46 protein-coding genes and 1 riboswitch are annotated in these 57,671 nt (G+C 73.5%); of the genes, 30 read left to right on the forward strand and 16 right to left on the reverse strand.

From position 1 onward, the window contains the following. Positions 1-179: 179 nt before the first annotated feature. Together ACFIF2_RS09550 and ACFIF2_RS09555 are read left to right on the forward strand one after the other, a co-directional pair. Positions 180-1,472: a PspC domain-containing protein gene (locus ACFIF2_RS09550; protein WP_395572088.1), complete on the forward strand. Its 1,293-nt coding sequence runs from the start codon at positions 180-182 to the stop codon at positions 1,470-1,472. Continuing rightward, positions 1,469-2,212: a LuxR C-terminal-related transcriptional regulator gene (locus ACFIF2_RS09555; RefSeq protein ID WP_395572089.1), complete on the forward strand. Its 744-nt coding sequence runs from the start codon at positions 1,469-1,471 to the stop codon at positions 2,210-2,212. Before ACFIF2_RS09550 ends, ACFIF2_RS09555 begins: the two co-directional genes overlap by 4 nt. 19 nt (positions 2,213-2,231) lie before the next feature. Here the strand turns inward: ACFIF2_RS09555 and ACFIF2_RS09560 are convergent, their stop codons facing one another. Continuing rightward, positions 2,232-3,287, reverse strand: coding sequence for an NlpC/P60 family protein (locus tag ACFIF2_RS09560; protein WP_395572090.1), 1,056 nt, complete (start codon positions 3,285-3,287; stop codon positions 2,232-2,234). Between the two features lie 314 nt (positions 3,288-3,601). On the opposite strand from ACFIF2_RS09560, the gene ACFIF2_RS09565 reads away from it, so the two are divergent. Next, positions 3,602-3,955: a hypothetical protein gene (locus tag ACFIF2_RS09565; protein ID WP_395572091.1), complete on the forward strand. Its 354-nt coding sequence runs from the start codon at positions 3,602-3,604 to the stop codon at positions 3,953-3,955. On the opposite strand, the gene ACFIF2_RS09570 is transcribed toward ACFIF2_RS09565, so the two are convergent. Both ACFIF2_RS09570 and ACFIF2_RS09575 read right to left on the reverse strand, forming a co-directional pair. After that, entirely contained in the window at positions 3,933-4,946 is a 1,014-nt protein-coding gene (locus ACFIF2_RS09570) for a tellurite resistance/C4-dicarboxylate transporter family protein (RefSeq protein ID WP_395572092.1), read from the reverse strand. The two genes, ACFIF2_RS09565 and ACFIF2_RS09570, sit on opposite strands and share 23 nt — an antisense overlap. A 27-nt stretch (positions 4,947-4,973) precedes the next feature. Then, complete coding sequence (locus tag ACFIF2_RS09575) at positions 4,974-6,200, reverse strand: NlpC/P60 family protein (RefSeq protein WP_395572093.1); 1,227 nt, start codon at positions 6,198-6,200, stop codon at positions 4,974-4,976. Positions 6,201-6,599: 399 nt separating this feature from the next. On the opposite strand from ACFIF2_RS09575, the gene pcrA reads away from it, so the two are divergent. Next, the gene (pcrA, locus tag ACFIF2_RS09580; RefSeq protein ID WP_395572094.1) at positions 6,600-9,086 is read left to right on the forward strand and encodes a DNA helicase PcrA; all 2,487 of its coding nucleotides are present in this window, start codon (positions 6,600-6,602) and stop codon (positions 9,084-9,086) included. A 77-nt stretch (positions 9,087-9,163) separates the two neighbouring features. Here pcrA and ACFIF2_RS09585 read toward each other — a convergent pair whose 3' ends face one another. Beyond that, positions 9,164-10,759: a peptidoglycan DD-metalloendopeptidase family protein gene (locus ACFIF2_RS09585; protein ID WP_395572095.1), complete on the reverse strand. Its 1,596-nt coding sequence runs from the start codon at positions 10,757-10,759 to the stop codon at positions 9,164-9,166. 230 nt (positions 10,760-10,989) lie between these two features. After that, complete coding sequence (locus ACFIF2_RS09590) at positions 10,990-12,012, reverse strand: esterase/lipase family protein (RefSeq protein WP_395572096.1); 1,023 nt, start codon at positions 12,010-12,012, stop codon at positions 10,990-10,992. A 499-nt stretch (positions 12,013-12,511) separates the two neighbouring features. Between ACFIF2_RS09590 and ACFIF2_RS09595 the strand changes: the two genes are divergently transcribed. Further along, the gene (locus tag ACFIF2_RS09595) at positions 12,512-12,928 is read left to right on the forward strand and encodes a cobalamin B12-binding domain-containing protein (RefSeq protein WP_395572097.1); all 417 of its coding nucleotides are present in this window, start codon (positions 12,512-12,514) and stop codon (positions 12,926-12,928) included. 248 nt (positions 12,929-13,176) lie between these two features. On the opposite strand, the gene ACFIF2_RS09600 is transcribed toward ACFIF2_RS09595, so the two are convergent. Together ACFIF2_RS09600 and ACFIF2_RS09605 are read right to left on the reverse strand one after the other, a co-directional pair. Continuing rightward, positions 13,177-14,838 carry a DUF5691 domain-containing protein gene (locus ACFIF2_RS09600; protein ID WP_395572098.1) on the reverse strand — a complete coding sequence of 554 codons (1,662 nt, stop codon included), beginning with the start codon at positions 14,836-14,838 and terminating at the stop codon, positions 13,177-13,179. A gap of 34 nt (positions 14,839-14,872) precedes the next feature. After that, on the reverse strand, positions 14,873-16,237 hold the full coding sequence (locus ACFIF2_RS09605) for an SWIM zinc finger family protein (RefSeq protein ID WP_395572099.1): 1,365 nt from the start codon (positions 16,235-16,237) through the stop codon (positions 14,873-14,875). 155 nt (positions 16,238-16,392) lie between these two features. On the opposite strand from ACFIF2_RS09605, the gene ACFIF2_RS09610 reads away from it, so the two are divergent. The 7 genes from ACFIF2_RS09610 (at position 16,393) to sucD (ending at position 26,533) form a co-directional block, all read left to right on the forward strand. Continuing rightward, positions 16,393-17,532, forward strand: a complete 1,140-nt coding sequence (locus tag ACFIF2_RS09610) for an AAA family ATPase (RefSeq protein ID WP_395572100.1) — start codon at positions 16,393-16,395, stop codon at positions 17,530-17,532. A 210-nt stretch (positions 17,533-17,742) separates the two neighbouring features. Beyond that, entirely contained in the window at positions 17,743-20,217 is a 2,475-nt protein-coding gene (locus ACFIF2_RS09615) for a DUF5682 family protein (protein ID WP_395572101.1), read from the forward strand. Beyond that, positions 20,214-21,413 carry a VWA domain-containing protein gene (locus tag ACFIF2_RS09620; protein WP_395572102.1) on the forward strand — a complete coding sequence of 400 codons (1,200 nt, stop codon included), beginning with the start codon at positions 20,214-20,216 and terminating at the stop codon, positions 21,411-21,413. Before ACFIF2_RS09615 ends, ACFIF2_RS09620 begins: the two co-directional genes overlap by 4 nt. Positions 21,414-21,616: 203 nt before the next feature. Continuing rightward, on the forward strand, positions 21,617-22,567 hold the full coding sequence (locus ACFIF2_RS09625; RefSeq protein WP_395572103.1) for a hypothetical protein: 951 nt from the start codon (positions 21,617-21,619) through the stop codon (positions 22,565-22,567). Between the two features lie 213 nt (positions 22,568-22,780). Continuing rightward, the gene (locus ACFIF2_RS09630) at positions 22,781-23,899 is read left to right on the forward strand and encodes a hypothetical protein (RefSeq protein WP_395572104.1); all 1,119 of its coding nucleotides are present in this window, start codon (positions 22,781-22,783) and stop codon (positions 23,897-23,899) included. A 539-nt stretch (positions 23,900-24,438) separates the two neighbouring features. After that, entirely contained in the window at positions 24,439-25,620 is a 1,182-nt protein-coding gene (gene sucC, locus ACFIF2_RS09635) for an ADP-forming succinate--CoA ligase subunit beta (protein ID WP_395572105.1), read from the forward strand. Positions 25,621-25,648: 28 nt separating this feature from the next. Then, positions 25,649-26,533 carry a succinate--CoA ligase subunit alpha gene (sucD, locus tag ACFIF2_RS09640; RefSeq protein WP_219184216.1) on the forward strand — a complete coding sequence of 295 codons (885 nt, stop codon included), beginning with the start codon at positions 25,649-25,651 and terminating at the stop codon, positions 26,531-26,533. Between the two features lie 126 nt (positions 26,534-26,659). Here the strand turns inward: sucD and ACFIF2_RS09645 are convergent, their stop codons facing one another. Continuing rightward, positions 26,660-28,015 carry a helix-turn-helix domain-containing protein gene (locus ACFIF2_RS09645; RefSeq protein WP_395572106.1) on the reverse strand — a complete coding sequence of 452 codons (1,356 nt, stop codon included), beginning with the start codon at positions 28,013-28,015 and terminating at the stop codon, positions 26,660-26,662. 96 nt (positions 28,016-28,111) lie between these two features. Between ACFIF2_RS09645 and ACFIF2_RS09650 the strand changes: the two genes are divergently transcribed. Beyond that, a complete protein-coding gene (locus tag ACFIF2_RS09650; protein ID WP_395572107.1) occupies positions 28,112-29,926 on the forward strand; it encodes a DUF6350 family protein in 1,815 nt (604 codons plus the stop codon). Positions 29,927-30,056: 130 nt separating this feature from the next. On the opposite strand, the gene ACFIF2_RS09655 is transcribed toward ACFIF2_RS09650, so the two are convergent. Next, on the reverse strand, positions 30,057-30,980 hold the full coding sequence (locus ACFIF2_RS09655) for a hypothetical protein (protein ID WP_395572108.1): 924 nt from the start codon (positions 30,978-30,980) through the stop codon (positions 30,057-30,059). 336 nt (positions 30,981-31,316) lie between these two features. Here ACFIF2_RS09655 and purN point away from each other — a divergent pair, with 336 nt between their 5' ends. Beyond that, positions 31,317-31,955, forward strand: coding sequence for a phosphoribosylglycinamide formyltransferase (purN, locus tag ACFIF2_RS09660; RefSeq protein ID WP_395572109.1), 639 nt, complete (start codon positions 31,317-31,319; stop codon positions 31,953-31,955). Next, positions 31,952-33,523, forward strand: a complete 1,572-nt coding sequence (gene purH / locus ACFIF2_RS09665; protein ID WP_395572110.1) for a bifunctional phosphoribosylaminoimidazolecarboxamide formyltransferase/IMP cyclohydrolase — start codon at positions 31,952-31,954, stop codon at positions 33,521-33,523. Before purN ends, purH begins: the two co-directional genes overlap by 4 nt. Before the next feature lie 60 nt (positions 33,524-33,583). On the opposite strand, the gene ACFIF2_RS09670 is transcribed toward purH, so the two are convergent. The 4 genes from ACFIF2_RS09670 to ACFIF2_RS09685 all read right to left on the reverse strand — a co-directional run bounded on the left by ACFIF2_RS09670 (position 33,584) and on the right by ACFIF2_RS09685 (position 37,288). Further along, positions 33,584-34,051: a hypothetical protein gene (locus tag ACFIF2_RS09670; protein ID WP_395572111.1), complete on the reverse strand. Its 468-nt coding sequence runs from the start codon at positions 34,049-34,051 to the stop codon at positions 33,584-33,586. Between the two features lie 96 nt (positions 34,052-34,147). After that, positions 34,148-35,791: a protein kinase gene (locus tag ACFIF2_RS09675; RefSeq protein ID WP_395572112.1), complete on the reverse strand. Its 1,644-nt coding sequence runs from the start codon at positions 35,789-35,791 to the stop codon at positions 34,148-34,150. Further along, positions 35,788-36,534 carry an FHA domain-containing protein gene (locus ACFIF2_RS09680; protein ID WP_395572113.1) on the reverse strand — a complete coding sequence of 249 codons (747 nt, stop codon included), beginning with the start codon at positions 36,532-36,534 and terminating at the stop codon, positions 35,788-35,790. Before ACFIF2_RS09680 ends, ACFIF2_RS09675 begins: the two co-directional genes overlap by 4 nt. A 157-nt stretch (positions 36,535-36,691) precedes the next feature. Continuing rightward, positions 36,692-37,288 (reverse strand): hypothetical protein, encoded by a 597-nt coding sequence (locus ACFIF2_RS09685; protein ID WP_395572114.1) that lies wholly within the window; start codon positions 37,286-37,288, stop codon positions 36,692-36,694. Positions 37,289-37,514: 226 nt separating this feature from the next. On the opposite strand from ACFIF2_RS09685, the gene ACFIF2_RS09690 reads away from it, so the two are divergent. The 9 genes from ACFIF2_RS09690 (at position 37,515) to ACFIF2_RS09730 (ending at position 49,450) form a co-directional block, all read left to right on the forward strand. Continuing rightward, the gene (locus tag ACFIF2_RS09690) at positions 37,515-38,369 is read left to right on the forward strand and encodes a bifunctional methylenetetrahydrofolate dehydrogenase/methenyltetrahydrofolate cyclohydrolase (RefSeq protein ID WP_395572115.1); all 855 of its coding nucleotides are present in this window, start codon (positions 37,515-37,517) and stop codon (positions 38,367-38,369) included. Continuing rightward, positions 38,359-38,844 (forward strand): DUF3017 domain-containing protein, encoded by a 486-nt coding sequence (locus ACFIF2_RS09695; protein WP_395572116.1) that lies wholly within the window; start codon positions 38,359-38,361, stop codon positions 38,842-38,844. Before ACFIF2_RS09690 ends, ACFIF2_RS09695 begins: the two co-directional genes overlap by 11 nt. A gap of 402 nt (positions 38,845-39,246) precedes the next feature. Further along, a complete protein-coding gene (locus ACFIF2_RS09700) occupies positions 39,247-40,530 on the forward strand; it encodes a DUF2690 domain-containing protein (protein ID WP_395572117.1) in 1,284 nt (427 codons plus the stop codon). 449 nt (positions 40,531-40,979) lie between these two features. After that, positions 40,980-41,969: a malate dehydrogenase gene (locus tag ACFIF2_RS09705; protein ID WP_395572118.1), complete on the forward strand. Its 990-nt coding sequence runs from the start codon at positions 40,980-40,982 to the stop codon at positions 41,967-41,969. A gap of 249 nt (positions 41,970-42,218) precedes the next feature. Next, a complete protein-coding gene (locus ACFIF2_RS09710; RefSeq protein WP_395572119.1) occupies positions 42,219-43,748 on the forward strand; it encodes an aldehyde dehydrogenase family protein in 1,530 nt (509 codons plus the stop codon). Positions 43,749-43,796: 48 nt separating this feature from the next. Beyond that, positions 43,797-45,338 (forward strand): GMC family oxidoreductase, encoded by a 1,542-nt coding sequence (locus ACFIF2_RS09715; protein ID WP_395572120.1) that lies wholly within the window; start codon positions 43,797-43,799, stop codon positions 45,336-45,338. After that, complete coding sequence (locus ACFIF2_RS09720; RefSeq protein WP_395572121.1) at positions 45,335-46,555, forward strand: glycine betaine/L-proline ABC transporter ATP-binding protein; 1,221 nt, start codon at positions 45,335-45,337, stop codon at positions 46,553-46,555. Before ACFIF2_RS09715 ends, ACFIF2_RS09720 begins: the two co-directional genes overlap by 4 nt. Further along, a complete protein-coding gene (locus ACFIF2_RS09725; RefSeq protein WP_395572122.1) occupies positions 46,555-48,498 on the forward strand; it encodes an ABC transporter permease in 1,944 nt (647 codons plus the stop codon). Before ACFIF2_RS09720 ends, ACFIF2_RS09725 begins: the two co-directional genes overlap by 1 nt. A 1-nt stretch (position 48,499) precedes the next feature. Further along, on the forward strand, positions 48,500-49,450 hold the full coding sequence (locus ACFIF2_RS09730) for an ABC transporter substrate-binding protein (protein WP_395572123.1): 951 nt from the start codon (positions 48,500-48,502) through the stop codon (positions 49,448-49,450). Positions 49,451-49,453: 3 nt separating this feature from the next. Here ACFIF2_RS09730 and ACFIF2_RS09735 read toward each other — a convergent pair whose 3' ends face one another. From ACFIF2_RS09735 to ACFIF2_RS09745, 3 genes are read right to left on the reverse strand one after another with little or no spacing between them, the layout of a single operon-like run. Then, positions 49,454-50,173 carry an isocitrate lyase/phosphoenolpyruvate mutase family protein gene (locus ACFIF2_RS09735; RefSeq protein ID WP_395572213.1) on the reverse strand — a complete coding sequence of 240 codons (720 nt, stop codon included), beginning with the start codon at positions 50,171-50,173 and terminating at the stop codon, positions 49,454-49,456. Beyond that, positions 50,170-50,643, reverse strand: a complete 474-nt coding sequence (locus ACFIF2_RS09740) for a carboxymuconolactone decarboxylase family protein (protein WP_395572124.1) — start codon at positions 50,641-50,643, stop codon at positions 50,170-50,172. Before ACFIF2_RS09740 ends, ACFIF2_RS09735 begins: the two co-directional genes overlap by 4 nt. After that, the gene (locus ACFIF2_RS09745) at positions 50,640-51,152 is read right to left on the reverse strand and encodes a carboxymuconolactone decarboxylase family protein (protein WP_395572125.1); all 513 of its coding nucleotides are present in this window, start codon (positions 51,150-51,152) and stop codon (positions 50,640-50,642) included. The genes ACFIF2_RS09740 and ACFIF2_RS09745 overlap by 4 nt, the downstream gene beginning before the upstream one ends. Before the next feature lie 47 nt (positions 51,153-51,199). Here ACFIF2_RS09745 and ACFIF2_RS09750 point away from each other — a divergent pair, with 47 nt between their 5' ends. From ACFIF2_RS09750 to ACFIF2_RS09775, 6 genes are all read left to right on the forward strand, one after another. Next, positions 51,200-52,588, forward strand: a complete 1,389-nt coding sequence (locus ACFIF2_RS09750; RefSeq protein ID WP_395572126.1) for a PLP-dependent aminotransferase family protein — start codon at positions 51,200-51,202, stop codon at positions 52,586-52,588. 91 nt (positions 52,589-52,679) lie between these two features. Then, a complete protein-coding gene (locus ACFIF2_RS09755; protein ID WP_395572127.1) occupies positions 52,680-53,036 on the forward strand; it encodes a hypothetical protein in 357 nt (118 codons plus the stop codon). Between the two features lie 7 nt (positions 53,037-53,043). Continuing rightward, the gene (locus ACFIF2_RS09760; protein ID WP_395572128.1) at positions 53,044-54,231 is read left to right on the forward strand and encodes a glutathionylspermidine synthase family protein; all 1,188 of its coding nucleotides are present in this window, start codon (positions 53,044-53,046) and stop codon (positions 54,229-54,231) included. A gap of 37 nt (positions 54,232-54,268) precedes the next feature. After that, positions 54,269-54,354, forward strand: a riboswitch (ZMP/ZTP riboswitch). Between the two features lie 35 nt (positions 54,355-54,389). After that, positions 54,390-55,835, forward strand: a complete 1,446-nt coding sequence (locus ACFIF2_RS09765) for a glycine hydroxymethyltransferase (protein ID WP_395572129.1) — start codon at positions 54,390-54,392, stop codon at positions 55,833-55,835. A 54-nt stretch (positions 55,836-55,889) separates the two neighbouring features. Next, positions 55,890-56,903, forward strand: coding sequence for a tryptophan--tRNA ligase (gene trpS, locus ACFIF2_RS09770; RefSeq protein ID WP_395572130.1), 1,014 nt, complete (start codon positions 55,890-55,892; stop codon positions 56,901-56,903). A 173-nt stretch (positions 56,904-57,076) separates the two neighbouring features. Next, positions 57,077-57,655, forward strand: a complete 579-nt coding sequence (locus ACFIF2_RS09775; RefSeq protein WP_395572131.1) for a 2'-5' RNA ligase family protein — start codon at positions 57,077-57,079, stop codon at positions 57,653-57,655. Positions 57,656-57,671 lie beyond the last annotated feature (16 nt).

Below are 57,671 nucleotides of genomic sequence, written 5' to 3' on the forward strand. Positions count from 1 at the left end.
GGTCCATGGTGACGGGCGCGGCGCCGCGACGGCAGCCGGTTCGACCCTGGTCGGACCCTGATATCGGCCCTGACCCGACGCCCGGGGAGCGTTCGAGGCGCCCGGGGGCCGAAGATCAGGGGAGTCTCGGGGGCCGACCCTGATGCCCCGCCGCCCACGGCCGTGTGACCATCGATGCCATGCCGGAAGCCGCAGCAGCGCCCCTCGTCGAACCGCGGCCGCCGCGCAAGCTCTACCGCAGCAGCGACGGACGCTGGCTCGGTGGTGTGGCGCGGGGGCTGGCCGGGCACCTCGGGCTGCCCGTCATCTGGGTGCGGTTCGCGTTCGTCGGCCTGTTCATGGCCGACGGTCTCGGCGCGTTGCTGTACGCGGCCTTCTGGTTCTTCGTCCCGCTGGGCGTCGGCGGGGTCGACGCGCAGCGGCCGCCGTCCCTCGTCACCGCCGAGACCGCGCCGGACGGGCGCCGCAGACTCGTCGCCCGCAAGCCCGACAAGGGCCAGATCGTCGCCCTGCTCCTGATGGTCGTCGTGGCCCTGGTCTTCGTGGGCAACGTCGACCTCGGCGGCGGCGCCAAGGCGTACCTCTGGCCGACCGTGCTCGTCGGCGCCGGTGTCGCCCTCGTCTGGCGCCAGGCGGACAACGCCCGCAGGGCCCGCTGGGCCGAGGTGGGGCGGCACCGGCGCACCGTGACCCTGCTGCGTTCCGTGGCCGGTGTCCTGCTGGTGACGGCCGGTGTCACCGGCATCTTCGTCCTCCAGGGGTCCGCCGCGCACCTCGGTTCCGTCCTCCAGGCGGCCCTCGCCGTCCTGGTCGGGATCACGCTCCTCGCCGGCCCCTACCTGGTGCGCATGACCCAGGACCTCTCCGAGGAGCGGCTGATGCGCATCCGCGCGCAGGAGCGCGCCGAGGTCGCCGCCCACGTCCACGACTCGGTCCTGCACACCCTGACCCTGATCCAGCGCAACGCGGAGAGCGCGGGCGAGGTGCGCCGCCTGGCCCGGGCCCAGGAGCGCGACCTGCGGGCCTGGCTCTACAAACCGGAGGGCAACGGCAAGGACGAGGACGACGAGCCCACCACCCTCGCCGAGGCCGTGAGACGCAATGCCGCCGAGGTGGAGGACAAGCACGGTGTCCCCATCGAGGTCGTGGTCGTCGGCGACTGCCCCCTCGACGACAGGATCGCCGCACAGATGCAGGCCGGACGCGAGGCGATGGTGAACGCCGCCAAGTACGGTGGCGAGGGCGGCGCGGTTCAGGTCTTCGCCGAAGTCGAGGGCAGGACGGTCTTCGTGTCCGTCCGGGACCGCGGTCCCGGCTTCGACCTCGACTCGATACCCGCCGACCGCATGGGCGTCAGAGAATCGATCATCGGCCGCATGGAGCGCAACGGCGGCACGGCGCGGCTGCGCGCGGTGCCGGACGGCGGCACGGAGGTCGAGCTGGAGATGGAGAGGGCGGAGAAGACGTCATGAGCGACCCGATCGAGGCGAACGGAACGGCGGGAACGGGCGGCGAGGCGGCCCGGCCCGCGTCGGCGGACAGCGCGGGGGAGCGTCACGTGCGCGTGGTCCTCGTCGACGACCACCGCATGTTCCGTACCGGCGTCCAGGCCGAGATCGGCCAGACCGCCGAGACCGGGGTCGAGGTGGTCGGGGAGGCCGCCGACGTCGACCAGGCGGTCACCGTCATCACCGCGACCCGGCCCGAAGTGGTGCTCCTCGACGTCCACCTTCCGGGCGGCGGCGGCGTCGAAGTACTGCGCCGCTGCGCCCCGTTGATGAGCGACGCCGAGCGGCCGGTCCGCTTCCTCGCCCTGTCCGTGTCGGACGCGGCGGAGGACGTGATCGGCGTGATCCGCGGCGGCGCCCGGGGCTACGTCACCAAGACGATCACGGGCACGGACCTGGTCGACTCCGTCTTCCGGGTCCAGGAGGGCGACGCGGTCTTCTCGCCGCGCCTGGCCGGGTTCGTCCTCGACGCGTTCGCGTCCACGGACGCCCCGCCCGTCGACGAGGACCTCGACCGCCTCACCCAGCGCGAGCGCGAGGTGCTGCGCCTCATCGCGCGGGGCTACGCGTACAAGGAGATCGCCAAGCAGCTGTACATCTCGGTGAAGACGGTCGAGTCCCACGTCTCGGCGGTCCTGCGCAAGCTCCAGCTGTCCAACCGGCACGAGCTGACCCGGTGGGCGACGGCCCGGCGGCTGGTCTGACCACCGCGGGGGCGGCGCGTCACACCACCCGCGTCGCCCCCGCGAACGGCATCTGGTCGACGGGGGCCACGCGGACCGGTGCCGAGGGGTTGGGGGCGTGGATCATCTGCCCGTTTCCGGCGTAGATGCCGACGTGACTGATGCCGGAGTAGAAGAAGACCAGGTCGCCGGGGCGGAGTTCCGAGCGGCCGACGCGGCGGCCGGCGTCGATCTGGGCGTAGGTCGTGCGGGGCAGGGAGACACCGGCGGCGCGGTAGGCGGCCTGGACGAGGCCCGAGCAGTCGAAGGCGTCGGGGCCGGTCGCGCCCCACACGTAGGGGCTGCCGAGTTTCTGCCGGGCGTAGGCGAGGGCCGCCGCGGCGCGGGAGCTGGGCGCCTGGGCCGTGGCGGGCAGGCTGTCCCGGGGGCCCGCCGAGGAGCGGGAGGCCCGGTCGGCCGTGCCGTGGCCGATGCGGGCGCGTTCCTCGGCCGTCAGCCGGGACAGCAGGCGCCGGGCCGCGTCCAGCTTGCCGGTGACGGTCTCGCGGTGACGTTTCAGCTCGGCCCGGCGTGAGGTCAGCGAGGTCACCTCGACGCGGGCTGCGCCGCGCAGCCGCTCGATCTCCCGCAGCTCCTTGCGCACCCGGCCCACGGCGGCCGTCTGCCGGCTGCCCGCCCGCTCGACGAGGGCGGCGCCGTCGAGGTAGCGGTCGGGGTCGGCGGAGAGCGCGAGTTGCAGGGCCGGGTCGAGGCCGCCGCTGCGGTACTGGGCCGCCGCGACCGAACCGAGCGCCTCGCGGGCGGAGTTCAGCCGGTCCTCCTTGCGGGCCGCCTGGTCCCGCAGCTTCTCCAGGCGCTGTTCGGCGGCGTCCGCCTTCTCCTTCGCGCCGTTGTACTTCTCGGTGGCGATCTCCGCCTCCCGGTAGAGCCGGTCCACCTTGGCCTCGACCTGTGCCGGCGTCGGCTCCGGGTCCGCGTGCCCGGTCCCGCCGCCCAGGCCCGTCGCGGTGGCGGCTCCCGCGAGGGTGAGGGTGGCGGCGGCCCGGGCCCTCCCGCCGCCCGTTGTGCTCCATCGCGGCCTGCGGTGCGCTCCCACCTGCGATCCACGTCCTTCCGTACGACTGACTCGGCTCGGTGCCGTCGGGCAGGACGCTAGGCGCGTCGGTAACGGTCCGGTGACGGGTTGCGCGGAACTGGCGGTACCGGTTCGCCGGGCGACCGTATACGACCGGCGTGCCGTCCCGCGGTCGTCGTCTTCACGCGGGGTGATGACCGATATGCCGGACCAGGGACGGGCGAGGGCCGTGAGGTGTTATGAGGCGCATATATGCGCCGGGGTGCCACTCCCGCGCGCGGGGCCGCCCGGGCCGGTGTCGGAGGGTGCCCGGGCCCTGACTAGGCTCCGGCCCCATGGACGTACTCATCCACCTCTTCGTCGGTCTGCACATCATCGGCATCGCGGCGCTCCTCGGTGGCTTCCTGACCCAGATGAAGGCGATGGGCCAGGGCACGGCCCGTTACACCCCGGCGATGCTGCACGGCGCGCTGACGATGCTGGTCACCGGAGTGATCCTGGTCGGCCTCAACCAGGCCCAGGACTACTCCGTCGACAACATCAAGATCGGTGTGAAGCTCGCCGTCCTGATCGTGATCCTCGGCCTGGTCTACGTGAAGCGCGACGACGAGAAGGTGGACAAGCCGCTCTTCGGCCTGGTCGGCCTGCTGACCGTCGTGAACGTCTTCATCGCGGTGCTGTGGACCTGACGGCCGGCGCGTCCGTCCCCGCGGTCCGCAGCGCGCCCCGCGCCGCGAGGACCGCCCCCGCCGCGACCGCCAGCCACGCGGCGACCGCGATCCACAGCAGCACCTGACCCGGCGCCTCCAGCCACGGGACGTCGACCGCGGCCGCGACGGACAGCGTCGCGGCCGCCGTCATGCCGAGCGGGAAGACGGTCGACCAGCGCCGTACGTCGTAGCGGAGCCGGGGCCAGGCGATCTCGGCGGCGAGGAGCACGGCGTACCAGGCGAGGTCGAGGACGAGCAGGAAGACCGTCACGTCGTGCAGCACGGCGTGGTCGTCGTTGTTCCACAGGTACATGTCCGTCCCGGACGCCGCGAGCAGCTTGGCCCCCGCGAGCGCCGAGATGGCGAGCGCGCCGCCCGCCACCCAGTGGTCCCCGGCGCCCTTGGCGATCTGCCGCAGATCGAAGCGGAACAGCGCGATCAGGTAGAGCACGATGCCCAGCCAGAACGGCACCAGCGCGGCGTGCGCCAGCCAGGCCGTCGAGGTGGCCGCGGCCAGCGTGGCCCCCAGCACGGCGAGCCCCTCCGTGGCCACGCAGCCCAGGAACACCGCCCCGGGCATCCGGCGTCCCCAGCGCTGTACGACCAGGAACAGCAGCGCCGGCCACAGCAGTGCCGCAAGCCCCAGCAGCACCGCCGCCACGGGCGACCAGCCGAGCAGGGAGAGCCGGGTGCCGAGCACGCTCGTCGCGGCGACGGCGGTGAGCGCGCCCGGCGTCCCCGCCCGCGTCAGCCACTGCGCGCGCTCGGCGAGCAGCAGGTAGACGAAGTTGGCCGCCAGGGTGAGCCAGGCGGCGCAGGCCAGGACCAGGGCGATCCGGGACAGCGTCTCGTGGCCCGTCAGGTGCAGGCCCACCGACACGATGCCGGTCGCCATCACCGCGGCCCCGGCCGCCGGCGGACGCTGCGCCCACCAGGCGCGCAGAGGGGAGGGGGAGGTGCCCGATGACATGCGCCCGATGCTAGGCAGACGCGCGGCTCAGGCCGGGCGCACCACGCTGTGGATCGAGGACTCACCGTCGTAGAAGATCGACTCCTCGCGGACGTACGCGCCCGGCTTCGGGGCGTGGATCATCATGCCGTTGCCGATGTAGAGGCCGACGTGGCTGAGGTCTTCGTAGAAGAAGACCAGGTCACCGGGCTGGGCCTGGGAGACCGGGACCGTGGTGCCGGCGTCGACCTGGTCGTAGGTGGTGCGCGGCAGCGTCACCCCGGCGTCCCTCCAGGCGGCCTGGGTGAGGCCCGAGCAGTCGTAGGAGTCGGGGCCGGTGGCGCCCCACACGTACGGCTTGCCGATCTGGGCGCGGGCGAAGGCGAGGGCGTTGGCCGCCTTGGTGCCGTACGAGGAGTCCGGCGGTGCGGCGGAGCCCGACGAGCCGGTGTCACCGGCCGAGCCCGTGGACCCCGTCGACCCGGTGGACCCCGTCGACCCGGTCCCCGTGGAGCCGGAGGCGGCGTCGCTCTCCTGCCGGGCGGCCCGCTCCCGCCGCTCCCGCTCCTCGGCCTGCTGCTTCGCCAGCTCGGCGGCCTTGCGGGCGGCCTCCTCCTGCTTCTTCTTCTCGATCGCCGCGAGCCGGGCCTTCTCCTCGGCCGTCAGCTCCGAGAGCAGGTCCCGCGCGGTGGCGAGCTTCTTCTGGACGGTGGCCTTGGCCGTCTTCAGCTCGTTCTGCGAGTCGGTGAGGGTCTCGAGGCTCTCGGTGGCCTCCCGGCGCTTCTTCATCGTCTCGGACTGCTGCGTGACGAAGTCGTCGACCGCGTCCTTCTGCCGACCGGTGAGCCGGTTCATCAGCTGGTTCTGGTCGAAATAGTCCTGCGGGGAGTCCGCCAGCAGGAAGGTCGCGGTGTCCGGGATCGCGGCGCCCGTGCGGTACTGGGCGGAGGCGAACGACCCCAGCTCCTCGCGGGCCTCGTTGAGCTTCTGGGTGCGCCGGGCGACGTCGTCGAGGAGGGTGTCGACGCGCTTGCGCTGCTTGGAGGTCTTCTCCTTGGCCGCGTTGTACTTCTCGGTCGCCGAGCCCGCCTGGCGGTAGAGGTCGTCGACCTTCTTCTCGACCTCTTCGAGGCTCGGCCGGTCGTCGTCCGACGGGGTGGCGTCGGCCGTCTGGGAGAGCAGGGCGACGGAGGTGAGGGCCGCGGTGGCGAGGGCGGGGGTCCGGATGCCTGCGACGCGCGGACCGGTGGGGCGCGACTTGCGGTGCGACGCCAAGGAGGCGACTCCTTCCAGAGCTCCGCCTGCCGGGTCAGCGGCGGGGAGGGGGCGGTGAGCCGATTCACCCAGAGGTTCTCGGTGGGTCCCCGGCTCCGGGCGCCGTGCGGGCACACCGGACTCGGCGGGGGCCGCGCGGTCCGGCGACGTTCACCGGTGGGGGTCGTGCGGCCTGCCCGCACCGTAGCCAACTCGTGTGGCCGCTGTGAAGGTTGGAGGGTGATATGCCCGATACATTTTCGTGACCTTCAGTGGTGGCCTCTCCGGGCGTCACTCTTCGTGTCCTGCCTGGCGGCAGGGCGTGTCCGGCCGTGGGCCGAGCGTGTCCGTGGCCGGAACCTCCACCGATTTCCGGGGCGGCACCGGGTTGTCGGTGGGGCGCCCTAGACTCGGAGAGCGATGAGCAGCCTCTTTGACGACAGCTTCCTGGCGAGCCTCCAGCCCCCCCGCGGGCACGACGAGGAAACCCCGCCGCCGCCCGAGGACGATCACGGACCGGAGCCGGTCCCGCACGATCTGTTCGGCGGGAAGTTCGACGCGCCCCCGGACCGGGACACCCACTACCGGGACGGCGCCCCGCGCCCCGCCCTGGACGCCGCCGCGCTCCTGGAGGGGCTGAACGAGAACCAGCGCGCCGCCGTCGTCCACTCCGGCTCCCCGCTGCTCATCGTGGCCGGCGCCGGCTCCGGCAAGACCCGCGTGCTCACCCACCGCATCGCCCACCTGCTGGCCGAGCGGAGCGTCCACCCGGGCCAGATCCTCGCGATCACCTTCACCAACAAGGCCGCGGGCGAGATGAAGGAGCGCGTCGAGCAGCTCGTCGGCCCGCGCGCCCATGCGATGTGGGTGATGACCTTCCACAGCGCGTGCGTGCGCATCCTGCGCCGCGAGTCCAAGCGGCTCGGCTTCACGTCCTCGTTCTCGATCTACGACGCCGCCGACTCCAAGCGGCTGATGGCCCTGGTCTGCCGGGACCTCGACCTGGATCCGAAGCGCTTCCCGCCGAAGTCCTTCAGCGCCAAGATCAGCAACCTGAAGAACGAGCTGATCGACGAGGAGGACTTCGCCGCCCAGGCTGCCGACGGATTCGAGAAGTCCCTCGCCCAGGCGTACGCCATGTACCAGTCGCGGCTGCGCGAGGCGAACGCCCTCGACTTCGACGACCTGATCATGACGACGGTCAACCTGTTCCGCGCCTTCCCGGACGTCGCCGAGCACTACCGCCGCCGCTTCCGGCACGTCCTGGTCGACGAGTACCAGGACACCAACCACGCCCAGTACGCCCTGGTCCGCGAGCTGGTCGGCGGAGCCTCGGAGCACCCCGTCGACGTGCCGCCCGAGGCCGAGGTGCCGCCCGCCGAGCTGTGCGTGGTGGGCGACGCCGATCAGTCGATCTACGCCTTCCGCGGCGCCACCATCCGCAACATCCTCCAGTTCGAGGAGGACTACCCGGACGCGACGACGATCCTCCTGGAGCAGAACTACCGCTCCACGCAGACGATCCTCAGCGCCGCCAACGCGGTCATCGAGCGCAACGAGTCCCGCCGCCCCAAGAACCTGTGGACCAACGCCGGCACGGGTGCGCGGATCACCGGCTACGTCGCCGACACCGAGCACGACGAGGCGCAGTTCGTCGCCGACGAGATAGACCGCCTCACCGACGCGGGCGAGGCGAAGGCCGGTGACGTCGCCGTCTTCTACCGCACCAACGCCCAGTCCCGTGTCTTCGAAGAGGTCTTCATCCGCGTCGGCCTGCCCTACAAGGTCGTCGGCGGCGTCCGCTTCTACGAGCGCAAGGAGGTCCGGGACGTCCTGGCCTACCTGCGGGTCCTCGCCAACCCCGAGGACTCGGTGCCGCTGCGCCGCATCCTCAACGTGCCCAAGCGCGGCATCGGCGACCGGGCCGAGGCGATGATCGACGCCCTCTCCCAGCGGGAGAAGATCAGCTTCCCGCAGGCGCTCAAGCGCGTCGACGAGGCGTACGGCATGGCCGCGCGCTCCGCCAACGCCGTCAAGCGGTTCAACACCCTCATGGAGGACCTCCGCACCATCGTCGAGTCCGGCGCCGGGCCGGCCACCGTGCTGGAGGCGATCCTCGAACGCACCGGGTACCTCGCCGAGTTGCAGGCCTCCACCGACCCGCAGGACGAGACCCGCATCGAGAACCTCCAGGAACTCGCGGCCGTCGCCCTGGAGTTCGAACAGGAGCGGGCCGAGGGCGAGGAGGCCGGCACCCTGGCCGACTTCCTGGAGAAGGTGGCCCTCGTCGCGGACTCCGACCAGATCCCCGACGAGGAGGACGGCGACGGCGTCGTCACCCTCATGACCCTGCACACCGCCAAGGGCCTGGAGTTCCCGGTCGTCTTCCTCACCGGCATGGAGGACGGCGTCTTCCCGCACATGCGCGCCCTCGGCCAGGCCAAGGAGCTGGAGGAGGAACGGCGCCTGGCGTACGTCGGCATCACCCGCGCCCGCGAGCGGCTCTACCTGACCCGGTCGACCCTGCGCAGCGCCTGGGGCCAGCCGTCGTACAACCCGCCCTCGCGCTTCCTGGAGGAGATCCCCGCGCCCCACCTGGAGTGGAAGCGCACCGGGGCGAACGGACCCGCGGCGTCCGCGCCGGTGTCGGCCGTGGCCGCCTCGCTGTCCTCGTCCCGTTCCCGCTCCTCGGCCTCGGGCGCGTCCGGCTTCGCCACGCGCCGGTCCGCCGCCGAGCAGCCGACGGTGTCCCTGGCGGTCGGCGACCGCGTCACGCACGACCAGTTCGGGCTCGGGACGGTGGTCGGGATCAAGGGCACGGGGTCCAACGCCGAGGCCACGATCGACTTCGGGGACACCAAGCCGAAGCGGCTCCTGCTGCGGTACGCGCCGGTGGAGAAGCTCTGAGCGGGCGCCGAGGGCGTCCAGCGCGTGAGCCCCGTCGGCCGACGGGGCTCACGGCGGGCTGCTGAGACGTTACGCCGTCACTGCGGGTCGAGACCGTGGCTGCGCAGCCACGAGAGCGGGTCGATCGCGGCGCCGCCCGCGGGGCGCACCTCGAAGTGCAGATGCGGTCCGGTCGAGTTGCCCGAGTCACCGGAGGACGCGATCGCGTCACCGGCCTTGACCGTCGAACCCGGGGGAACCTGGTAACCGGAGAGGTGGCAGTACCACGTCTCCGTGCCGTCCTTCGCGGTCAGGATCAGCATGTTGCCGTACGCGCTGTTGTACTGGGTGCGGACCGTGCCGTCGGTCGCGGCCATCACCGTCGTGCCGTACGACACGGGGAAGTCGATGCCGCTGTGCACGGACATCCAGTTGATGCCGGCCTGGCCGTAGTACGCGCTGAGGCCGTGCTGGGCGACCGGGAGGGCGAACTTGGGGCGCAGCCGCTCCTTGCGGGCCGCCTCCTGGGCCGCCCGCTTCCTCTCCAGGGCCTGCTCGGCCTTGAGGTCGATGCGCTCCTGCGTCCGGCTGGCCCGGTCGGCGAAGTCGTCGGCCCCGGCGGCGAGGCTGGTGAGCTGGGTGTCCAGGGTGTTGTTCGCCGTGGACGGCTTGACCGGCGCGGCTTCCGCGCTCCCGCCCGCGTCCGCCGCGGACGCCGTGTTCTCCGCGCCGTCCTCGCCGGTCAGACCTCCGACGGAGGCGGCGGCGATACCGGCCACGCTCATCACGCAGGCCGACGGTACGGCGATGGTCATCAGCGCCGAACGCTTGGCGGGCTGACGGCGACGGGAACGCGTTCCGCCCCGCGAGGCGGTGCGCGCGGCCGGGACCCGGGTGGCCGGGACGACCTCCTCCTGGCCCTCCAGGAGAGCGGTCACGGTGGGGAGTTCGCCGGTGGCGGCCAACTCGTCGTCGTGCGGGCCGGGTTCAGCGGTGGCCGCTGAGGGGTCCGGCGTCGGGTCCTCCGGGGCGTGAGCCGTCTGCGTCGTCTGCGCCGTCTGCGGTGCGGTGGCCGTGGTGCCGTCGTCGCCGGCCGAGTTCCACTGGGTGGCGTCGTAGGCACCGGTGTCGGGCGTGCCGATGGTGAACGCGCCGGTCGTGTAGGCGCCGCTCTCGAAGGTCTGCGTACCCCAGTGCCACTGCTGGGTCGGGTCGGCCTGCTCGCCGGACCGGTCCGGCTGGGCCCAGGCGCCGGTGTCCCACTGGCCGGAGGACTCCGCGGCCGTGGCCTGCGGCGGCACGGCCGCGAGCGGCTGGTAGTCGGCCGTCCACGTGGCCGTGTCGTAGGAGCCGGTGTCGTAGGAGCCGGTGTCGTAGCCGGCGTGGTGCTGCGCCGCGTAGACGTCGTGGGCCGGGGCCTGCCCGTCGCCCGTGGACCACTGGGCGGTCTCGTACGCGCCCGTCGTGGAGTAGGCGCCGGTGTCCTGGCCGGGGAGACTGCCGAAGAGGGGGTCCGCGGCGAAGGTCGCCGTGCCGGTACCGCCGACGGGAAAACCAGTGGTGTCGTAGCCGCCGTACGTGGTGAGGTCGCCGTACTGGGCCTCCCCTGTGCCGTACGACGCGTACTGCGCCGGAGCGGCTTCGGAAGCCGAGGCCGGGGTGGTCATGGTCCCCGACGGGTGACGGTCGTTCACCAACTTCTCTTTCGCCTCGACAACAGGGGCTGCCAGAGCAGTGCGGCGACTGTACCCGGCGGTATACGGGCACGACAATCTTCGTCAGGTTTCACTCGCGAAGGAAACGGGCAATCGGCCGTGTTTTGGGGGACGGCGGGCACGAGTTTGGCTTTGTGTTCGACGTTTGTTCGATGGCGAACGGGTTGCGCCGCTCGGCTTTCGGATGTGTCAGGTGCTCGCGCGAGGGTTCAGGCGACCGTCAGGCCGCCTCGCCCGCCGGTTTCCGTGCCGGTCCGCGCGTCGGTCCGTGCGCCGGTCCGCGCGTCGGCTTCGTCGGCTTCCGCCTCGACGGCGTCGAGAGCCTGACGTATGCCGGTGGCCACGGCGGGGTGGACGGGCAGGGCGAGGTGGCCGATGCCGCTCACCCGCACGTTCTGCACGGTCAGGTCGGGGTGGTCGAGGCAGGCCGTCTCCAGCGGGTCCATCACGCGGTCCAGGTCGCTCCAGAAGCTGACGAACCGCGTGCGGCAGCCGGGGCAGGGCCGGGACAGTTCCTCGATCACCGCGGATCCCGGGCGCATCTGGCGCACGATCGGGTGCGCGTTCGCCAGCGGGACCACCCGGGTGCCGGCGTGCGGGGTGCCGAGCGTCACGAGCGTGCGGACGCGCAGGTCGCCGCCGAGGCGCTGGACGTAGTACCGCGCGATCAGCCCGCCGAGACTGTGCCCGACGATGTCGACCCGCTCGCTGCCCGTCCGCTCGCAGATCTCCTCCAGGTGCCGGCCGAGCAGCTCGGCCGCGGTGCGGATGTCGCAGGTCAGAGGGGAGTAGTTGAGGGACTCGATCTGCTGCCTGCCGTGCTGGGCCAGGCTGCGGCGCAGGAGCAGGAAGACCGAGCGGTTGTCGATGAAGCCGTGCAGCAGGACGACCGGGGGGCTGGGGCGGGCCGGAAGCCGGGGCGGGGTGGGGGGTGAGGGGTGCGGGTCCTCGGAGCCGGAGCCGGAGTCGGAGCCGGGGGAGGAGGGCAGGGTGGGGGTGGGGCGGCGCTCTTGAGCGATGCCCGAGGGGTAGAGGAGAAGATGTCCCGCGAGGATCGCGGCCTCCAGGGCACTTGCCTTCAGGAGGGTCAGGGAGAGCCCGGTCAGTCGGCCCGGCAGGCCCGTCAGGCCGGGAAGACCCGGAATGCCGGGCAGCCCGGAGACGCTGGGCAGTCCGGGCAGGAGACGCTGAATGAGCGGGAGAAGGGGCAGTGCTGCCGTGGTGACCTTCATGGGCCGACCTCCTGTCGGCACGCGCAGGGACGCCTCTGTCCCCCGTGTGCCCTTGTGGAGAGCCGTGACACCAGTGACATGTGATGTTTGCGAGGTTTGCCCGAATGGGCGTGCCCCCGAGTGCGCCGTGGCGGCGCGCCATGCGTCCCGTGGTGTCGGCGATGCGGCGGCGAGGCCTGCTGAGCTGTCCCGTCCTCGCGGCGGCTCTCCGTACGCGTGTTGCCGCCGCGCCCTTGAGCGGTGCGCGGCGATCGTGTCCCACCATGTGATTTCCCCCTCTGTATCCACTGCGAAACTGCCGGTTGCGGGATGCTGGCGATAACGTGCGTTCACTTACCCGGGACGATGCGGTGCGGGGATCCTGCGGCGCGAGGGCGTGCACTTTGCGCACTTCGTGCACGATGTGCGTCTTATGCGTGCCGTGCCCCTGTGTACGGCATCGGTGAAGTGTGCGGTACTTGTCGGTACGGATGGATGTAGTCGCTTCATGGAGGCAGTGATGGGTGTGGCAGCCGGTCCGATCCGCGTGGTGGTGGCCAAGCCGGGGCTCGACGGCCACGATCGCGGGGCCAAGGTGATCGCGCGGGCCCTGCGCGACGCCGGTATGGAGGTCATCTACACCGGGCTCCATCAGACTCCGGAGCAGATCGTGGACACCGCGATCCAGGAGGACGCCGACGCGATCGGGCTGTCCATCCTCTCCGGCGCGCACAACACGCTCTTCGCCGCCGTGATCGACCTGCTCCGGGAGCGGGACGCGGCGGACATCCTGGTCTTCGGCGGCGGGATCATTCCCGAGGCGGACATCGCCCCGCTGAAGGAGAAGGGCGTCGCGGAGATCTTCACGCCCGGCGCGACGACCGCCTCGATCGTGGACTGGGTCCGGGCGAACGTGCACGAGCCGGCCGGGGCGTAATCGCCCGCCCGGTCCCGGTTCCGTTCCCCCGCTGAGCCCGACCGCGGGGGAGGCCGGTGCCGGCGGTTTCACGCACGCGCGACACGTGGCGATGCCGGCCCGCACACGCACACGGGCGGGCGATGCCGGTCCGCACCCGCACACCCACACGGGTGGGTGACATCGGTCCGTAGCCGCACAGGGGCGGGCGGTGGCCGCCGGCCTCCGCATCGCATCCGCCTCCGCGGGGTGCGGGGTGCCGGCCCGGGTCAGCGCGTCGTGCCGTGTGCCCCCTCTCCCGCCTCCAGTTCCTCAGCCATGGCCGCGCGCAGCCGCAGCGTCGTGACGAGGCGCTGGAAAGCCTCCGCCCAGTACCCCCCGGCCCCCGGTGACGCGTCCTCCGGCTCGTCCGGCACGGCCAGCAGGGCGTCGAGACGGTTCGACTGCGAGGGATCGAGGCAGCGTTCGGCCAGGCCCATGACTCCACTGAAGCTCCACGGGTAGCTCCCCGCGTCCCGGGCGATGTTCAGCGCGTCGACCACCGACCGTCCGAGGGACGGGGCCCACGGCACCGCGCACACGCCGAGCAGCTGGAACGCCTCCGACAGACCGTGCGTCGCGATGAACCCGGCGACCCACTCGGCTCGTTCACCGGCTTCCAGGGTGCCCAGCAGTCTGGCCCGCTCGGCCAGGGACACCGCGCCCGGCCCACCGGCCTCGGGCGCCGTGGGCGGGCCCAGCAACGCCCTGGCCCACGCGCCGTCGCGCTGCCGCACCGCCGCCCGGCACCAGGCCGCGTGCAGGTCGCTCTGCCAGTCGTCCGTCACCGGCAGGGCGACGATCTCCTCGGGGGTGCGGCCACCGAACCGGGCCCGCCAGGCCGCCAGCGGGGCCGCCTCCACCAACTGGCCGAACCACCACGACCGCTCCCCCCGCCCCGAGGGCGGCTTGGCCACCACGCCGTCCCGCTCCATACCCGCGTCGCACTCGTGGGGTGCCTCGACGGTTATCGCCGGTGGGTCCAGCGCGCGGTCGAGGGACACGCAGGTCACCGCCCGCGCCGCCATCCGCGCGGCGAGCGCCGAATCCGGCAGCGCCGACAGCAGTTCCGCCGCCGTCGCCCGTACATTGCGGCTGCGGTCGGCCAACGCCTGCTCCAGGAAAGGCTCGTCGGCCGGATCCAGTCCCGTCCGCAGCGAGTCGAGGAACATCAGCCGGTCCTCGGCCCGCTCCGTGGACCAGGTCGACGCCAGCAGCTCGCGGGCGCCCGCGGGATCACGGGCACGCAGAGACGTCAGCAGAGCCACCCGCTCGGCGAACAGCCCCTCCTCCCACAGGCCCCGCACCTGCTCCGTGGCGTCGGGCCCGGGCAGCGCGGTGCCGCCGCCCGGCGTCGCCCGCACGGCGAACCGCCACTCCGGATTCAGCCGGGCCAGCCACAGGGCCCGGGGCCCGGCGAAGGCCAGTGCCGCCGGACGCAGGTCGGTGCGTCCCCGTGCGGCGTCGAGGAGGGCCGGCAAAGACTGGGGCGGCGCCGCGAAACCCCGGGCGTTCGCCGTGGCCAGCCATTGGGGCAGCAGCTCCATCAGGTCGGGCGCGGTGCCCCTGCGGCCACCCCCGGCCGTCCCGGAACGGTCGGTGAGCAGCGTCGTCAGGCGCTGGGCCGCCGCGGTCGGCAACGGCGGGCGGGGATCCTCGGGCGCCGGTTCCGGACGCCGGGCCGCTCGGGCGGGGAGCAGTCCGGCGCGCCGGCGGACCGTCTCCGCCGCCGCCATGTCCAGCAGTGCTTCCGGCGCACGGGGGCCGCGCGCGCAGCCGGGAGGAGGACGCCGGTCGGTGCCGAGCAGCGCCGACGTGACGAGCTCCTCCCAGAGTCCCGGCCCGGGCGCGGGCGCCGGCGCGTCGGAGGAGGCGGGTGGACTGGTCGTCATGGGGTCACCTTCCGGTTCCGTTCCGAGGGGCGGGTCAGCACAGCGTCACCACCGCTCCCGGCCCCGTCGGCCAGGCCGTGAGCGGAGTGAAGCCGCGGTGGCCGCACTCGCCGAAGACCTTGACGGGAGCCCCGCCCGAGAGGGCGACCAGACGCCACAGGCCCGGACGGCCGCCGACCGCCGGGGTGAGGGGCAGGGCCGTGTCCCCGTCGGCGTCCGCCAGCTGCCAGGAATCGCCGTCCCGCACCGGCACGACCCGCTCCAGGGTCACCGGTACCGACTCCAGCCACGGGTCGTCACGGAGCGCCTCGCCGTAACGGGCGGCCGCCTCGGACGTCGTCACTCCCGGCGGGCGTACCTCCGTGGGCGCGGGCGCGGCGAACTGCCGGCCCAGGGCCGCCCGCTGTTGGCCGGCGCCCGGATAGGACGACACCTCCGCCTCCAGCGTCAGCCCCACCGGCAGCGCCGGCTCCGGGGCGCGCCCCGCGGCGCCGTAGGAGAGGAGCAGCGCGGTGCGGCCCGTCCGTACGCCGTGCAGCCAGATACGACGGGTCGTCAGCCGGGCGTCCGCGGTGTCGTACTGGGCGAGGACCAGCCAGTGGTCCCGCACCGGCGGCCCGTCGGCGGACGTCGGCAGGCCGACGCGGGAACGGACCGCCGAGGCCAGATCTCCCGGCAGCCGCTCGCGGCGCAGCCAACCCTGGTCGAGAAGGTGGAGGAGGGCGCACTCCTCCAGCAGCCGGACGGGCCAGCCGGGACCCGACGACGGCAGGGACCCCAGCTCCCGCACGCGCGAGGCCAGGCCGGGCGCCTGCGCGTCGACCATGCGGGCCGCGGTCTCCTCCCACAGTCCGTATCCGGCCTGCTGCGCGCCGGCCAGCCCGCCGCGCAGCAGGTCCGTGAGCCGCTGCTCCAACTCCGTGGCGCCGGCGGTGATCCGCTCCACCCGCTGTCGCGCCCGGCGCCGCGCCGCCTCCGGATCACCGGACCCGGAGCGTGAGGAGCCCGCCGTCCCCTTCCCCCCCGTCCCCTTCCCCTCCGCACGCTCGCGCCGTCCGGCGATCCACCGCTCCGCCCAGTCCGGCGCCTCGCCGACCGGCACCGCGTCCTCGCCCCCCGCCCAGAGCAGCATCAGCCCGAGCGCGTGCTCGCACGGGAACTTGCGGCTCGGGCAACCGCACTTGTACCCGGGACCGGACACGTCCGCGACGTCGACGACCGTCCGGTACGGCCCGCTGCCGCTTCCCTTGCACACCCCCCACACCGCCCCTTCCTCGGAACAGCCCACCTCGGACCACGGCCCGGCCGAGCCCAGTTCGCCGGCCGCGCTGCGTGACGCGGCGTCAGGTGCCAGTGCCAGCACCTGGTCCGCGGTCCGGCGCACCCCCTGCTGAGTCATGCCGTCGAAGGTAGATCCCCCCACTGACAATCACTCGTCCGTCCACTCGCCCGTCCACTCGCCCGTCCGTGTTTGTGCAGGTCAGAGCGATTGTCAGTGGCGTGGTGCACCGTGGATGCCAGATCGAACCGGCCGAGCTGGAGGGGGACTCAGCCATGACTGTGTCCGGGGAACCGACGTCCGCCGACCCGAGCCGGAACGGGTCCGCACCCGTGACGGAGCCATTGCGTCCGCACGCCGAGGAGGCGTACGCGGCCGAACTCGCCGCGCTGGCCGCGCGGGACGACCGTCCGCGCCCGGCCCGCTGGAAGCTGTCGCCGTGGGCCGTCGCCACCTACCTGCTCGGCGGCACCCTGCCCGACGGCACGGTGATCACCCCGAAGTACGTGGGTCCGCGCCGGATCGTCGAGGTCGCCGTCACCACGCTCGCCACCGACCGCGCCCTGCTCCTGCTGGGCGTACCCGGCACCGCGAAGACCTGGGTCTCCGAGCACCTCGCCGCGGCCGTCAGCGGCGACTCGACCCTGCTGGTGCAGGGCACGGCCGGCACACCCGAGGAGGCCATCCGCTACGGCTGGAACTACGCGCGGCTCCTCGCCCACGGGCCCAGCCGCGAGGCCCTCGTGCCCAGCCCGGTCATGCGGGCCATGGCGGAGGGCATGACCGCCCGCGTCGAGGAGCTGACCCGGATCCCGGCCGACGTGCAGGACACGCTCATCACGATCCTGTCGGAGAAGACCCTGCCGATACCGGAGCTGGGCCAGGAGGTGCAGGCGGTCCGCGGCTTCAACCTGATCGCCACGGCGAATGACCGCGACCGGGGGGTCAACGACCTGTCCAGCGCCCTGCGCCGCCGCTTCAACACCGTGGTACTGCCGCTGCCGGAGACCGCCGAGGCCGAGGTCGAGATCGTCTCGCGCCGCGTCGACCAGATCGGCCGCTCCCTCGACCTGCCGTCGACACCGGACGGCATCACCGAGATCCGCCGGGTCGTCACCGTCTTCCGTGAGCTGCGCGACGGCCTGACGAGCGACGGGCGCACGAAGGTCAAGTCGCCCAGCGGCACGCTGTCCACGGCCGAGGCCATCTCGGTCGTCACCAGCGGCCTCGCCCTCGCCGCCCACTTCGGCGACGGCGTGCTGCGGCCCGGTGACGTCGCCGCGGGCATCCTCGGCGCCGTCGTCCGCGACCCGGCCGCCGACCGCGTGGTCTGGCAGGAGTACCTGGAGACGGTCGTCCGCGAGCGTGAGGGCTGGAAGGACTTCTACCGGGCGTGCCGGGAGGTGAGCGCGTGAAGGTCACGCGGGTGCGGACGCGCCTGCCGGCGGTGGCTCCGAGGCCGGGGGCGAAGGGGGACGACGAGGACTCGGCCTGGGGCCGCGCGCGAGGGGGACGCCGTGAGGAGCACTGAAGGGACCGGGAGCGGTGGGCCGCCGCGGGGTGCGGCCGGTGGGCAGGACAGGGCGGGTGGGCCCGGCACGGCGGGTGGGGCCGGGGAGGGGCCGGTGCTGCTGGGCGTACGGCACCACGGTCCGGGGTCGGCGCGGGCGGTCCGGGCCGCGCTGGACGCCGTCCGGCCCGGCGTGGTGCTGATCGAGGGGCCACCGGAGGCCGACGCGCTGATCCCGCTGGCCGCCGACGAGGACATGCGTCCGCCGGTCGCGCTGCTCGCCCACGCCGTGGACGAACCCGGCCGCTCGGCCTTCTGGCCGCTGGCCGAGTTCTCCCCGGAGTGGGTGGCCGTCCGATGGGCCCTGGCGCACGACGTCCCGGCCCGCTTCATCGACCTCCCGGCCACCCACACGCTGGCGTGGCAGGCGGCGGAGGCGGCGGACGGAGAGGGGGAGGCGGAGGGAGAAGCGGTGCCCGAGCCGGAGGACTCCCGGCCGGGCGGGGCGGTGGCCCCAGGGTCCGGCAGCCTGCCCGACGTCCGGGCCGATCCGCTCGCCGCCCTCGCCGAGGCCGCGGGCCACGACGACCCGGAGCGCTGGTGGGAGGACGTGGTCGAGCACCGGGGCGCGGGGGACGGGGACCCGCTCGCGCCGTTCGCGGCCCTGGAGGAGGCCATGGGGGCGTTGCGGGAGACGGACGGGGCCGGCGGGGACCGCCGGGACCTGGTGCGGGAGGCGTACATGCGGCTCCAGGTACGGGCGGCGCGGCGCGAGTGCGCCGAGGGTGTCGCCGTGGTGTGCGGGGCCTGGCACGTGCCCGCACTCCGCCGACGGGTCACCGTCGCCGCCGACCGGGCGGTGCTGAAGGGGCTGCCCAGGACGAAGGTCGACATGACCTGGGTGCCCTGGACCCACCGACGGCTGTCCCGGGTCGGCGGGTACGGGGCGGGCATCGAGTCGCCGGGCTGGTACGGGCACCTGTTCGGAGCGCCCGACCGGCCCGTCGAGCGGTGGCTGACCAAGGTGGCCGGGCTGCTGCGCGAGGAGGACAGGCTCGTCTCCCCGGCGCACGTCATCGAGGCGGTGCGGCTGGCGGAGACCCTCGCGGTGATGCGCGGCCGCCCGCTGCCGGGGCTCAGCGAGACGACGGACGCGGTGCGGGCGGTGATGTGCGAGGGCTCCGACGTTCCCCTGGCGCTGGTGCACGACCGGCTGGTCGTGGGGGACGTGCTGGGGGAGGTGCCCGCAGGGGCGCCCGCGGTACCCCTGCAGCGGGACCTCTCCCGGCTCCAGCGGCGGCTGCGGCTCAAGCCCGAGCCGCAGGAGCGGGAGCTGGAACTCGACCTGCGCAAGGAGACCGACGCCGGGCGCAGCAGACTCCTGCACCGGCTGCGGATGCTCGGCGTCGGCTGGGGGGAGCCGGCCGCCTCGCGGGGCGGTACGGGCACGTTCCGGGAGACGTGGCGGCTGCGGTGGGAGCCGGAGCTGTCGGTGCGGGTGGCCGAGGCCGGGGTGTGGGGCACGACCGTGCTCGCCGCCGCGACCGCCAGGGCCGAGGCGGACGCCGTCACCGCGCGGGGCCTCGCCGAGGTCACCGCGCTCGCCGAGCGCTGCCTGCTCGCCGAACTGCCGGACGCGCTTGCCCCGGTGATGCGCGTCCTCGCCGACCGGGCGGCGCTGGACACGGACGTCGGCCACCTGGCCCAGGCCCTGCCGGCCCTCGTCCGCTCCCTGCGCTACGGAGACGTACGCGGCACCGACACCGGCGCGCTGGCCGAGGTCGCCGCCGGCCTCGCCGAGCGGATCTTCGTCGGTCTGCCCCCGGCCTGCGCCGCGCTGGACGCCGACGCGGCCGAGGAGATGCGCCGTCACGTGGACGCCGGGCACGGGGCGGTGGGACTGCTCGGCGACGCCCCCGCACCGGGCCGGGGCGACCTGCGGCGCCGCTGGCAGACGGTGCTGCGGACCCTCTCCGCGCGGGACACCGTGCCCGGTGTCGTCCGGGGGCGGGCCGTACGGCTTCTGCTGGACGACGGCGAGTTGGCGCCGGACGAGGCGGCCCGGCTCATGGGCCTGGTGCTGTCGCCGGGGACGCCACCGGCGGACGCCGCGGCCTGGATCGAGGGTTTCGTCGGCGGCGGCTCGGGCGGCGGCATGCTGCTCCTCCACGACGAACGGCTGCTCGCCCTCGTCGACGCGTGGCTGACCGGCGTCCCCGCGGAGGCGTTCACGGACGTCCTGCCGCTGCTGCGGCGCACCTTCTCGGCCTACGAGCCGGGAGTCCGCCGCGGCCTCGGCGAGCTGGTCCGGCGCGGACCCGGTCGGCGGGGGAGTGTGACGACGGCGGGTCCCGGCATACCCGGCTTCGGAGCCGGGCTCGACACCGAGCGCGCCGACGCCGTGCTGCCGGTCGTCCGGCTGTTGCTCGGCCTGGAGGCGACGGGTGCGGCCGACGCCGGGGAGGCCGGTGCGGCCACCGAGGCGGACGCGGGCGCGGTCTCCGAGGCGGACGGGGGTGTCGGGGCGGGCGCCGCGGGTGGGCGAGGGTCGCGGGTCGGCGACAACGACGTGGTGGGGGTGGACGTATGACGAGCGGCCGGAGGGACGCCATCGGCGGGGTGGACGCCACCGGTGGGGCGGACGCGGAGCAGGAGCGGTTGCGGCGGTGGCGGCTGGTGCTCGGCGGTTATCCGGCCGACGGCACCGGATACACGCCGGCCGGCCGCGACGCCGCGATGGACGGGGCGCTCACCGCGCTCTACGGCAAGGGCGACAAGCCACGGACGGGACGGGACCGTTCGGCGGGGCTCGGCGCCTCCGCGCCCTCCGTGGCCCGCTGGCTGGGGGACATCCGGACCTACTTCCCCTCCTCCGTCGTGCGGGTCATGCAGCGGGACGCGATCGACCGGCTCGGCCTCGCCACGCTCCTGCTGGAGCCGGAGATGCTCGAGGCGGTCGAGGCCGACGTGCACCTCGTCGGCACGCTCCTGTCCCTCGACAAGGCGATGCCCCAGACCACGAAGGAGACGGCGCGGGCCGTCGTGCGCAAGGTCGTCGACGACCTGGAGCAGCGGCTCGCCACCCGCACGCGGGCCACCCTCACCGGGGCGCTGGACCGCAGTGCCCGCGTCAGCCGGCCCCGCCACCACGACATCGACTGGAACCGCACGATCGCGGCCAACCTCACGCACTACGTGCCCGAGTACCGGACGGTCGTGCCGGAACGGCTCGTCGGGTACGGGAGGGCGTCCCGGTCCGTGAAGAAGGAGGTCGTGCTCTGCGTCGACCAGTCGGGGTCGATGGCGGCGTCCGTGGTGTACGCGTCGGTGTTCGGCGCGGTGCTGGCGTCCATGCGGTCGATCGACACCCGGCTCGTCGTCTTCGACACGGCGGTCGCCGACCTCACCGACCAGCTCGACGATCCGGTCGACGTGCTGTTCGGCACGCGACTCGGCGGCGGTACGGACATCAACCGCGCGCTGGCGTACTGCCAGTCGCGGATCACCCGGCCCTCGGAGACGGTGGTCGTGCTCATCAGCGACCTGTACGAGGGGGGCATACGGAACGAGATGCTCAAGCGGGTCGCGGCGATGAAGGCGGCGGGGGCGCAGTTCGTGACGCTGCTGGCGTTGTCCGACGAGGGGGCTCCCGCCTACGACCGGGAGAACGCGGCGGCGCTCGCCGCGCTGGGCGCACCGGCCTTCGCCTGCACGCCCGATCTCTTCCCGGAGGTGATGGCGGCCGCGATCGAGAAGCGGCCCCTGCCGATACCGGATGCGGAATGACGACGTGTCGACCGCAGGCGGCCCGTTTCCTGCCGCCAAAACGGACATGACCGCCCATCGGCAGGGACGGGCTTGCACAGACTCCGGACTTCCGTGCGAGGATCGCGCGTCGTGTCGATACGTCGTGGCGGTACGACGCGTCGTGGGATCCGCTGTTCGACGCGCGACCCGTTCCGCCACCGCACGGGAGGAATGTCCCCCTCTTGACCTGGTCAGCAGTCCTGCCCGGTGCCGCTCTGCGCGCGATGCGCACGGCGGCCGGGCGGCGTGCCCTGCACGTGGTGCTGCTGATGGGCGGGTTGTTCGTGCTGGGCGTGCTCTGCGGAGAGCGGGCGCAGGCGGCCGATGGGCTGCCGTCACCGAGGGACGTGGTCGGCGGAGTCGTCGGCGCCCCCTCCGAGCGCCCGCGGGAAGAGGAGCCACGGACCGTACAGTCTTCCGGCGGCTCGGGGCTCGCCGCCCTCCGCCCGGTGACCGAGGGCGTCGTCCGGTCCGTCGAGGACCGGGTCGAGCGGCCGGTCGGTGACACGGTGAAGACGGTGGCCGAAGGGCTCGGGGCCGCGGTGGAGGCGAAGGTGCCGTCCTTGGAGGAGTTGGCGCCGCTCCCCTCCTCGCCCTCGCTGCCGTCCGCGCCCCCGCCGCCGGTGCTGCCGGACCTGTCCGGGCTGCCCGATCCGGCCACCCTGCCCCGACCGGTGCTGCCGGCCGACCGAACCGCCCTGCACCCCGGAGCTCGGGCCCCGGAACCGGACGCGTCCGACGCCGCCGCGTCCGACGCCGCCGACGGCACCGGCGCCCAGGCAACCGGCGGACCGGAGGCACCGCACACGCCGCACACACCGCACGCACCGCACGTCGCGTACGGACCGGAACCCGTCGCCGGGGCGGCGCCCTCCGCACCGCACGCGGACACCCGCCGTACCGTGCCCGCGCCCTCCGGGCACGCCCCCGCCCGCCAGTCACCCACCGGCGCCCCCGACGGCGCCCTGGGAAGCGGTACCGGTGCCGATCACGGCACGCCGCGCCACGGTGACGCCCACGCGGTCACCCCGCACCACCGGATCACGTTCCGCCTCGTGCCCGGCGCCGTCGAGCGCGCCGACGCGGCCGGGACCCGGGACCGGTACCGGGACATTCCCGTCTCTCCCGCCTAGGGCAGGACCTTCCCCCGCCGCAGACCTGCCGCGCGGGGGTGGAGAGGTCTGCCCTGCCGTCCGGACGCCACGCACCGCTCCGGGCGGATGCCGCCGGCCGCCGTTCACAGCCGCCGGTTCCCGGTCCGCCTCGATGGCCGACCGCGGCGGCGCCTCACCGGCCGGCATCCGGAAATGTCCCCAGCTCAAGCTTTCGAAGGACCTGACGTACCCATGAACAAGAACATCCGCCGTTCCCTCGTCATCGCCGCCGGCGTCACCGGCGCCTGGGCGCTGGGCTCCGCCGCGGCCAGTGCCGACGAACTGCCCACGGTCTCCGTGACCACCCCGGACGCCGCGACGGACATGGCGACCGACGCCGCGACGGACAAGGCGACCGACGCCGCGACGGACAAAGTGACCGACGCCGCGGCAACCGCGCTGGGCGCCACCACCGCACCCCCCGTTGCCACCCCGCCCGTCACCCCCGACGAGGACCAGCCCGTCCAGGCCGGCGACGTCGACTACCTCTTCGGTCCCCTTTCCGCCTTCGCGCCGGAGCTGGACGGAGCCCAGCACCGGACCCGGGCCCAGACCCGGGCCGTCGCGGACGAGACGGCCGACGCCGTCGTCCCGCCGGTCGCCGAGCGGGCCGTGGCCGGTGCCGTGCCGGTCGCCGAGGCCGTCGTCGCGGACGTGCGGCCGTACGCCACCGGACTGGCCGGCGAGGTCACCGGAGACACCCGTGACACCGGGGACGCCGTGCTGCCGCCGGTCGCGAACACGGCCGTGGACGGGGCGGTGCCCGTGGCCGGGCAGGCCGTGCGGGACGCGGACGGGCTGGCGCACGGCGTCGTGGGCGACGTGCGCCCCTTCGCGGGCGGTGTCGTGGGCGACGTACCGCCGCTCGCGTACGGGGTGACGGAGCAGGCCGCCCCGTTCGCCGGGGGCATCGTGGGCGAGGTGCCGCCGTTCGCGGAGGGGGTCACCGGAGCCGTGCGCCCGGTGATCGAGACGGTCGTCGACACGGTGCGCCCCCTCACCGAGGGCGTCGGCGACAGCGCCGCCGCGCTGGCGTACGGCGTCGGCGGACACGCGGCGCCGTTCGCCGAGGGCGTCGTCGGTGAGGCCGTCCCGGCCGGGTACGGCGTCGCCGGGCAGGCCGGGTCCCTCGCGCAGGACGTGACCGGCACCGTCCAGGGCGCCCCCCTGGCCGGGCACGCCGTCACGGGTGCGGAGGGGGTCGCCCGGTCGGTCACCCCGGCATACGCGGAGGACCTCCTGAACGACGTGCACGACGTGCACGACGTGCACGGCGCGTACGGCGCGTACGGCAACCCGTACGGGGTCTGACATCCGTCCACCTGGACATCAGGTGGATCACGGGCTTCGCGGGGCGCACGGCCTGTGACGGTCCGGCCGAAAGCCGTCGGCCGCCGTCGGGTCGTAGCCCCGCGGATCGGGCCGGCCCGTCCCCATTGGGGTGGGGACGGGCCGCCCGCCCCCGTGGGGACCGCACCCGCGCTCCCCACGGGGTCGTTCCACGGCCTCACCGGGTCAACCCCACCCGGTGAGGCCCACCTCCGTACCCGCCCCGTACCCGCCCCGTGCCCACCCCCGGCCCACCCCCGGCCCCGTCCCGTACCAGGTGAGCCCCTCACACCCGGCACGCCGTGCCAGTGAGCGCGGCATCATGTGACAGGCATCACCGCTCAGGTGTGACCCACGATTTAGAGACCCTCCGCATGCGGCGATAACCTGCGAGACGGACATGCCGCGCGCTCGGACACCGTGTGCGCCTCCCTTGTGACTCACGGCGGACGTCACGTTGCCCTTCGCGGCACGCCCACGCATCCAACGAACCGCGAGATCACTGATAGGGACGGAAGCGCGTGGACCTGTTCGAGTACCAGGCGAGGGACCTCTTCGCCAAGCACGATGTACCGGTGCTGGCCGGTGAAGTCATCGACACGCCTGAGGCGGCGCGCGAGATCACCGAGCGTCTGGGCGGCAAGTCCGTCGTCAAGGCGCAGGTGAAGGTCGGTGGTCGCGGCAAGGCCGGTGGCGTGAAGCTGGCCGCCTCCGCGGACGAGGCCGTCGCCCGCGCGACGGACATCCTCGGGATGGACATCAAGGGCCACACGGTCCACAAGGTGATGATCGCCGAGACCGCCCCGGAGATCGTCGAGGAGTACTACGTCTCCTTCCTCCTCGACCGTGCCAACCGCACCTTCCTCTCCATCGCCTCCGTCGAGGGCGGCATGGAGATCGAGGAGGTGGCGGCCACCCGTCCGGAGGCCGTCGCCAAGACCCCGATCGACGCGATCGACGGCGTGACGCCCGAGAAGGCGCGCGAGATCGTGGAGGCCGCGAAGTTCCCGGCCGAGGTCGCCGACAAGGTCGCCGACATCCTGGTCAAGCTGTGGGACACCTTCATCAAGGAGGACGCCCTCCTGGTCGAGGTCAACCCGCTGGCCAAGGTCGTCTCCGGCGACGTCATCGCCCTCGACGGCAAGGTGTCGCTGGACGACAACGCGGAGTTCCGTCACCCGGACTTCGAGGAGCTGCACGACAAGGCCGCCGCCAACCCGCTCGAGGCGGCTGCCAAGGAGAAGAACCTCAACTACGTCAAGCTCGACGGCGAGGTCGGCATCATCGGCAACGGCGCGGGTCTCGTCATGAGCACCCTCGACGTCGTCGCGTACGCCGGTGAGAAGCACGGCAACGTCAAGCCCGCCAACTTCCTGGACATCGGTGGCGGTGCCTCCGCCCAGGTCATGGCGAACGGCCTGGAGATCATCCTCGGCGACCCGGACGTCCGCTCCGTGTTCGTCAACGTCTTCGGCGGCATCACCGCCTGCGACGAGGTCGCCAACGGCATCGTCCAGGCGCTGAAGCTCCTCGAGGACCGCGGCGAGAAGGTCGAGAAGCCGCTCGTCGTCCGCCTCGACGGCAACAACGCCGAGCTGGGCCGCAAGATCCTCACCGACGCCAACCACCCGCTGGTCCAGCGCGTCGACACCATGGACGGCGCGGCCGACAAGGCCGCCGAGCTGGCCCACGCCGCCAAGTAAGCACTCAGGACGAGGACACCAACACACCATGGCTATCTGGCTCAACAAGGACAGCAAGGTCATCGTCCAGGGCATGACCGGTGCCACCGGCATGAAGCACACCAAGCTCATGCTGGGTGACGGCACCAACGTCGTGGGCGGCGTCAACCCGCGCAAGGCGGGTCAGTCCGTGGACTTCGACGGCAACGAGGTACCGGTCTTCGGCACCGTCAAGGAGGCCATCGAGAAGACCGGCGCCAACGTCTCCGTCATCTTCGTGCCGGAGAAGTTCACCAAGGACGCCGTCGTCGAGGCCATCGACGCCGAGATCCCGCTGGCCGTCGTGATCACCGAGGGCATCGCGGTGCACGACTCGGCCGCCTTCTGGGCGTACGCCGGCAAGAAGGGCAACAAGACCCGCATCATCGGCCCGAACTGCCCCGGCATCATCACCCCGGGCCAGTCCAACGTCGGCATCATCCCGGGCGACATCACGAAGCCGGGCCGCATCGGCCTGGTCTCGAAGTCCGGCACGCTGACGTACCAGATGATGTACGAGCTGCGCGACATCGGCTTCTCGACCGCCGTCGGCATCGGTGGCGACCCGATCATCGGCACCACGCACATCGACGCGCTCGCCGCGTTCGAGGCCGACCCCGAGACCGACCTGATCGTCATGATCGGCGAGATCGGCGGCGACGCCGAGGAGCGCGCGGCCGAGTACATCTCGAAGAACGTGACCAAGCCGGTCGTCGGCTACGTCGCGGGCTTCACCGCGCCCGAGGGCAAGACCATGGGCCACGCCGGCGCCATCGTCTCCGGTTCGTCCGGCACCGCCCAGGCGAAGAAGGAGGCCCTGGAGGCCGCCGGCGTCAAGGTCGGCAAGACGCCGACCGAGACGGCGAAGCTGGCCCGGGAGATCCTGGCCGGCTGACCGCCTTCCCGCGCCACCCGTACGCCGAGCGGCCCGCCCCCGATGCAGGGGGCGGGCCGCTCGGCGTACGCGCCTCGTCCTCACGGCAGTACGGGACAGCCGTACGGGACGGCCGTACGGGCGACCTCATTCGAGCCGGGGCGTCAGCCGTTCCGGACCGTCCTGCCACTGGTCCCGCAGCTTCTGCCGCAGCTCCAGCTGCTCGTCCGACAGCGACCCCGGCGCCACCCGGGGCGGCACCCCGCGCACCGTCTCCCCGGGAGAGACGGGCGGCTCGTAGTGCGTGGGCGCGGTGCGCAGCGTCAGGGCCGTGGTCCCGATGAGCGCGACCGTGAAGGCGATCGCGGCCCGGGTCAGGATCCGCGCCCGGCGTTCGCTGCCCAGACGCACCGCCGGCGGCCTGGCGGCCCGCAGCCGTTCGGTCGACGCCAGCTCGGCCAGCCTCCGGTGCAGTACCCGCGGGTCGGCCAGTTCGGGCAGGCGGTCGGCGAGGGTCTCACGGGCGTGCAGCAGCCGGTTCGCCGCCGCCGGGGTGCTCGCCTCCGTCTCCGCGGCCGTCTCGGGCAGGTCCAGGCCCACACCGTCGTACAGCACGAGCGTGCGCCGGTGCGGCGGGGGCAGCCTGAGCAGGGTGTTCAGCAGCGTCCGGTCGGCGGGGTCGGCGGGCGGCGGCTCCGGATGCCGGTGGCGCAGCCGGAACCGGTGCCAGGGGGAGAGCGCGTACTCGTACGCCGTCGCCCGCACCCAGCCCACCGGGTCGCGGTCCCGGGCCACCTCGGGCCAGCGCTCCCAGGCGACCTGGAAGGCCCGCTCCACCGACTCCCGCGCCAGCTCGCGGCGGCCGGTCAGCAGATACGTCTGGCGCACCAGGGCGGGCGCGCTGAACTCGTACAGCGCGTCGAAGGCCTGAGCGGGTGTCAGCGCCGCCGGATCGTGCCGCACGCCCAGACCGCCCTCCGACGGCGCCGACTCCGGCGCCGACGCCGACTCCGACGTGGGCTTCGACTTCGACGTGGGCTCCGACTTTGACGCCGGCTCCGATGCCGGGTCCGCGGCCGTTCCCGGTTCTGACGGCGCGTCCGTGGCCGGCCCGGAAGAGGGTTCCCGCGCGGGCGCCGGCTCCCGCCCGGGCAGTGGCTTCGCGGGGAGTACGAGGCTGTCGGCGGCGTCCGTGACGGCGCCCGGCCCGGAGCCGACGGCCACGACGACGGGTACCGGCGTCGCCGGCTCCCCCTCCGGCTCCGGTACGAGGGCCGGTCTCGCCCGTCGTGCCGCCGCCTCCTCCGCCAGGCCGGTCAGCAGTTTCGCGTACGCCTCCCGTTTCCGGCCGCGGGGAGTCGTGCGGCCGCTCTCCCACGCACGCACCGTCTGGCGGCTGACACCCAGCCGCTCCGCGAGCTGAGCCTGCGTCAGCGCGGCGGTCTCACGCAGGCGTCGGCGTGCCTTGGGAGGAGGGAGCGGGGTTGCAGGGCTCCGCGTCACAGGGCGCCCCTTCGTACGAAAAAGTACATAAACATATATTGAGCGACACAGCGGTGCTTCGCCTGTTACGCCGGTAAAGCGCGTGTCGTTGGGAGCATGGCGGGCGTGATCCAGACGACCGCCGGCCGAGCCCCTTTGTCCCTCCTGCGCGACCGATGGCGTGACCGGTGGCGCGACCGGTCGCCCGGCCTGGCCGCCGGCCTCCTGGGCGGCGTGGTCGCGGCGGCCCTCGGACTGGCCTGCTGCGCCGCGCTCGTGACGCTGCTGTGGATCAGTTCGCCCTACCCCGACAGCGGACCCGACGGCGCCCTGCACGTCGCCGCGTCGCTGTGGGTGCTGGCGCACGGCGTCGAACTGGTCCGCGCCGACACGCTCACCGGCACGCCCGCGCCCTTGGGCGTCACCCCTCTGCTGCTGCTCCTGCTGCCGGTGTGGCTGCTGCACCGGGCGGCCCGGGACGCCACGGACCCCGGGGACGGGGTGGGCGTCGCCGTGGGCGCGGGGGCGGGGGTGAAGGCGGGGATCGGCGTCCGTCTGGGCGAGGGCGGGGTGCTCCGGGAGCTGGGGCCGCCGCCCGTCTCCGCGCGCAACGCCTGGGCCGGGGTGGTGGCGGGCTACCTCGCCGTCACCGCGCCCGTCGTGCTCTACGCGGCGGGTGGTGCCCTGCGGCCCTCGTGGTGGTGGGCCGTGGTGTGCCTGCCGCTGGTCGTCATGGGCGCGGCGGGTGCGGGGGTGTGGACGGCCTTCGGCAGGCCGGGCGGGCCGGTGGGCCGGGCGCTGCGTGTCCTGCCCAGGAACCTGCGGGAACTGATGGTGGAGCCGGACGCGCGTCTGGGCGCCGCGACGCGCGCCGCGGGCGCCGGTGCGGCGGCGCTCGTCGGGGGTGGTGCGCTGCTGCTCGCGGTGTCACTGGTGTGGCACGGGGCTGCCGCGCGGGAGGCGTTCCAGCAGCTGACCGAGGGCTGGTCGGGGCGGTTCGCCGTACTACTGCTCTGCCTGGCGCTGGTGCCGAACGCGGCGGTGTGGGCGGCGGCGTACGCCCTCGGTCCCGGTTTCGCGCTCGGCACCGGACACGTCGTGGACCCCTTCTCCTCCGCCCCGGCACCGCTGCTGCCGCCGTTCCCGCTGCTGGCGGCGGTGCCGGACGCGGGCCCGGGTACGCCGCTGCACTGGGCGTCGGGGGCGGTGCCGCTGGTGGCGGGGGTGGTGGTGGGCTGGTTCACGGCACGGGCGGCGACCGCGGACGCGGACGACCCGGAGGCGGAGGCGGAGGCGGCGGGGTCTGGGCGTGGGGCGCCGGGGGGCGAGGCGGGCGCCGGGGTGTGGTCGTGGCGTCGGACGCTGGCCGCCGCGGTGGTGGCCTCGCTGCTGTGCGCGGTGCTCGTCGCCCTGATGGCCGCGTGGGCGGGCGGACCGCTGGGCAGTGCCGCCCTCGCCCGGTTCGGGCCGGTGTGGTGGCAGGCCGGGGGCGCGACGTTGGTGTGGGTCGGGGTGGTGGCGGTGCCGGTGGCGCTGGTCGTGCGGGCCTGGCGGGGGTGGGGGCGAGGGCGAGGGGAGCCGGCGCGGGTGCCGGATCAGGCCGAGGTGCGGGAGGAAGAGGCGGGGGGCGACGGCTCGGGTGGGCGTCGGCGGGGCTGGGTGCCGTCGCCGTTCCGCGGGCGGCGGGAACGGACCGCGGCGGTGGCGGGTGACGGCGAGGCGGACGAGGATGCCGTGCCGTTCGGGCTGTACGACGGGGACGAGGGCGGAGGCGTGGGACTGCGGGGCCGTGACGGGCCCTACCACTTCCTGTCGGTCGACGCCGCCGGTGCCGCCACCGATGCCCGTGCCGAACCCGCCACCGATGCCTCCGATGCCACCGATGCGGGCGAGGGGACGGGCGCGTCCGGGGAGCCGCCTCGGACGCCGTGAGTCCCCGTCCCTGGAGGGCTGCCGCCCCCCCAGACCCCCGCTTCGGCCCTGAACGGGCCACGTCCGTGAAGGCCCCGAACCGCCCCGAACCGCCGCGAACCGCCCCCGAACCGGCCGAACCGGCCCGGGGTCAGCCCTCCGTGCCCAGCAGCTCGCGGAGCTGTTCCGGCAGGTGGCTGTCGCAGGACTGCTTGGCCTCGTTGGTCAGGGCGTCGTTGCGGCAGGTGTAGTAGTCGTTGTAGACCAGCTGCGCGCCGAAGGACGCGGCGACCAGGACGATGGCCAGCGAGGACGTGACCAGGCCGCTGATCGCGGCGGTGCGCTGCGGACGGCCGGTCTGGTCGGCGGGCCGGGCCGGGGTGTCCGGGTCGGCGGCGGCGCGGGGCTTGGCACGCAGGGCGCTGATGCCCCAGTACAGGGCGAGCGCGCCGAGCAGCAGGGCCACGTACGGCCAGGTGAAGAGCGCGAAGAAGAGGGCCCACATGCCGCTCAGCAGGGCGTAGCGGGCACGCCGCTGACCGGGGTCCGTCGCGTCCCAGCGCGGTCCCGAACCACCGCCGCCCTGGCCCTCGGGGCCGGAACCGCCGGGCCGCTCGCCGAAGCCGCCGGAGGAGCGGCCGGGCTGCCGGTCACTCCACTGACCGCCCCACGGGGACCGTCCGCCACCGCCCTGGGGACCGGACGAGCCGGCGGAACCCTGGGAGTCGTGACCGCCCGACGGGTGCCGAGGCTGCCAGGGGCGGTCCGGCGTCCCCTCCGGAGGCGGCGCGAACGGATTGTCCTGCTCGGACTGACCGGCCTGACCGGCCTGACCGGCCTGACCGGCCTGACCGGCCTGACCGGCCTGACCGGCCTGACCGGCCTGACCGGCCTGACCGGACTGCCCAGCCTGCTGGGACTGATCCGAGGCGCCGTCCTGCCCGCCGCCGTTCCTCCGGTCCGAGGGGGAGTCGGGCGGTGAGGAGGGGCGCTCCCGCAGCAACACGGTGCTGCGCTCCCCTGGCTGCGCCGACTGCTGGGGGAGCGTGAGCAGTCGCAGGCTGCGGTCCGGCATCAAGTGAGCGTCTTCCCCTTGGCGATCTGGACGGTGACGAACGGGCGAACTGGTGGGCCCGACCGGTGAACGCGTGGCACGCGGGCCACGTTCCCGGTCCGGTTCCCCGCAGACGCTACCTCCCGGCCACGCCCCCGTCCCGAGGGGGCCGTCCGGTGTGCCGGTATCGTTGCTGACGGTCGGCCGCTTCGTAGACTTCCCCGTATCCCGGGGCGCGAAGCATTCGTACGACCGCACAAACGGATGAACGTACAGAATGCACGGAACACACGGACCGTACAGAACGTACGGAACGTCCGGCCGTGAAGAACCGCTCCCCCGAGAAAGGCCCCCACCGTGGCCGCCAAGCCCGTGGCCCAGCGAGCCAAGCGCCTCGTCGTGCTGGTCTCCGGATCCGGCACCAACCTCCAGGCGCTCCTCGACGAGATCGCCGCCACCGGCGTCGAGTCCTACGGGGCCGAGGTCGTGGCCGTCGGCGCCGACCGCGACGGCATCGAGGGGCTCGCGCGGGCCGAGCGCGCCGGGCTGCCGACCTTCGTCTGCAGGGTCAAGGACCACGGGAGCAGGGACGCGTGGGACGCGGCGCTCGCCGAGGCCGTCGCCGCCCACGAGCCGGACCTCGTCGTCTCGGCCGGGTTCATGAAGATCGTGGGGAAGGAGTTCCTGGCGCGGTTCGGCGGGCGGTTCGTCAACACCCACCCCGCGCTCCTCCCCAGCTTCCCGGGGGCCCACGGGGTGCGGGACGCGCTCGCGTACGGCGCCAGGGTCACCGGCTGCACCGTCCACTTCGTCGACGACGGCGTCGACACCGGACCGATCATCGCGCAGGGCGTGGTGGAGATCCGGGACGAGGACGACGAGAGCGCTCTGCACGAGCGCATCAAGGAAGTCGAGCGAAGGCTGCTCGTCGATGTCGTGGGGCGGCTCGCCCGCAACGGCTATCGCATTGAGGGACGAAAGGTAGTTATCCAGTGACCGCCACCGCCGAGAGCAACAAGCGGGCCATCCGTCGCGCGCTCGTCAGCGTCTACGACAAGACCGGGCTCGAGGACCTCGCCCGCGGGCTCCACGAGGCCGGCGTCGAACTCGTCTCCACCGGCTCCACCGCCGGGCGGATCGCCGCGGCCGGCGTCCCCGTCACCAAGGTCGAGGAGCTGACCGGCTTCCCCGAGTGCCTGGACGGACGCGTCAAGACCCTGCACCCGAAGGTGCACGCCGGCATCCTCGCCGACCTGCGCCTGGACAGCCACCGCGAGCAGCTCGGCGAGCTGGGCGTGGAGCCGTTCGACCTGGTCGTGGTCAACCTCTACCCGTTCCGCGAGACCGTCGCCTCGGGCGCCACCCCCGACGAGTGCGTCGAGCAGATCGACATCGGCGGCCCCTCCATGGTCCGCGCCGCCGCCAAGAACCACCCCTCCGTCGCCGTCGTCACCAGCCCCGCCCGCTACGCCGACGTGCTCTCCGCGGCCAAGGACGGCGGCTTCGACCTCGCCGCCCGCAAGCGCCTGGCCGCCGAGGCCTTCCAGCACACCGCCGCGTACGACGTGGCGGTCGCCTCCTGGTTCGCCTCCGAGTACGCCCCGGTCGACGACTCGCAGTTCCCCGACTTCCTGGGCGCCACGTACGACCGCGCGCACACCCTGCGCTACGGGGAGAACCCGCACCAGCCCGCCGCGCTCTACACCTCCCCCGAGGGGGGCGGCCTCGCCGAGGCCGAGCAGCTGCACGGCAAGGAGATGTCGTACAACAACTACACGGACACGGACGCCGCCCGCCGTGCCGCGTACGACCACGACGAGCCCTGCGTCGCGATCATCAAGCACGCCAACCCGTGCGGCATCGCGGTCGGCGCGGACGTGGCCGAGGCGCACCGCAAGGCGCACGCCTGCGACCCGCTGTCCGCGTTCGGCGGCGTGATCGCGGTCAACCGCCCGGTCTCCAAGGAGATGGCCGAGCAGGTCGCCGAGATCTTCACCGAGGTCATCGTCGCGCCCGACTACGAGGACGGCGCCCTCGAGGCCCTCACCAAGAAGAAGAACATCCGCGTGCTGCGCGCCCCCGAGGCCCCCGCCGCCCCGGTCGAGGTCAGGCCCATCGACGGCGGCGCCCTCCTCCAGGTCACCGACCGCCTCCAGGCCGAGGGCGACGACCCCGCCACCTGGACGCTGGCCACCGGCGAGGCCCTCTCCCCGTCCGACCTGGCCGACCTGGCGTTCGCCTGGAAGGCGTGCCGGGCCGTGAAGTCCAACGCGATCCTCCTCGCCAAGGACGGCGCCTCGGTCGGCGTCGGCATGGGCCAGGTCAACCGGGTGGACTCCGCGAAGCTGGCGGTCGAGCGCGCGGGCGCCGAGCGCGCGCAGGGAGCGTACGCCGCCTCCGACGCGTTCTTCCCCTTCCCCGACGGCCTGGAGATCCTCACCGCGGCCGGCGTGAAGGCCGTGGTCCAGCCGGGCGGTTCGGTCCGTGACGAACAGGTCGTCGAGGCGGCGAAGAAGGCCGGCGTGACGATGTACTTCACGGGGACGCGGCACTTCTTCCACTGAGCCGCACGTACGGGCGGCCCACCGGCCGCCCGTACGCGGGCCCTGTCGGGCGGAAGCGGATCAGCAGGGGCGCAGGGACCAGATCGGGTCCCAGGTGGCCGTGCCCGCCTGGTAGGCCGTGGACGTCCAGCGGACGCTGCCGTCCTGGTTGTAGAACTTGGCGACGGTGCCCCGCGTCTGGTTGTTGGTGAACGGGCCGTCACCGGTCCAGTTGTGGACGTTCCACGTCTGGCACCGGTAGAAGTCGAACTTGGTGCCCTTGACGACCATGCACAGGTGGCCGTAGTCGCAGGCCAGGTCCTGGGCGGCCTTGGTCCGGGGCGCCTCGGTGACGGTCAGGCCCTCGTACTTCACCGCGTCCGCGGTCACCTGGAGCGGCTTCGGCTTGCCGGCCAGCACCTCGTCGGCCGCCCGCTGGAGGGCGGTGACCCGGGTGCCGGCCGGGTCGGCGGCGGTGGCCGCGACCGTGGAGCCGGCGAGAAGGGCCGAGGCCGCGAGGAGCAGCGCGGCGGGCTTGATGATGTTCACTGTGTTCCCCCATGAACGTCGGTGTCGTACCGCCGGAGCGGTGTGCTCACACCGTGCCCGGGGCGCCCGCCGCGCGGTACCTCACACCTCTCAGGGTCACGTCCGCCCGGGAGGCGTGTACTCCTTGAGGTGGTGAGCGACGCGGTCGGCGTAGTCGCGGTACTTCGGGGGAACGCCGCCCGCGTCGTTCACCTTGTCGTACGACGTCCGGTAGGCCACCGCGATCAGCACCCGGCGGTCGCCCGGCAGGCCGGCGTCGAGGCGCGGGGTGATCCAGCACAGGTAGCGGCCCATCGCCGGGATGGACTCGGCGGGCGGGAAGGGAGGTTCGGGGACCTCCTCGCCGGGGGTGCCGTCCTCGTTCATCCACCAGCGCAGCACCTTCGGGGTCCAGCGGGCGATGCCGTACTCGTCCCTGGCGGGGTCGGAGAGGCTCGGATCGAAGTCGCTCTCGACCTTCAGCATGGCCGCGATCAGGGGCGGGCTGACCTCCTCGCGGTCGCAGTCGTGCGCCGTCTCGACGATCAGCAGCCGGTAGGCGGGCGGCACGTCCCGGTCGGTGCGCAGCTCCCCGGCGCCGTAGGAGGCGGCGGAGACGTGCGCGGTGCCGCCGGTGCCCGGCGTGCCGGGGCCCCCGCCGCCGTCGCCGCGGACGCCGATGCCGTACGCGAGCGCGGAGACGCCGATCACGGCCGCCGACGCGGCGAGGACCAGCCGCCGGGAGCGGGCACGGCGCGGCAGGACGGACCGAACGAACCGGACGAACCGGGCGGACCAGATGGGGAAGGCGGACCGGATGGGGGAGACGGACCAGGCGGACCCAGCCGAGCGCGCGGAGCGGGCCGCCGTACCGCCCGTGGCCGCCGCCACGCGTCGTAGCAGCGCGTCCGTGCCGACGCGTTCGGCGTGCGTACGGGTCAGGCACGCCCGCACGATCTCCCGCCACGCCTCCGGCAGCGCGGGTGACAGGCGCAGTTCCTCGGCGCCGCGCGCGTAGGCCGCCCCGGCGTCGCGGCGGGCCGCCGGGGTGCCGCCGGGCAGCGGGAAGGAACCGGTGAGCACGAGGTGGGCGAGGACGCCGAAGGCCCAGACGTCGGCGGACGGGCGGATGCGGCGCCCGCGTTCGCCGATCTCGGACCAGAGCAGCTCGGGCGGGGTGTAGTCGGGCGTGGAGAAGGCGGGGGTGTAGGCGTGGGTGCCCTCCAGCTCGGCGGCCATGTTGAAGTCGGCGAGCCGGACCGAACCGTCCCGCATCAGCAGCACGTTGGCCGGTTTGAGGTCCCCGTGCACCCACCCGGCGCGGTGCAGCTGGGCCAGGCCCTCACCCACCTGGGCGATCAGCGCTGGCCCGTCGGCCGGGCGGGGCGAGGCGGCCAGCAGGGCCGCCAGGGAGCCCTCCGCCCGCTCCAGCACGAGGACGGTGGCGCCGTCGAGGGCGGGGCGGGCCGGATCGTCCACGACGAGGGTCTCGTACATCCGCACCAGCCGGGGCCGCCGCAGCCGGCGGTGCAACGCGACCTCGCGCTCCACGAGTTCGCGCAGGTGGGTGAGTTGCCGGGGCGTGCCCGTACCCGTGGGCAGGAACTTCAGGGCGGCCGTGCGCGGCAGCCCCGCCGCGGCGTCACCGACCCGGCGCCCCTCGTACACGCTGCCGAAGGCGCCCGTCGCGATCGGGGCGCGGACCTCCCAGGCACCGACCCGGTACCCCTTGGGCACCGGGACGGCGTACGGCTCGGTCACCGGGGGACCCGGTGCGGCGGCGCGGTGAGGACCACGAGGTCGTCCTCCCGGACCAGGTCGAAGCGGAGCGCCATGGACACCAGCGACTCCTTCTTGCCGTTGAGCCGCGCACCGGGTTCCGCCGTCTCCGGGCCGGGCTTCAGCCGCAGCTTCACCGCCAGGTAGTCGATGTTCCACTGCACCGACGTGCGCGACGCGGCCGGCCAGTGGGGCCGCAGCCGCTCGACGACCTGCTCGACGGTCGGCAGCGGCGCGTGCGGCGCCCCGCGCAGCCGCGGCTCGCACAGGGCGGCCAGCACCGCGAAGTACCGTTTGGTGCGGTCGACGGAGAAGGCCGGGGCGGTCGGCTCGCCGTCGGCGCCGTCCTCGGCCCGCAGGTAGTCGTGGCGCGGCGCCCACACCTCGACCGGCAGCAGGTCCCCGGCGGCGGGCAGCACGATCCGCGAGAACTCGAACGGCACCGGCGCGTCCAGCCGGCCCGGCGCCACCTTGATGTGCTCGCCGGCGCCCTCCGGGTTCTCCACCACGTACGTCTGATGGGCGGAGAGGTTGCTCAGGGCCCAGAAGGTGCCGTGGGCGGCGATCTCACCGGCTCTGCGGGAGACGCCGTCGTGCCCGATCAGCAGGCCGCCCTCGGGCGCGGACCGCCCGAAGACGAGGCGCTCGCCCGGGGCGAGCCGGAACTGGGTGCGGGTGGCTTCGTCCTCCGTGGTCGGCGGAGGTACCACGATGATGCTGTACAAGGTGCGTCTCCCCGTGCCTGACGGCTACCCACGCCAGACTATGACCGACGCACCAGGGCCGTGTCCCCCTCGTACGGGTGAGACACGGCCCTGTGACGTGATTGGCGAGAAAGCGCTCCGCGGTGCGTCGGTGCGCCGTGCGCCGCGTGCCGGTGCGTCAGTGGCGCGGACGCTGGAACCAGGCCGCGCCGTTCGAGTTGCCGACGAACACGGCGATCAGGATGCCGAGCACCAGGTGGATGATGCCGAAGATGGTGAACGGGTAGAGGGCGATGATCGCGGTGAGGATGCCGAAGACCAGGGCGGTGACGCGCAGGCCGTTGCCGCCGGAGTTGAACTTCGCGGCCAGGAACGCCGCCCACACGCCCCACACCAGGGCGAGCACCGTGATGGCCCACAGCACGCCGGTCGGGTAGTCGGCCAGTTCCTCGAACGCGGGGTCGTCCTTGGCCTGGTCGACGGCGACCGCCGAGATGGCGAACAGGACCGTGCCGATGACCTGGAATCCGACGATCACCCACAGCATGATGCGGGCGGCACCGACGGTGCCCGGCATGGAGGTGGGGGCGCCACCGCCGTAGCCCTGCTGCACGGGCGGCGCGGACGGGTAGCCGTAACCGGGCTGTCCCTGGGGCTGCTGCTGGGGGTAGCCGTAGCCGGGCTGCTGGCCCTGCGGCGGCTGCTGGGGGTGGCCGTAGCCCGGCTGCTGGCCCTGCGGCGGACCGTAGGGGTTGTTCGGGTCGCCGAAACTCATGGCGGGACTTCCTCCGTCGCTGTCACGTGCGGGGACGACGCGTGGCTCGGCTAGGAGGAGGTTCTTCGTAGCGGTTCGTCCCCCCGGTACGGCCCCGCGGCACTGTGCCGCCCCATCGTTCTCGACCGGCGTCCGGCTTGTCCAGCCCGGGTCGCCAGGTGTTGTGCGAGTGCAACAGCACCGGCCGGATTGGAACCGGGGGCCGGTCATCCGCGAGGATGGGGGTATGACCGCCCAGATTCTCGATGGCAAGGCCTCCGCAGCCGCGATCAAGTCCGAACTGACCGCCCGCGTGGCGGCGCTGAAGGAGAAGGGCGTCACGCCCGGCCTCGGCACCGTCCTGGTCGGCGACGACCCCGGCAGCCAGAAGTACGTCGCCGGCAAGCACCGCGACTGCGCCCAGGTGGGCATCGCCTCCATCCAGCGCGAACTGCCCGCCACGGCGACGCAGGAGGAGATCGAGGCGGTCGTCCGCGAGCTGAACGAGGACCCGGCCTGTACCGGCTACATCGTCCAGCTGCCGCTGCCCAAGGGCATCGACGAGAACCGCATCCTGGAGCTGATGGACCCGGACAAGGACGCGGACGGCCTGCACCCCATGAACCTCGGGCGTCTCGTCCTGGGCGAGCCGGCCCCGCTGCCCTGCACCCCCAACGGCATCCTCACCCTGCTGCGCCGCTACGGCGTGGAGATCAAGGGCGCCGAGGTCGTGGTCGTCGGCCGCGGTGTCACCATCGGCCGTCCGATGCCGCTGCTGCTCACCCGGCGCAGCGAGAACGCCACCGTCACCCAGTGCCACACCGGCACCCGTGACCTCGCCGCCCACCTCAAGCGGGCGGACATCGTCGTCGCCGCCGCCGGCTCCCCGCACCTGATCCGCCCGGAGGACGTCAAGCCGGGCGCCGCCGTCCTCGACGTGGGCGTCTCACGCAACGCCGAGGGCAAGATCGTCGGCGACGTCCACCCCGGCGTGGCCGAGGTCGCCGCCTGGATCTCCCCGAACCCCGGCGGCGTCGGTCCCATGACCCGGGCCCAGCTCCTGGTCAACGTGGTGGAGGCGGCGGAGCGCAGTGCCGGCTGACGACACCCGCGCCGAGTCCGGTCAGCGGCCGGAGGACCTCACCGTCCGGGACCCCGTCAGCGCGCCCGACGCCCAGGGCAGGCCGCGGCGGGTCACCCGGCGGTTCCCGCTCTTCACCCGCGACACCGCGCGCCCCGAGGGCGGCGGCCGGGCGGCGGGCGGCGACGCCCCGGCGCCCGCCCGGCAGTGGCCGATCCTCCTCGTGGTCGGCCTGGTGGGGATCGGCCTGCTGCTGACCGCGCTGGACGTCTTCCGCTGGGGGACGCTCCTGATCGGCGCGGCTCTCCTGGTCGGCGCGGCGCTGCGCTGGGTGCTGCCCGACGTCGGCATGCTCGCGGTGCGCTCGCGCTTCACGGACATCACCACGTACGGCGTCCTCGGCCTCGCCATCGTCCTGCTGGCGTTGATGGCCCAGCCGAAGCCATTGCTGGAGATCCCGTTCCTGAAGGACACCCTGCACTTCACGGTGAGCTAGCGGCACTTCACGTGAGCCGGCGAACGGCCCGTCCTCACCCCCGTGGAAGGACGGGCCGCCGCCGGGATCAACCCTCCTGCACGGCGAACGCCCTGTTCAACGCCTGTCAGGGCGCTGTGGCACGGAAGTGACCGTTCCGCTACTCCGCTACGCGAGCCGTGAAAAACGGGGTTCGGTTCCGGGCAGGGGAACGCCGGTGGGACACTGGACCACAGGTCGACGGGCGTGCGACGGTGCATGTTCGCGACCTCTGTGCTCCTGTGCGCCCCCACCCCGGGAACTGAGATCCTGACCGGGCGCATCCCTGTGGGTAGCCAGAACGGGGACTCGGCGCGGGACGCCGCGCGCGAGGACCGAGCGGGGGAACGAACAGCACGTCACCGGGGGGAAGAGGGGGAAGCAATGCCTCGTTGGAAGGCCTTGCCGGATGAACTCGATCCGCAGATCAAGGAGTTCACCAGCCAGTTGCGCCGGCTCGTGGACCGCGGTGATCTGAGCATCGCGTCGGTCGCCGACGCCACGGGCTACAGCAAGACGTCCTGGGAGCGGTATCTGAACGGCCGGCTGCTGGCGCCGAAGGGCGCCATCATCGCCCTGGCCGAGGTGACGGGGACCAACCCCATGCACCTGACCACCATGTGGGAGCTGGCCGAGCGTGCCTGGAGCCGCTCGGAGATGCGCCACGACATGACCATGGAGGCCATCCGGATCTCCCAGGCCCGCGCCGCACTCGGCGAACTGGGCACGCCCGCGGCCAGGTCGGGGGGCGGCAGGAGCAGCCGGGGGAGCGGTTCGGGCCGCCACGGCGCGGGCGCCACGGCCGCACCCGGGATCGCCGGTCCGGCCGGTGTGGCTCCCACCCTGCCGCCGTCGGTCCCCGCGCAGCCCACGGCCGCCGACAGCCCGGACTCGGCCGTCGGCGCGGTCCGGGGCGGCGGTGGGCCCGGCGCCCCCTCCGTCACGTCGTCCGGCGGGGCGAGCGACGGCAACTCGTGGAACCTCGCCGGGTACCGGGGTCCGGCGCCGGCCGGTGACCGCGCCGCGCGTCCCGGCCACCGGACCGGTGCCGGTGAGGTCGCGGGCCACGCGGCACCGCCGGTGTCCGCCGCGCCGGGCGGCCACGGGTCCTCGGGCGGGTACGGGGAGCCCCCGCGCGACGGTTCGCGTGGGCGGAGCGGGTCCTCCGGGGGCGGCAGCAAGCGGATGACGACCTTCGTCGCGGGGGTCGTCGGTGTGCTCGTGGTGATCGCGGGTGCCTTCTTCCTGCTGAACGACGGCGGGGAGAAGGAGAACGAGGGCACCAAGCCCTCGCCCTCGCCGACCGTGAGCAGCGAGGCCGAACTGCCCCCGGGCGTCAAGTGCAGCGGCGACGCCTGCACCGGCGAGGACCCGGAGATCATGGGCTGCGGCGGCGACCTGGTGACCACCGCCGCGACCGCCACCGTCGGCACGGCCGCCGTCGAGGTCCGCTACAGCAAGACCTGCGGCGCCGCGTGGGCCCGGGTCACCCAGGCCGCGCAGGGCGACGAGGTGCAGGTGAGCGCGGGCGGCAAGAACGCGCAGACGGGCCGCGTCGCCGATGCCGCGGACACCGTGGCGTACACGCCGATGGTGGCGGTGAAGTCGGCGGCGGACGCGGAGGCGTGCGTGACGCTGGCGTCGGGCACGAAGGGCTGCACGGAGTGACCGCCGGGCCGGCGCCCGCCCCTCCCGGGCCGGCGCCCGCCCCTCCCGGGCCGGCGCCCGCCCTGGGAGGGCGAGGCCCGGCACCGCAAGAAAATCCGCCCCGGCAGGCATGGCCCGCACAGTCGTGGGCACGCGAAAAGTACCCCCACGGGAGTCCGGCAACGGCACCCCCGAACGGCGGTCGCCTTCGTCCCCCCTCTCCCGGACAGGCGGCCGCCTCTTCATGCCCCCGGCCCCGTCGCCCCGCCCCGCCCGCGCCCCCCCGCACCTCCCGCCCGTGCCCGAGGGCGACCCGGCCACGGTCCTGTGGGCCGGGCCACACCGACCCGGACGTGCCGGACACGTCAGGCGCGATAGCCTGACCGCTGGATCGATCTCTTGATACCAAGAGATCGATCAAACGCCCGGGGCCGGGACGCCCCACCGCCAGCTGTCCTACGGAGAACGCCATGACTCGCACTCCCGTGAACGTCACCGTCACCGGCGCGGCCGGCCAGATCGGTTACGCCCTGCTCTTCCGCATCGCCTCCGGCCAGCTGCTCGGCGCGGACGTGCCGGTCAAGCTGCGCCTCCTGGAGATCACCCCGGCGCTCAACGCCGCCGCGGGCACCGCGATGGAGCTGGACGACTGCGCGTTCCCGCTCCTGAAGGGCATCGACATCACCGACGACCCGAACGTCGCCTTCGACGGCGCCAACGTGGCCCTCCTCGTCGGCGCCCGCCCCCGCACCAAGGGCATGGAGCGCGGTGACCTCCTGGAGGCCAACGGCGGCATCTTCAAGCCGCAGGGCAAGGCCATCAACGACCACGCCGCGGACGACATCAGGGTCCTCGTCGTCGGCAACCCGGCCAACACCAACGCCCTGATCGCCCAGGCCGCCGCCCCGGACGTACCGGCCGAGCGCTTCACCGCGATGACCCGCCTGGACCACAACCGCGCGCTGACCCAGCTCGCGAAGAAGACGGGCTCGTCGGTCACCGACATCAAGCGCCTGACCATCTGGGGCAACCACTCCGCCACCCAGTACCCGGACATCTTCAACGCCACGATCGCCGGCAAGAACGCCGCCGAGACCGTGAACGACGAGAAGTGGCTGGCCGAGGAGTTCATCCCGACCGTCGCCAAGCGCGGCGCGGCCATCATCGAGGCCCGCGGCGCCTCGTCGGCCGCCTCCGCCGCCAACGCCGCCATCGACCACGTCCACACCTGGGTCAACGGCACCGCCGACGGCGACTGGGCCTCCATGGGCATCCCGTCCGACGGCTCCTACGGCGTCCCGGAGGGCCTGATCTCGTCCTTCCCCGTCACCTGCAAGGACGGCAAGTACGAGATCGTCCAGGGCCTGGAGATCAACGACTTCTCCCGCGCCCGCATCGACGCCTCCGTCCAGGAGCTGTCGGAGGAGCGCGAGGCGGTCCGCGCCCTCGGTCTCATCTGAGCCACCCGCCTTCCGGGCCGCCCTCGGGCGGCCCCGCACGGGCCCCGTTCCGGTTTCCGCCGGGACGGGGCCCGTGCGCGTTCCCGGACACCGACTCGCCCCCCTATGCCCCTTTTCTGAGTGATGCGCCGCACTTTCGGCCGCCGATCCGGCATGCATACGGGGCAGGGGGGCAGGGGCTCACGGTCCCCGAGAGTGACACACGTGTGACACAGGGGGGTTGAACAGGAACGGAAGGCAACGTCGACCATGGCGAACCAGAAGGAAACGCAGACGGAGCGGGCGCACCGGACCATCCACGCCGGAGGCGAGTGGCTGGCGGCCTCCTCCGGAGCCACCCGGGAGATCCTCGACCCCGCGGACGCCCGGCCGTTCGCCGTGGTCGCCGAGGGCGACGAGAAGGACACCGACCTCGCGGTGGCCGCCGCCCGGCGCGCCTTCGACTCGGGCGAGTGGCCGCACACCCCGGTCGCCGCCCGCGCCGCCCTGCTGCGCCGCGTCGCCGACCTGCTCGTACGCGACCGCGAGGAGCTCGGCCTGCTGGAGAGCCGCGACGCGGGCAAGACCGTCGAGGAGGGCAGGGTCGACATCGACTGTGTCGCCGACGCCTTCCGCTACTTCGCGGACCTGGTCGCCGGCGAGGCCCCCGGCCGGGTCGTCGACGCCGGCTCGCCCGAGATCCACAGCGTCGTCGTGCACGAGCCGGTCGGCGTCTGCGCGATGATCACGCCCTGGAACTACCCGCTCCTCCAGGCCAGCTGGAAGATCGCCCCCGCGCTCGCCGCCGGCAACACCTTCGTGATCAAGCCCAGCGAGATCACCCCGCTCACCACGGTCGCCCTGATCGACCTGCTGGCCCAGGCCGGCCTGCCCGCCGGCGTCGCCAACATCGTCACCGGCCCCGGTCACACCGTCGGCGCCCGGCTCGCCGAGCACCCCGACGTCGACCTGGTCTCCTTCACCGGCGGCCTGATCAGCGGCACCAAGGTCGCCCAGGCCGCCGCCGTCACCGTCAAGAAGGTCGCCCTCGAACTCGGCGGCAAGAACCCCAACGTCGTCTTCGCCGACGCCTGCGAGACCGAGGAGGGCTTCGACACCGCCGTCGACCAGGCCCTCAACGCCGCCTTCATCCACAGCGGCCAGGTCTGCTCGGCCGGCGGGCGGCTCATCATCGAGGAGTCGGTCCGCGAACGCTTCGTCGCCGAACTCGCCCGCCGCGCCCAGAGGATCCGCCTCGGCCGCGGCACCGAGGACGGCGTCGAGTGCGGCCCCCTCGTCTCCGAGCAGCAGCGCGCGAAGACGGAGGACTACGTCGCCTCCGCGCTCGCCGAGGGCGCGGTCCTGCGCTGCGGCGGCAAGCGCCCCGAGCCGTCCCCCGAGCGTCCGGAGAGCGGCTACTTCTACGAGCCGACCGTCCTCGACCAGTGCCACCGCGAGATGAGGGTCGTACGCGAGGAGGTCTTCGGACCCGTCCTCACCGTCGAGACCTTCCGCACCGAGGACGAGGCCGTCGCTCTGGCCAACGACACCGAGTACGGGCTCGCCGGCGCCGTGTGGACCGCCGACGCGGGCCGCGCCCGCCGGGTCGCCGGCCGGCTGCGCCACGGCACGGTCTGGATCAACGACTTCCACCCCTACCTGCCGCAGGCGGAGTGGGGCGGCTTCGGCAAGAGCGGCGTCGGCCGCGAACTGGGCCCCGCCGGTCTTGCCGAGTACCGCGAGACCAAGCACGTTTACCAGAACCTCGCTCCCCGGCCCGTCCGCTGGTTCGCCGGCTGACCACCCGTCCGCACCTCCCGTCCCCCGTCCCCACTGGAGTGACCCCCCATGTCCCCTGACACGTCGAACACGCATGTCTACGACTACGTCGTCATCGGCGGCGGCACCGCGGGCTCCGTCATCGCCTCCCGGCTCACCGAGAACGCGGACGTCACCGTCGCCGTCATCGAGGGCGGCCCGAGCGACGTCGGCCGCGACGACGTGCTGACCCTGCGCCGCTGGATGGGCCTGCTCGGCGGCGAACTGGACTACGACTACCCCACCACCGAACAGCCACGCGGCAATTCGCACATCCGGCACAGCCGCGCCCGCGTCCTCGGCGGCTGCTCCTCCCACAACACCCTCATCGCCTTCAAGCCGCTCCCCTCCGACTGGGACGAGTGGGAGGCCGCCGGCGCCAAGGGCTGGGGCGCCGTGCAGATGGAGGCGTACTTCGCCCGGCTGAAGAACAACATCGTCCCGGTCGACGAGAAGGACCGCAACGCCATCGCCCGCGACTTCGTCGACGCCGCGCGCAAGGCGCTGGACGTCCCGCGGATCGAGGGCTTCAACAAGAAGCCGTTCACCGAGGGCGTCGGGTTCTTCGACCTCGCCTACCACCCCGAGGACAACAAGCGGTCGTCGGCCTCGGTGGCGTACCTGCACCCGGTGATGGACGAGCGTCCCAATCTCACGCTCATGCTGGAGACCTGGGCGTACCGGCTGGAGCTGGACGGCACCCGGGCGACGGGCGTCCACGTGCGCGCCAAGGACGGCGAGGAGATCCTCGTCAGCGCCCGCAACGAGGTCGTGCTCTGCGCCGGCGCCGTCGACTCCCCGCGCCTGCTGCTGCACTCCGGCATCGGCCCCAAGGACCAGCTGGAGGCCCTCGGCATACCCGTGGTGCTCGACCTGCCCGGCGTCGGCGAGAACCTGCTCGACCACCCCGAGTCGGTGATCGTGTGGGAGACCGAAGGACCCATCCCGGACAACTCCGCGATGGACTCCGACGCCGGCCTGTTCGTGCGCCGCGACCCCGATCACGCGGGCCCCGACCTGATGTTCCACTTCTACCAGATCCCGTTCACGGACAACCCGGAGCGCCTCGGCTACGAGCGCCCCGAGTTCGGCGTCTCCATGACCCCGAACATCCCCAAGCCGAAGTCCCGCGGCCGCCTCTACCTGACCAGCGCCGACCCGTCCGTGAAGCCCGCCCTGGACTTCCGCTACTTCACCGACGAGGACGACTACGACGGCCGCACCCTCGTCGACGGCATCCGCATCGCCCGCGAGATCGCCAGGTCCGAGCCGCTGGCCAGCTGGCTCAAGCGCGAGGTGTGCCCCGGCCCGGACGTCACCGGCGACGAGGAGCTGAGCGAGTACGCCCGCAAGGCCGCCCACACCGTCTACCACCCGGCGGGCACCTGCAAGATGGGCGCCGCCACCGACGAACTCGCCGTCGTCGACCCCGAACTGCGCGTCCGCGGCCTGGAGGGCATCCGCGTCGCCGACGCCTCCGTCTTCCCGACCATGACCGCCGTCAACCCGATGATCGGCGTCCTCATGGTCGGGGAGCGCGCCGTCGAGCTGATCGGTGGTGACGCCCGATGAGCACGACCGCCAACGACACCGTGGCCGAGCGTCCCCCGGTCTTCTCCGTGGACGGCCTGTGGAAGGTCTTCGGCCCCAAGGCCGCCCGGATCCCCGCCGACCCCGAACTGGCCGCCCTCGACCCGGCTGAGCTGCGCTCCCGCACCGGCTGCACGGCCGCCGTCCGGGACGTCTCCTTCGAGGTGCGCAAGGGCGAGGTCTTCGTCGTCATGGGCCTGTCCGGCTCCGGCAAGTCCACCCTCGTGCGCTGCCTGACCCGGCTGATCGAGCCGACCGCGGGCTCCATCGCCATCGACGGCGAGGACGTCCGCGCGATGGACCGGTCCCGGCTGCGCGAACTGCGCCGCCACCGCGCCGCGATGGTCTTCCAGCACTTCGGCCTGCTCCCGCACCGCACGGTCCTGGACAACGTGGCGTACGGCCTGGAGGTGCAGGGCATGGGCCGCGCCGACCGCCGCGAGCGCGCCGCCGCCATCGTCGCCAAGGTCGGCCTGGAAGGGCTGGAACACCGCCGCCCCGGCCAGCTCTCCGGCGGCCAGCGCCAGCGCGTGGGCCTCGCCCGCGCCCTCGCCGTCGACCCCGAGGTGCTGCTCTTCGACGAGCCGTTCAGCGCCCTCGACCCGCTGATCCGGCGGGACATGCAGGAGGAGGTCGTCCGGCTGCACCGCGAGGAGGGCCGCACGATGGTCTTCATCACCCACGACCTCCAGGAAGCCCTGAAGCTCGGCGACCGCATCGCCCTGATGCGCGACGGCCGCGTCGTGCAGCTCGGCACCCCCGAGGAGATCGTCGGCTCGCCCGCCGACGACTACGTCCGCGAGTTCGTCCGCGACGTCCCGCGCGAGCAGGTCCTCACCGTCCGTACGGCCATGCGCCTGGCGGCCTCGTCCGACGAGGCGGGCACGGGCCCGGCCCTGCGCCCCGACGCCACGGTCTCCGAAGCCATCGAGGCGGTCGCGCGGGCCGGTTCCCCGGCCCGCGTCATGTCCGACGGCCGCTGCCTGGGCGTGGTCGACGCCGAGGCGCTGCTGTCGGTGGTGGCGGGCACGTCCGACGCGCCTCCCGCCGCCCCGGCTGCGGGCAGTGGTGCCGCTGATACGGCACGGGTGGGCGATGGGGGTTCCCCCGCGCGAGCGAAGTCGAGCGTGGGGGAGGCACCGGCCCAGCGCCGGAAGCCGACCGACCCGGCCCCCGCCCCCACCGAGGAGCCGGTGTGATGGCGACGATCACCGCACCGGCCCGGAAGGCGTCACCCCCGGGCATCCTCACCCGCCCCGCCGTCCGCAAGCTCCTCACCCTGGCGATCGCCGCCGCGATCCTCGTACCCCTCGCCGTCACGCAGTGGCCCGGCACCGCCTGGCCCACCGCGCTCACCGTCGACGTCTCCGGACCGCTCGGCGAGGCGAGCGACTGGATCATCGACAACCGCGACTCCCACCCCCTGTTCCTCTACTTCTTCGGCCACGTCAGCAACGTCGTCGTCATCGCCGTACGCGCCGTCTACCTCGCCCTCCTCGCCGTCGGCTGGGCCGGGGTCACCGCGATCGGCGTCCTGGTCGCCTGGCGCGTGGCCGGCGTGAGGCTGGCGCTCGGCACGGCCGCCGCGTTCCTGGCCTGCGGACTGCTCGGCATGTGGGTGCCGACCATGCAGACCCTCGCCCTCATGGTCGTCGCCGTCCTCGCGTCGGTCCTCGTGGGCGCCCTGCTGGGCCTGGCCGCCGGGCTGTCCGACCGGATGGACCGCGTCCTGCGCCCGGTGCTCGACACCATGCAGGTGCTGCCCGCCTTCGCCTACCTCCTCCCCGTCGTCCTGGTCTTCGGCATCGGCGTCCCCGCCGCCGTCCTGGCCACCGTCGTCTACGCCGCCCCGCCCATGGCCCGGCTCACCTCGCTCGGCCTGCGCGGCGCCGACAAGGAGGTCCTCGAAGCGGTCGAGTCGCTCGGCACCACCGCCCGCCAGCGGCTGCTGACCGCCCGGATCCCGCTGGCCCGCAAGGAACTCCTCCTCGGCGTCAACCAGACGATCATGATGGCGCTCTCCATGGCCGTCATCGCCTCGGTCATCGGCGCCGGCGGCCTCGGCGACCGCGTCTACCAGGCGCTCGCCTCGGTCGACGTCGGCGCGGCCCTCGCCGCCGGCATCCCGATCGTGCTGCTCGCCGTCGTCCTGGACCGCGTGACCGGCGCCGCCGGGGAGCGGCTCGGGGAGGCCGGGACGTCCCCGCTGACCTGGCTGTACGCCCTCGTCGCCGCCGCGGCCGTCGCGGTCGCCGGACGCCTCGCCGGCTTCCTGGAGTGGCCCGAGCGCTGGGAGGCGAACATCGCCGAGCCCGTCAACCGGGCCGTCGACTGGATGACCGCCCACCTGTACTCCGGCGTCCCCGTCGTCGGCGGCACCGCCGACTGGGCCGCCCGCTTCACCAACTGGGTCCTCAACCCGTTCCGGGACGGCCTCCAGTGGCTGCCCTGGTGGTCCGTCCTCCTGATCGTCGCCACCCTGGCCTGGCTGATCGGCACCTGGCGCACCGCGCTCACCGCCGTCCTCGCCATGGCCGCGATCGGCGTCCTCGGCGTGTGGAACCCGTCCCTGGACACCCTCTCGCAGGTCCTGGCGGCCGTCGCCGTGACCCTCGTCATCGGCTTCGCCACCGGCATCGCCGCCGCCCGCAGCGACCGCTTCGAGCGCGCGCTGCGGCCCGTCCTGGACGTCTTCCAGACGATGCCGCAGTTCGTGTACCTGATCCCGGTCGTCGCCCTCTTCGGCGTGGGCCGCGCGCCCGCTGTGGCCGCCGCGGTCGTCTACGCCCTCCCGGCCGTCGTCCGCATCACCGCCCAGGGACTGCGCCGGGTCGACCCGGCCGCCCTGGAGTCGGCCCGCTCCCTCGGCGCCACCAGCGGGCAGCAACTGCGCCAGGTCCAGCTGCCGCTGGCCCGCCGGTCCCTGCTGCTCGCCGTCAACCAGGGCGTCGTCCTGGTCCTCGCCGTCGTCATCATCGGCGGCCTGGTGGGCGGGGGCGCGCTCGGCTACCAGGTCGTCTTCGGTCTCGCGCAGGGCGACCTGGCGACCGGCCTGGTGGCCGGCGCGGCGATCGTCTGCCTCGGCCTGATGCTCGACCGGGTCACCCAGCCCACCGAACGCCGTACGAAGAAGGGAGCCTGAGATGTCCCGCAAGCGGATCACGGCGGCCGTCGCCGTGCTGGTGCTGGCCACCGGCTGCGGCGCCGCCGACATGACCAAGCAGGCGTCCCCGTACGCCAATGCCCAGGGCGCCAAGACCGTCACCCTGTCCGTGCAGTCCTGGGTCGGCGCCCAGGCCAACGTGGCCGTCGCCCAGTACCTGCTGGAGCACGAGCTGGGCTACCGCGTCGACACCGTCCAGGTCGACGAGGTCCCCGCCTGGGACGCGCTCAGCCAGGGCCGCGTCGACGCCATCCTGGAGGACTGGGGCCACCCCGAGCAGGAGCAGCGCTACGTCCGGGACAAGAAGACCATCGCCCCCGGCGGCGACCTCGGCGTCACCGGCCACATCGGCTGGTTCGTCCCGACGTACTTCGCGAAGAAGCACCCGGACGTCACCGACTGGAAGAACCTGAACAAGTACGCCGAACTGCTGCGCACCGCCGAGAGCGGCGGCAAGGGCCAGCTGATGGACGGCTCCCCGTCCTACGTCACCAACGACAAGGCGCTGGTGCGGAACCTGGACCTGGACTACCAGGTCGTCTTCGCCGGGTCCGAGGCCGCGCAGATCACCCAGATCGAGCAGTTCGCCAAGGAGAAGAAGCCCTTCCTGACCTACTGGTACACGCCCCAGTGGCTGTTCGAGAAGGTCCCGATGACGGAGGTGAAGCTGCCGCCGTACAAGGAGGGCTGCGACGCCGACCCGGCGAAGGTCGACTGCGCCTACCCGGTCACGCCGCTCCAGAAGTACCTCAACGCCGACTTCGAGAAGAAGGGCGGCGAGGCGGCGGAGTTCCTCAAGAACTTCACGTGGACGACCGAGGACCAGAACCAGGTCTCCCTGATGATCGCCGAGCAGAAGATGCGCCCCGAGGTGGCGGCGAGGAAGTGGGTGGACAGCCACGAGTCCGTGTGGAAGAAGTGGCTGCCCTGACCCTCACCGCGCGATCTCGGCCGCGATGTCCCGCAGCGCCCGCTCCGCGCGCCGCTGGAGTCCCGGCCCGAACGTGATCCGGGTGGCCCCGAGTTCGCCGAGTGCGGCGGGCGAGGGGCCCTGCCCGGGCAGCGCGTGCACGTTGACCGGCCCCTGGATCCCGGCCCGCAGCAGCGGCAGTACGCCGACGGGGGCGCCGATCGGGTACACGCAGTCGGCGCCCGCGGCGACGTACAGCGCGGCCCGCTCGATCGCCGCCCCCGGGTCGTCCACGCCCCGGACGAACGTGTCGACGCGGGCGTTGACGAACAGCCGGTCCCCGGCCGCGGCCCGCACCTGCGCCAGCCACTCGGCGTGCTCGCGCGGATCCTTGAGCACCCCGTCCGTGGAGTCCTCCAGGTTGCAGCCCACCGCGCCCGCCGCCAGCAGCCGCTCCACCAGCTCCCCGGGCGCCAGCCCGTACCCGTCCTCGACGTCCGCCGACACGGGCACGTCCACGGCCCGCGCGATCCGCGCCACCGCCGCGAACATCTCGTCGGCCGGGGTCGCCCCGTCCTCGTACCCGAGGGACGCCGCCACTCCCGCACTGGGCGTCGCGAGCGCCGGGAAACCGGCCTCGGCGAAGACCCGGGCGCTCGCCGCGTCCCAGGGGCCGGGCAGGACGAGGGGGTCGCCCGGCATCCGGCCGTGGTGGAGGGCCCGGAAACGCGCCGCCTTGGTCACCACGTACTGCTCCCCGGGGGAATCCGCCGGCTGACCATCAGCCGGTTCCAGCTGTTGATGGCGGTGATCAGCGCGATCAGGTGGGCCAGCCCCTCGGCGTCGAAGTGCCGGGCGGCCTCCTCGTACACCTCGTCCGGCACGAAGCCTCCCCCAGACTTCGTCTGGGAGGTGCCCCCAGTCAGCACCGTGACCGCCTCGGTCAGCGCCAGCGCGGCCCGCTCCCGGGCGTCGAAGACCCCGTCGGCCTCCTCCCGGGCGGCGAGCAGACCGAGCCGCCGTTCGCTCACCCCCGCCTCGCGCGCGAGGCCCAGATGCATGTCCAGGCAGAAGGCGCAGTGGTTGAGCTGCGAGGCGCGGACCTGCACCAGCTCGGCGAGGGCGGCGTCGCCCAGGCCCCGCTTGGCGGCGGCGCCCACGGCCCGCAGCGCCGAGCGGACGCCGTCGTCCAGGTGCGTCGTACGAGCCGTCACGCGTACTGTCCCGGCGTGTAGTGACCCGGCGTCAGCCGGCACGTCACACCGAAGCGGTTCCAGGCGTTGATCACCGTGATCGCGGCGATCAGCTGGGCCAGCTCGGGCTCGTCGAAGTACGCGGCGGCCCTCCCGTACACCTCGTCCGGCACGAAGCCGTCCGTCAGCACGGTGACCGCCTCGGTCAGCTCGATCGCCGCCAGCTCCCGCTCCGTGTAGAAGTGCCGCGACTCCTCCCAGGCGGAGAGCTGCACGATCCGCTCCACGCTCTCCCCGGCCGCGAGCGCGTCCTTGGTGTGCATGTCCAGGCAGAAGGCGCAGTGGTTGAGCTGGGAGGCGCGGATCTTCACCAGCTCCTTCACCTTGGGGTCCAGCCCCTGGCCGGCCGCCTTCTCCAGCCGCAGCATCGCCTTCCAGACCTCGGGCGCGTGCTTGGCCCACTCCAGGCGGGGGGCCTCCTCGGGGGCGAAGGCGTCGGGTGCCGCGGTGATGTCCTCGTTCGTCGTCATGCCCTCGAGACTAGGAGCCGGGCAGCCCACGGGTATGGTCCATTCCCATGGCGAAACCATGGGCCACTTTCGGCGTGGACCTGCACCTCGACCGGTCCGGCCCCGGACTGCGCCGGGGTCTGACCGACGCCCTGCGCGACGCCGTCCGCAGCGGCCGGCTGGCCCCCGGCACCCGGCTGCCCTCCTCCCGCTCCCTCGCCGCCGACCTGGGCGTGGCCCGCAACACCGTCGCCGAGGTCTACGCCGACCTGGTCGCCGAGGGCTGGCTCGCCGCCCGCCAGGGCTCCGGCACGCGGGTCGCCGACCGGACCCCCGCCACCCCCGGCCACCGTCCCGCACCCCACCGCCGGGAACCGGCCCGCCCCGCCTACGACCTCGTCCCCGGCACCCCCGAACTCGCCTCCTTCCCCCGCGCCCCCTGGCTGCGGGCCGCCCGCCGCGCCCTGACCGCCGCCCCCGACCGGGCCCTCGGCTACGGCGACCCCCGGGGCCGCGTCGAACTGCGCACCGCGCTCGCCGGCTACCTCTCCCGCGCCCGCGGCGTACGCGCCGACCCGGACCGCATCGTCGTCTGCGCCGGCTTCCTCGGCGGCCTGGGCGTACTCGCCGACCTGCTGCGCCACCGGGGCGCCCGCTCCGTGGCGGTCGAGTCCTACGGCCTGCCCCACCACCGCCGCCTGCTCACCCGCGCGGGCCTGGCCACACCCCCGCTGCCCTTCGACGACCGGGGCACCCGCCCCCTCGACGACCCGGCCGCCGCCGGGGCCGTCCTGCTCACCCCCTCCCACCAGTTCCCGCTGGGCCTGCCGCTGCTCCCCGAGCGCCGCACGGCCCTGATCGACTGGGCCCGGCGCACCGGCGGACTGGTCCTGGAGGACGACTACGACGGCGAGTTCCGCTACGACCGCCAGCCCGTCGGCGCCCTCCAGGGCCTGGACCCCGACCGCGTCGTCTACCTCGGCACCGCCAGCAAGTCCCTCGCCCCCGGACTGCGCCTGGGCTGGCTGGTGCTGCCCCCGGCCCTGGTCGAGGAGGCCATGGACGGCATGGCGGGCCGCACCCCGGGCGTCCTGGACCAGCTCACCCTCGCGGAGTTCCTCGCCTCCGGCGACTACGACCGGCACGTCCGCGCCGCCCGCCTGCGCTACCGGCGCCGCCGCGACGCCCTGGTCGCCGCCCTCGCCGAACGGGCCCCCCACGTCCGCGTCACCGGCATCGCCGCCGGACTGCACGCCGTGCTGCGGCTGCCGCCCGGCACCGAGCCCCAGACCCTCCGGTCCGCCGCCTGGCACGGGCTCGCCGTCCACGGCCTGTCCGCCTTCCGGCACCCCGAGGCGGACGTCGCCCCGTCGGACGCCCTCGTCGTCGGCTACGGAACACCACCGGACCACGCCTGGGCAGGGGCCCTGGAGGCGCTGTGCCGAGCGCTGCCGTAGAGTCCACCACCGGCGACGGCCGTACACTCGCTCGGCCGAACCGTCGTACCGGCACGTCGTAGTGGAACGCGGACACGGGGGAGAGACGGACATGGCGGAGACCCGGCGGCGGCTGCGGTCGAGCACCGTGGTGCTCGGCGGCATGGGAGTGCTCGCGGCGACCCTGAGCGCCTGCGGTTCGGACCCCGACCGCCGTTGCGTGGACCGCGACAGCTACGACTACCTCACCGGCTACAAGATCGTCGCCGACAAGAACTGCAAGTCGGGCTCCTCCGGCGGCTCGTACGGCAAGGGCAGGAAGAAGTCCGGCGCGTCGAAGGTGTCCGACGCCGACTGGTACTACGACGCCGACGTCAGCGGCGGCCGGGCCGACGACGGCACCTTCAGCCGCGACGAGGCCGTGGACCGGGGCGGCTTCGGCTGCTCCTCCGGCAGCGGCGGCGGCTGACCGCACGATGGAACGCCGCACCACCACGCCTCGCCCCGGCTGGCAGCGGACCGTCGAGGAGCAGGGGTGCATCTACCCCCTGACCCGCTACCCCGACGACACCCTGCGCCCCTACTGGGACGAGAGCGCCTACTACGTCTTCTCCCTCCCGGAGGTCGAGGCGCTGGAGGAGGTCGTCGAGGAACTCCACCGCATGTGCCTGGCGGCGGCCGGGCACATCGTCACCGCCGGCCGCTTCGCCGACCTCGGCATCACCGACCCGCGCGTGGCCGAGGCGGTCACCGAGGCCTGGCACCGCCGCGCCGAGCTGCCCTCCGTCTACGCCCGCTTCGACCTGCGCTACGACGGCACCGGGCCCGCCAAGCTCCTGGAGTACAACGCCGACACCCCGACCTCGCTCGTCGAGGCCGCCTCCCCGCAGTGGTTCTGGATGGAGGAGCGGTTCCCCGGCGCCGACCAGTGGAACAGCCTGCACGAGCGGCTCATCGACGCCTGGAAGAAGCAGGCCGCCCTCCTCCCGCCCGGCAGCCCGCTGTACTTCGCGAACTCCGAGGCCGACGAGCTGGGCGAGGACCTGATGACGGTCACCTACCTCAAGGAGACCGCCGAGCAGGCCGGCCTGGCCACCGAGTGGATCTCGATGGAGGAGATCGGCTGGGACCGCCTGTCCGGCCGCTTCGTCGACACCCGGCTGCGTTTCATCCGCAGCATCTTCAAGCTCTACCCCTGGGAGTGGCTCACCACCGACCGCTTCGCCGACCACGTCCTCGCGACCCTCGACAACGGCGGCGGCACCGGCACCACCCTGTGGATCGAGCCCGCCTGGAAGATGCTGCTCAGCAACAAGGCGCTGCTGGCGATCCTGTGGGAGCTGTACCCGGGCCACCCCAACCTCCTCCCGGCCTACCTCGACGGCCCCCGCGAGCTGGCCGGCACCACCGGCTACGTCGCCAAGCCCCTCCTCGGCCGCGAGGGCGCCGGCGTCACGGTCCACCGCCCCGGCACTCAGGCGCCGCCCCCGCGCACCGACCCGTGCTGCTACCAGGCGCTGGCCCCCCTGCCCGACTTCGACGGCAACCGCACGGTGCTGGGCGCCTGGGTCGTGGAGGACGAGTCGGCGGGCCTGGGCATCCGGGAGTCGAGCGGCCTGGTGACCGACGAGTACGCCCGCTTCCTGCCCCACGTGATCCTCTGAACCCCGCGAACACGCTCCCGCCCCACCCGGTAGGCTGACCGCGGGCCGTGACTGGCGCGCTGGGATGGACCAACCATCGGGGAGCGGCCCGAACCGCTAGTGCCGTGCGCCTGGGCCGTCCGTACCGTGAACGCTGAACACAACGTCCGGAGGCCCCCATGCCCGCAGACCTCACCCCCGAGTCCGTCGCCTACCGAGCCGCGCTGCAAGCGATCCGCGCCGTCGAGCCCCGCGTCGCCGACGCCATCGGCCAGGAGGTCGCCGACCAGCGCGAGATGCTCAAGCTGATCGCCTCGGAGAACTACGCCTCCCCGGCCACGCTCCTGACCATGGGCAACTGGTTCAGCGACAAGTACGCCGAGGGCACCGTCGGCCGCCGCTTCTACGCCGGCTGCCGCAACGTCGACACCGTCGAGTCCCTGGCCGCCGAGCACGCCCGCGAGCTGTTCGGCGCCCGCCACGCCTACGTCCAGCCGCACTCCGGCATCGACGCCAACCTCGTCGCCTTCTGGGCCGTCCTCGGCGCCCGTGTCGAGGTGCCCTTCCTGGAGAAGGCCGGCGCCCGCCAGGTCAACGACCTCACCGACGCCGACTGGGCCGAGCTGCGCCGCGCCTTCGGCAACCAGCGGATGCTCGGCATGTCCCTGGACGCCGGCGGCCACCTCACCCACGGCTTCCGCCCGAACATCTCCGGCAAGATGTTCGACCAGCGCTCCTACGGCACCGACCCGGCCACCGGCCTGATCGACTACGAGGCCCTGCGCGCCTCGGCCCGCGAGTTCAAGCCGCTGATCATCGTCGCGGGCTACTCCGCGTACCCCCGGCTGGTGAACTTCCGGATCATGCGGGAGATCGCCGACGAGGTCGGCGCCACGCTCATGGTCGACATGGCGCACTTCGCGGGCCTGGTCGCCGGCAAGGTGCTCACCGGCGACTTCGACCCGGTCCCGCACGCCCAGATCGTGACGACGACCACCCACAAGTCCCTGCGCGGCCCGCGCGGCGGCATGGTGCTGTGCGACGACTCCCTCAAGGACCAGGTCGACCGGGGCTGCCCGATGGTCCTCGGCGGCCCGCTCCCGCACGTCATGGCGGCCAAGGCCGTCGCCCTGGCCGAAGCCCGGCAGCCCGCGTTCCAGGACTACGCCCAGCGCATCGTCGACAACGCCCGCGCCCTCGCCGAGGGCCTGATGAAGCGCGGCGCCACCCTGGTGACCGGCGGCACGGACAACCACCTGAACCTGATCGACGTGGCGTCCTCCTACGGCCTCACCGGCCGCCAGGCCGAGGCCGCCCTCCTCGACTCCGGCATCGTCACCAACCGCAACGCCATCCCGGCCGACCCGAACGGCGCCTGGTACACCTCCGGCATCCGCATCGGCACCCCGGCGCTGACCACCCGCGGCCTGGGCACGGCCGAGATGGACGAGGTGGCCGCCCTGATCGACCGCGTCCTCACCACCACCGAGGCGGGCACCACCAAGTCGGGCGCCCCGTCCAAGGCCGCCCACGTCCTGGACGAGAAGGTGGCCCAGGAGATCGCCCGGCGCGCCACGGACCTGGTGACGGGCTTCCCCCTCTACCCGGAGATCGACCTGGGCTGACGGGCCGCCGCCCGGGGGAACGAGCCGCCGGTGGGACCTGAGAGAATGGTGGGCATGGCGAATGACCGACCTCGTGTGCTCTCCGGGATCCAGCCCACCGCAGGCTCGTTCCACCTCGGCAACTACCTGGGCGCCGTCCGCCAGTGGGTGGCCCTCCAGGAGTCCCACGACGCGTTCTACATGGTCGTCGACCTGCACGCGATCACGGTCCCGCAGGACCCGAAGGAGCTGCGCGCCAACACCCGGCTCGCCGTCGCCCAGCTGCTGGCCGCCGGACTCGACCCGGACCGCTGCACGCTCTTCGTCCAGAGCCACGTCCCCGAGCACGCCCAGCTCGGCTGGGTCATGAACTGCCTCACCGGCTTCGGCGAGGCGTCCCGCATGACCCAGTTCAAGGACAAGGCCGCCAAGCAGGGCGCCGACCGCGCCTCGGTCGGCCTGTTCACCTACCCGGTCCTCCAGGTCGCCGACATCCTGCTCTACCAGGCCGACGAGGTCCCCGTCGGCGAGGACCAGCGCCAGCACATCGAGCTGACCCGCGACCTGGCCGAGCGCTTCAACGGCCGCTTCGGCGAGACCTTCACCGTCCCCTCCGCGTACATCCTCAAGGAGACGGCGAAGATCTACGACCTGCAGGACCCGACCGCCAAGATGAGCAAGTCGGCGGCCACCCCCAAGGGCCTGATCAACCTGCTCGACGAGCCGAAGGCCACCGCCAAGAAGGTCAAGAGCGCCGTCACGGACACCGACACCGTGATCCGCTTCGACCGCGAGCACAAGCCCGGCGTCAGCAACCTGCTGACGGTCTACTCGACGCTCACCGGCACGACGGTCGCCGAGCTCGAGCAGAAGTACGAGGGCAAGGGCTACGGCGCGCTCAAGACGGACCTCGCCGAGATCGTGGTCGACTTCGTCACGCCCTTCCGGGAGCGCACCCAGCAGTACCTGGACGACCCGGAGACGCTCGACTCGATCCTGGCCAAGGGCGCCGAGAAGGCCCGCGCCGTCGCCGCCGAGACCCTCTCCCGGGCGTACGACATGGTGGGTTTCCTGCCCGCCAAGCACTGACCGGGGACCGTCCCGGCACCGGTCACGGCCCCCCGTGCGCCCCGGCCCGCCGCCGTAGCGCTGCACATCACTCCGGTTGCGCCTGCCCCGGGCACGGTCGTGGCCGTACAGTCGATAACCGGGTGTCCGACACAGCGACATACACCGAGTGACACGGAACGACAGGAGACGACGTGGGGACCGTAACGATCGGCGTGTCGATCGCGGTCCCGGAGCCTCACGGCAGCAAGCTCCAGCAGCTGCGTGCGGGCTTCGGCGACGCCGCTGCTCACGGCATCCCCACGCATGTCACCCTGCTGCCGCCGACCGAGGCCGACGGCGCCGCGCTGCCCGTGATCGAGGCGCACCTGGCGCGGGTGGCGGCGCGCGGCCGGCCCTTCCCCATGCGCCTGTCCGGCACCGGGACCTTCCGCCCGCTGTCACCGGTGGTCTTCGTCCAGGTGGTCGAGGGCGCCGCGGCCTGCGCCTGGCTCCAGAAGCGGATCCGCGACGCGTCCGGGCCGGTGCCGCGCGAACTGCAGTTCCCGTACCACCCGCACGTCACCGTGGCGCACGGCATCGACGAGGCGGCGATGGACCGCGCCTTCGAGGAGCTGTCCGACTACGAGGCCCAGTGGCCCTGCACCGGCTTCGCGCTCTACGAGCAGGGCGCCGACGGGGTGTGGCGCAAGCTGCGCGAGTTCCCCTTCGGCACCGCGACCGTGCCCCCGCAGGCGGACCGCGTCGAGCGCGGCTCCCTGCCCACGCGGTAGGGCCCGCCCGGCGGGC

This window comes from Streptomyces sp. BK79 (assembly GCF_044142145.1).
Lineage (GTDB): Bacteria > Actinomycetota > Actinomycetes > Streptomycetales > Streptomycetaceae > Streptomyces.

What these genes read in the sequence shown, in the direction of transcription:
- ACFIF2_RS09595 (WP_395572097.1), top strand. Translation starts at nt 12,512, where the DNA reads ATGGGTGTGGCAGCCGGTCCGATCCGCGTGGTGGTGGCCAAGCCGGGG.
- ACFIF2_RS09710 (WP_395572119.1), top strand. Translation starts at nt 42,219, where the DNA reads ATGGCGAACCAGAAGGAAACGCAGACGGAGCGGGCGCACCGGACCATC.
- ACFIF2_RS09650 (WP_395572107.1), top strand. Translation starts at nt 28,112, where the DNA reads ATGGCGGGCGTGATCCAGACGACCGCCGGCCGAGCCCCTTTGTCCCTC.
- ACFIF2_RS09715 (WP_395572120.1), top strand. Translation starts at nt 43,797, where the DNA reads ATGTCCCCTGACACGTCGAACACGCATGTCTACGACTACGTCGTCATC.
- ACFIF2_RS09630 (WP_395572104.1), top strand. Translation starts at nt 22,781, where the DNA reads ATGAACAAGAACATCCGCCGTTCCCTCGTCATCGCCGCCGGCGTCACC.
- ACFIF2_RS09730 (WP_395572123.1), top strand. Translation starts at nt 48,500, where the DNA reads ATGTCCCGCAAGCGGATCACGGCGGCCGTCGCCGTGCTGGTGCTGGCC.
- ACFIF2_RS09570 (WP_395572092.1), bottom strand. Translation starts at nt 4,946, where the DNA reads ATGTCATCGGGCACCTCCCCCTCCCCTCTGCGCGCCTGGTGGGCGCAG.
- ACFIF2_RS09700 (WP_395572117.1), top strand. Translation starts at nt 39,247, where the DNA reads ATGCCTCGTTGGAAGGCCTTGCCGGATGAACTCGATCCGCAGATCAAG.
- ACFIF2_RS09620 (WP_395572102.1), top strand. Translation starts at nt 20,214, where the DNA reads ATGACGAGCGGCCGGAGGGACGCCATCGGCGGGGTGGACGCCACCGGT.
- ACFIF2_RS09705 (WP_395572118.1), top strand. Translation starts at nt 40,980, where the DNA reads ATGACTCGCACTCCCGTGAACGTCACCGTCACCGGCGCGGCCGGCCAG.
- ACFIF2_RS09550 (WP_395572088.1), top strand. Translation starts at nt 180, where the DNA reads ATGCCGGAAGCCGCAGCAGCGCCCCTCGTCGAACCGCGGCCGCCGCGC.
- sucD (WP_219184216.1), top strand. Translation starts at nt 25,649, where the DNA reads ATGGCTATCTGGCTCAACAAGGACAGCAAGGTCATCGTCCAGGGCATG.
- ACFIF2_RS09755 (WP_395572127.1), top strand. Translation starts at nt 52,680, where the DNA reads ATGGCGGAGACCCGGCGGCGGCTGCGGTCGAGCACCGTGGTGCTCGGC.
- ACFIF2_RS09720 (WP_395572121.1), top strand. Translation starts at nt 45,335, where the DNA reads ATGAGCACGACCGCCAACGACACCGTGGCCGAGCGTCCCCCGGTCTTC.
- ACFIF2_RS09750 (WP_395572126.1), top strand. Translation starts at nt 51,200, where the DNA reads ATGGCGAAACCATGGGCCACTTTCGGCGTGGACCTGCACCTCGACCGG.
- ACFIF2_RS09760 (WP_395572128.1), top strand. Translation starts at nt 53,044, where the DNA reads ATGGAACGCCGCACCACCACGCCTCGCCCCGGCTGGCAGCGGACCGTC.
- ACFIF2_RS09745 (WP_395572125.1), bottom strand. Translation starts at nt 51,152, where the DNA reads ATGACGACGAACGAGGACATCACCGCGGCACCCGACGCCTTCGCCCCC.
- ACFIF2_RS09565 (WP_395572091.1), top strand. Translation starts at nt 3,602, where the DNA reads ATGGACGTACTCATCCACCTCTTCGTCGGTCTGCACATCATCGGCATC.
- ACFIF2_RS09590 (WP_395572096.1), bottom strand. Translation starts at nt 12,012, where the DNA reads ATGAAGGTCACCACGGCAGCACTGCCCCTTCTCCCGCTCATTCAGCGT.
- ACFIF2_RS09600 (WP_395572098.1), bottom strand. Translation starts at nt 14,838, where the DNA reads ATGACGACCAGTCCACCCGCCTCCTCCGACGCGCCGGCGCCCGCGCCC.
- ACFIF2_RS09610 (WP_395572100.1), top strand. Translation starts at nt 16,393, where the DNA reads ATGACTGTGTCCGGGGAACCGACGTCCGCCGACCCGAGCCGGAACGGG.
- ACFIF2_RS09690 (WP_395572115.1), top strand. Translation starts at nt 37,515, where the DNA reads ATGACCGCCCAGATTCTCGATGGCAAGGCCTCCGCAGCCGCGATCAAG.
- ACFIF2_RS09725 (WP_395572122.1), top strand. Translation starts at nt 46,555, where the DNA reads ATGGCGACGATCACCGCACCGGCCCGGAAGGCGTCACCCCCGGGCATC.
- ACFIF2_RS09605 (WP_395572099.1), bottom strand. Translation starts at nt 16,237, where the DNA reads ATGACTCAGCAGGGGGTGCGCCGGACCGCGGACCAGGTGCTGGCACTG.
- ACFIF2_RS09685 (WP_395572114.1), bottom strand. Translation starts at nt 37,288, where the DNA reads ATGAGTTTCGGCGACCCGAACAACCCCTACGGTCCGCCGCAGGGCCAG.
- ACFIF2_RS09765 (WP_395572129.1), top strand. Translation starts at nt 54,390, where the DNA reads ATGCCCGCAGACCTCACCCCCGAGTCCGTCGCCTACCGAGCCGCGCTG.
- ACFIF2_RS09555 (WP_395572089.1), top strand. Translation starts at nt 1,469, where the DNA reads ATGAGCGACCCGATCGAGGCGAACGGAACGGCGGGAACGGGCGGCGAG.
- trpS (WP_395572130.1), top strand. Translation starts at nt 55,890, where the DNA reads ATGGCGAATGACCGACCTCGTGTGCTCTCCGGGATCCAGCCCACCGCA.
- ACFIF2_RS09655 (WP_395572108.1), bottom strand. Translation starts at nt 30,980, where the DNA reads ATGCCGGACCGCAGCCTGCGACTGCTCACGCTCCCCCAGCAGTCGGCG.
- pcrA (WP_395572094.1), top strand. Translation starts at nt 6,600, where the DNA reads ATGAGCAGCCTCTTTGACGACAGCTTCCTGGCGAGCCTCCAGCCCCCC.